We start from the raw sequence: 56,061 nt of genomic DNA, 5'->3' as shown, positions 1-56,061 counted from the left end.
GCGCAAGGATCTTGCGGCCGTGGCGGCGCCCCATGAAGTACCACAGCTGGTCGCCGGCATAGCTGCCGAAGAATGCCACGATCACCACCAGGCTGATGTCCATGTACCCGCGGAACGCGAGGAATCCTGCAAGCACCAGGATGGTCTCGCCTTCGAAGAAGGTGCCTAGAAAAAGGGCAAAGTAGCCGAAATCCTGCAGGAATTGTTGAAGCATTTTCTGAGGTGCTGGCGAAATGAACGCGCAGCCTACCCCTTCGCGCGCTTTCGTGAAAGTGTCCAAATGTGTCTCGACGTGAACAATTCCTACACGGACAATGCCTTCGGCCACAAGTCGCAGGGTTGCCTACAGGTGTAACACAGGCGTCATAATGGCCGCTTATCGTCCCGCTCAATTGATGATAGGGCGTTAACGTCCTCAGGAACGTCCAGATGAATAATGAAGTGCTCACCCCTGTCGCGATCAAGGATGCTCAGGCCGTCCCCGAAGAGCTGGTGCAAACCCCGCCAGACCTGCCCGAGCCCCCGGAACCGGTGGTCGAGGCCGCCGTGCCTGCACCGGCGCCGACGCCGGCCATCAACATTCCGAGCCTTGACGACAGCAGCCTGTACATTCATCGCGAACTGTCGCAGCTGCAGTTCAACATTCGCGTGTTGGAGCAGGCCTTGGATGAGTCCTATCCGCTGCTCGAGCGCCTGAAATTCCTGCTGATCTTCTCCAGCAACCTCGACGAGTTCTTCGAGATCCGCGTGGCGGGCCTGAAGAAGCAGATCAACTTCGCCCGTGAACAGGCCGGTGCCGATGGCCTGCAGCCGCACCAGGCGCTGGCGCGCATCAGCGAGCTGGTGCACATCGAAGTGGAGCGCCAGTACGCGATCCTCAACGACGTGCTGCTGCCGGAGCTGGAAAAGCACGCGATCCGCTTCATCCGCCGCCGCCACTGGACGCCCAAGCTCAAGACCTGGGTGCGGCGCTTCTTCCGCGACGAGATCGCGCCGATCATCACCCCGATCGGCCTCGACCCGACCCACCCGTTCCCGTTGCTGGTGAACAAGAGCCTCAACTTCATCGTCGAGCTCGAAGGCGTCGACGCCTTCGGCCGCGACTCGGGCCTGGCGATCATCCCGGCGCCACGCCTGCTGCCGCGGGTCATCCGCGTGCCGGAAGAGGTGGGCGGTGCGGGCGACAACTACGTGTTCCTGTCGTCGATGATCCACGCCCACGCCGATGACCTGTTCCAGGGCATGAAGGTCAAGGGCTGCTATCAGTTCCGCCTGACCCGCAACGCCGACTTGGCGCTGGACTCCGAAGAGGTCGACGACCTTGCCCGCGCCCTGCGCGGCGAGCTGTTCTCGCGCCGCTACGGCGATGCCGTGCGCCTGGAAGTGGCCGACACCTGCCCGAAACACCTGTCCGACTACCTGCTCAAGCAGTTCAGCCTGAGCGAGAGCGAGCTGTACCAGGTCAATGGCCCGGTCAACCTGACCCGCCTGTTCAGCATCACCGGCCTGGACAGCCACCCGGAGCTGCAGTACACCCCGTTCACCCCGGCGATCCCCAAGCTGCTGGTGAACGCCGAAAACATCTTCAGCGTGATCGGCAAGCAGGACATCCTGCTGATGCACCCCTTCGAGTCGTTCACCCCGGTGGTCGACCTGCTGCGCCAGGCCGCCAAGGACCCGCACGTGCTCGCGGTGCGCCAGACCCTGTACCGCTCAGGCGCCAACTCGGAGATCGTCGATGCCCTGGTGGATGCGGCGCGTAACGGCAAGGAAGTCACCGCGGTGATCGAGCTGCGGGCGCGCTTCGACGAAGAGTCCAACCTGCAGATGGCCAGCCGCCTGCAAGCGGCGGGCGCCGTGGTGATCTACGGTGTGGTCGGCTTCAAGACCCACGCCAAGATGATGCTGATCCTGCGCCGTGAGCAGGGCGAGATCGTGCGCTATGCGCACCTGGGCACCGGCAACTACCACGCCGGCAACGCCCGCCTGTACACCGACTACAGCCTGCTGACCTCCGACGACGCCCTCACCGAGGACGTCGGCAAACTGTTCAGCCAGCTGATCGGCATGGGCAAGACGCTGCGCATGAAAAAACTGCTGCATGCGCCGTTCACCCTGAAGAAGGGCATGCTCGACATGATCGCCCGGGAGACCCAGTTCGCCCTGGAAGGCAAGCCTGCGCACATCATCGCCAAGTTCAACTCGCTGACCGATGCCAAGGTCATCAAGGCGCTGTACAAGGCCAGCCAGTCGGGCGTGAAGATCGACCTGGTGGTGCGTGGCATGTGCTGCCTGCGCCCAGGTATTCCGGGGGTCTCGCACAACATCCAGGTGCGCTCGATCATCGGCCGCTTCCTGGAGCACACGCGGGTGTTCTACTTCCTCAATGGCGGGGAAGAGCAGATCTACCTGTCCAGTGCCGACTGGATGGAGCGCAACCTCGACAAGCGTGTGGAGACGTGCTTCCCGGTAGAGGGCAAGAAGCTCTTGCTGCGGGTGAAGAAGGAGCTGGAAAGCTACCTGACCGACAACACCCACGCCTGGACCCTGCAGCCTGACGGGCGCTACGTGCGCAGCAGCCCGACCGGCAACCAGAACCCGCGCAGTGCCCAGGCGACCCTGCTGGAGCGCCTGAGCAACCCGGTACTCAACGTACGCTGAGGACGAAATTGACCCGGGCCAGCCACTCCGCCTCGTTGGCGAAGTCGGCCTGGGTCAGTTGGTTCTGCTCCAGCCAGCCTTGCGGGAATACCACTTCCAGGCTGTTGTCGCCCGCTTGCAACTGCACCTTGGGCATCTGCTGAGTGCCACGGATGTGGTGGAACAGGATGGCGAAGCGCAGCAGCACGCACAGGCGCAGCAGTTTCACGCCTTCATCGCCCAGTTCGGCGAACTTGTCCTTGGGAATGTTGCGGCGGTGGCCACGCACCAGCAGGGCCATCATCTGCTGGTCTTCGCGGGAAAAGCCCGACAGGTCGGAGTGCTCGATCAGGTAGGCGCCGTGCTTGTGGTAGTGGTAGTGGGCGATATCCAGGCCGATTTCGTGGATTTTTGCCGCCCAACCCAGCAGATCGCGCCAGTTTCCATCCTCCAGGCCCCACGCTTTCGCCACTTGGTCAAAGGCATGCAGCGCCTTGCGCTCGACGCGGGCGGCCTGGCCCTGGTCGACGTGGTAGCGCTCCATCAGCGAGTTGAGGGTGCGTTCGCGCACGTCTTCATGGTGGTGGCGGCCGAGCAGGTCGAACAGCACGCCTTCGCGCAGGGCACCGTCGCAGTGGTCCATGCGCTGCAGCTCCAGGGCGTCGAAGATGGCTTCGAGAATCGCCATGCCGGCCGGGAAAATGGCGCGGCGGTCGGGTTTGACCCCGTCGAAATCGATCTTGTCGACTTCACCCAGCTTGAACATCTTGCGCTTGACCCAGGCCAGGCCCTCGGCGTTGACCTCGCCATTGCCAAGGCCGCCGGCCTTGATCGCGGCGCCGATGGCGCGGATGGTGCCGGACGAGCCGATGGCTTCGTCCCAGGTCAGGCGGTGCAGGGCGTTTTCGATGCTCATCAGTTCCAGGCGCGCGGCGGTGTAGGCCTGGGCGTAGCGTGCCGGGGTGATCTTGCCGTCACGGAAATAGCGCTGGGTGAAGCTGACGCAGCCCATCTGCAGGCTTTCGCGCAGCAGCGGCTCGAAGCGCTGGCCAATGATGAACTCGGTGCTGCCGCCGCCGATGTCGGCGACCAGGCGCTTGCCCGGGGTGTCGGCCAGGGTGTGGGACACGCCCAGGTAGATCAGGCGCGCTTCCTCACGGCCGGAAATCACTTCCACCGGGTGGCCGAGGATGGCTTCGGCGCGCTGGATGAATTCGTTGCGGTTGCGCGCTTCGCGCAGGGCGTTGGTGCCGACGATGCGCACGGCGCCTGCCGGCATGCCGTTGATCAGCTGGGCAAAACGCTTGAGGCACTCAAGGCCCCGTTCCATGGCTTCTTCGCTGAGCATGCGCGATTCGTCGATGCCGGCGGCCAGCTGAACCTTTTCGCCGAGGCGCTCGAGAATGCGGATCTCGGTGTGGTGAGCCTTGGCCACGACCATGTGAAAACTGTTGGAGCCAAGGTCGATGGCGGCGATCAGAGACAGGTTCTTCGCGGTTGTATGCGGCATGGTCTGAGTGTTCTCGGTCGTTAACCCGGCAATCCTGCCACGATACTTGGCTGTCGCCAACGCGCGGCACGCCAAGGGTTGATGCAAGGCAATGTGCCATTCGATGCTATGACACTTGTGTGACGGTTTCGATTCGCGGCGTCTTGCACAACTATAGTTACAGTCAATCGTCCGTGACTTCCTGTTGCGTCAGGGTCCGGCTATGATGGGCCACGTTTTTTGCTTACGACCCTGGAGATATCCATGAGCAGCGATCTGATCAAACACGTCACCGACGCCACCTTCGAGGCCGAAGTCCTGCAAGCCCAAGGCCCGGTGCTGGTTGATTACTGGGCTGAATGGTGCGGCCCATGCAAGATGATCGCGCCAGTCCTGGACGACATCGCTTCCACCTACGAGGGCAAACTGACCGTCGCCAAGCTGAACATCGACGACAACCAGGAAACCCCGGCCAAGCACGGTGTGCGTGGCATCCCGACGCTGATGCTGTTCAAGAACGGCAACGTCGAAGCCACCAAGGTCGGTGCGCTGTCGAAGTCGCAGCTGGCCGCGTTCCTCGACGCCCACCTGTGATGTGAATAAGCCCCGCAAATGCGGGGCTTTTCTTTTTCAACCCACTAGACGTCGAAAAAAGCAAGTGTTACATTCGGCCTCGCACTGCTTCTCCAGTGCCCCCTGCACGCCGTCGCCGACGCACTCCTAATTAGAATCTGTGCGCGATCCTATCGCCTTCTAGCGGCGCGGCTTCATTAAGCCATTAGCTTAATCCTCCCTTCATACATGATTACGTCACTCCCCTTATGAACCTGACTGAACTCAAGCAAAAGCCGATTACCGATCTGCTGGAAATGGCCGAACAGATGGGCATCGAAAACATGGCCCGTTCGCGCAAACAGGACGTGATTTTCGCCCTGCTGAAGAAGCACGCGAAAAGCGGCGAAGAGATCTCGGGTGACGGCGTGCTGGAGATTCTCCAGGATGGTTTCGGTTTCCTGCGTTCGGCTGATGCGTCCTACCTGGCCGGCCCCGACGATATCTACGTCTCGCCAAGCCAGATCCGCCGTTTCAACCTGCGTACCGGCGACACCATCGTCGGCAAGATCCGCCCGCCAAAGGAAGGGGAGCGTTACTTCGCCCTGCTGAAGGTCGACACGATCAACTTCGATCGCCCGGAAAACGCGAAGAACAAGATCCTGTTCGAAAACCTGACGCCGCTGTTCCCGAACAAGCGCCTGAAGATGGAAGCCGGCAACGGTTCCACCGAAGACCTGACCGGCCGCGTCATCGACCTGTGCGCCCCGATCGGCAAAGGCCAGCGCGGCCTGATCGTCGCCCCGCCAAAAGCGGGCAAGACCATCATGCTGCAGAACATCGCGGCGAACATCACCCGTAACAACCCCGAGTGCCACCTGATCGTCCTGCTGATCGACGAGCGCCCGGAAGAAGTGACCGAAATGCAGCGCACCGTGCGCGGTGAAGTGGTTGCCTCCACCTTCGACGAGCCGCCGACCCGCCACGTGCAGGTTGCCGAGATGGTCATCGAGAAGGCCAAGCGCCTGGTCGAGCACAAGAAGGACGTGGTCATCCTGCTCGACTCGATCACCCGCCTGGCACGTGCCTACAACACCGTGATCCCGAGCTCCGGCAAGGTGCTGACCGGTGGTGTCGACGCCCACGCCCTGGAGAAGCCGAAGCGCTTCTTCGGCGCCGCGCGTAACATCGAGGAAGGCGGTTCGCTGACCATCATCGCCACCGCGCTGGTCGAAACCGGCTCGAAGATGGACGAAGTGATCTACGAAGAGTTCAAGGGTACCGGCAACATGGAGCTGCCCCTGGACCGTCGCATCGCCGAGAAGCGCGTGTTCCCGGCCATCAACATCAACCGCTCCGGCACCCGCCGCGAAGAGTTGCTGACGGCCGACGACGAACTGCAGCGCATGTGGATCCTGCGCAAGCTGCTGCACCCGATGGACGAAATCGCCGCCATCGAGTTCCTGGTCGACAAGCTCAAGCAGACCAAGACCAACGACGAGTTCTTCCTGTCGATGAAGCGCAAGTAAGATCGTCGAACCACGCAAAAGGCCGGGGAAACCCGGCTTTCTGCTATCTGTACTTTGGCTATTGCGGCCCGTTCGGCGCTACACTCTGCAGCCCGACCGATACGGCCAACACGAGGCACATGCATGCAGTATCGCGATTTGCGCGACTTCATCCGTGGCCTGGAGCAGCGCGGCGAACTCAAGCGCATCCAGGTTCCGATTTCCCCCGTTCTGGAAATGACCGAGGTCTGCGACCGCACCCTGCGCGCCAAAGGCCCGGCATTGCTGTTCGAAAAGCCCACGGGCTTCGACATTCCAGTGCTGGGCAACCTGTTTGGCACCCCGGAGCGGGTGGCCATGGGCATGGGCGCCGAGTCGGTCGATGAATTGCGCGAGATCGGCAAGCTGCTGGCCTTCCTGAAAGAGCCCGAGCCGCCGAAAGGCCTCAAGGACGCCTGGTCCAAGCTGCCGATCTTCAAGAAAGTCGTGTCGATGGCGCCCAAGGTGGTCAAGGATGCGGTGTGTCAGGAGGTCGTGGTCGAAGGCGATGACGTCGACCTTGGCCAGTTGCCGATCCAGCACTGCTGGCCGGGCGACGTGGCGCCGTTGATCACCTGGGGCCTGACCGTCACCCGCGGGCCGAACAAGGACCGCCAGAACCTGGGCATCTACCGCCAGCAGGTGATCGGCCGCAACAAGGTCATCATGCGTTGGCTCAGCCACCGTGGCGGCGCGCTGGATTACCGCGAGTGGTGCGAGAAGCACCCGGGCCAGCCGTTCCCGGTCGCCGTGGCCCTGGGCGCTGACCCTGCCACCATCCTCGGCGCCGTGACGCCGGTGCCCGATACCCTGTCCGAATACGCCTTCGCCGGCTTGTTGCGCGGCAACCGCACCGAGCTGGTCAAGTGCCGCGGCAGCAATCTGCAGGTGCCTGCTACCGCTGAAATCATCCTCGAAGGCGTGATCCACCCGGGCGAGATGGCACCGGAAGGCCCTTACGGCGACCACACCGGTTACTACAACGAAGTGGACAGCTTCCCGGTGTTCACCGTCGAGCGCATCACCCATCGGCAGAAACCGATCTACCACAGCACCTACACCGGCCGCCCGCCTGATGAGCCGGCGATTCTCGGCGTGGCGCTGAACGAAGTGTTCGTGCCGATCCTGCAGAAGCAGTTCCCGGAAATCGTCGACTTCTACCTGCCGCCGGAAGGCTGCTCCTACCGCATGGCGGTGGTGACCATGAAAAAGCAGTACCCGGGCCACGCCAAGCGCGTGATGCTGGGTGTGTGGTCGTTCCTGCGACAGTTCATGTACACCAAGTTCGTTATCGTGACCGACGACGACATCAACGCCCGCGACTGGAACGATGTGATCTGGGCCATCACCACGCGCATGGACCCCAAGCGTGATACGGTGATGATCGACAACACGCCGATCGACTACCTGGACTTCGCGTCGCCGGTGTCGGGGCTGGGGTCGAAGATGGGCCTGGACGCCACGCACAAGTGGCCGGGCGAGACTACACGCGAATGGGGCCGGGTCATCGTCAAGGACGAGGCCGTCACCCGCCGTATCGATGAGCTGTGGGATCAGTTGGGAATAGATTGATGCAGGTAACGTTGCAGCCGTCCGGGGCGGTGCTGGCGCTCGAGCCCGGGGAACGGATCCTGGAAGGTGCGCGGCGGCTGGGCTATGAATGCCCGAGCAGCTGTCGCAATGGCAACTGCCATGTCTGCGCCGCGTTGTTGGTCGAAGGCCGGGTTCGTCAGGACGGTGAAGTGCGCGATCATGGCGAGCTGTTTACCTGTATTGCCGAACCGCTGGAGGACTGCGTCTTGCTCTGGGATGGTGTGCTGGCCCTGGGCGAGCTGCCGGTGCGCAAGCTCGCTTGCACGGTGACCGAGTGCGTCGAGGTCGGTGGCGATGTCTGGCGCGTGCGCTTGCGCGCGCCTGCCGGCAAACCGCCGCGCTACCATGCCGGGCAGTACCTGATGATCGAGCGCGAGGGCGGCAAGCCGGCCGCCTTCTCCCTGGCCTCGGCGCCCCATGGCGGGCGAGACCTGGAGCTGCATGTGCTGGGCCGTGAAGACAGTGCCCAGCAACTGCTGGCTCAGTTGCAGCGCAACGGCATGGCCCGCATCGAAATGCCGTTTGGTGACGCGCACCTGGCCGAATTGCCCGATGGGCCGCTGGTGTTGATCGCCGCCGGCACGGGCATGGGGCAGATGCACAGCCTAGTCGAGCACTGCCGCGCCCAGGGCTTCAAGCACCCGGTGCACCTGTACTGGGGCGTGCGCCGCCCCGAGGACTTCTACACCATCGAGCACTGGGACCAGTGGCAGCGCCTGCCGAACCTGTTCCTGCACAAGGTGGTCAGCGACTTGTGTGGCTGGGAAGGCCGTTGCGGGCTGCTTCACGAGGCGGTGTGCGAGGACGTCGAAGACCTCAATGCCGTTCATGTCTATGCCAGTGGCTCGCCGAACATGGTCTACGCCACCCTCGATGCGCTGGTGGAAGCAGGCATGGATGCGCACCGCATGCGCGCCGATGTGTTTGCCTACGCGCCACGCGGTTAATAACCTAAGTTCTGCTTAGTGGGTATAAGGCGGTAATTGTTACCGCCTTGGCCCATAACTATCGCGTAACTTGCAACACTGCGTTCCAATCGTCGGAAGTCTGCGTGAAACATTGCCCGCAGGGCTTGAGTGCTGGCGTGTTTGTATCCTATGGTAATTGCATGTACCCCGCAGTGACGGCGCAAGCCCCGCCACGCGGCGGTTCTCCGCACCATAGGTAGTTCACAGGGAATAATGGCGGCAGCTTATGTCGGCACTTGAAAGTTCATCCTGGAAAGTTTCATACCCTCCCACGCTCGACTTCGGCCAACAACTGACTCACGAGCAACTGTTCACTTCCATGCAGTCGACCATGTCGCGGCATCAGGGCGGCCCCGTGTGGCTGTTTGCCTATGGATCGCTGATCTGGCGCCCGGAATGCAATTCGGTGGAGCGTCAGCGGGCGCGGGTGCATGGTTACCACCGTGGGCTTTACTTGTGGTCGCACGAACACCGCGGCACGCCGGAAACACCAGGGCTGGTGTTCGGGCTGGACCGTGGCGGCTCCTGCAGCGGGTTTGCCTACCGCCTCGATGAAAGCAACCTCAACGACTCGCTGATGGCGCTGTGGCAGCGGGAGATGCCGTACCCGGCCTATCGGCCGCATTGGCTCAGCTGTCGCCTGGATGATGGCAGCCGCGTGCAGGCCCTGGGCTTCGTGCTGGAGCGGCATTTGCCATGCTATGCCGGCAACCTGCCGGATACCTTGCTCAGCCAGATCCTGGCCAGTGCCAAGGGGCGCTATGGCACCACGCGTGATTACGTCGAGCAGACGCTGAACGCCTTGCGCACGCACCAGATGCCAGACCGCAACCTCGAAGCGCGGTTTCGGCGTTGCCATAACTTGCGCGAGGTTTGACCCAGCCTGTGGCAGCCCCATCGCCGGCCCTGTGGGAGCCGGCTTGCCGGCGATAGGGCCTGCCTGAAAACCCTCGGCCAGTAGCCTTACCTGGCCAGCACCACCAACTTACCCACAGCCTTGCGCTGCCCCAGCTGTTCGATTGCTGCCCCCGCCTCAGCCAGTGGATAAGTCTTCGATACCAGCGGCTTGAGCTTGCCCTCGGCATGCCAGGCGAACAGCTGCTTGAAGTTGTCCGCGTTATCCTGCGGCTGGCGTTGGGCAAAGGCGCCCCAGAACACCCCGAGCACCGCAGCGCCCTTGAGCAGCACCAGGTTTGCCGCCATCTGCGGGATCGTTCCGCTGGCGAACCCCACCACCAGCAACCGCCCGTTCCAGGCCAGCCCGCGCACGGCCTGGTCGAACAGCTCGCCACCCACCGGGTCGTAGATCACGTCCACACCCTGGCCGCCGGTCAGGCGCTTGATTTCGTCCTTGAGGCTGGCCTGGCTGTAGTCGATCAGTTCATCGGCGCCTGCGGCCTTGGCCACGGCAAGCTTTTCTGCGCTGCTGGCGGCAGCGATCACCTTGGCGCCCATGGCCTTGCCGATTTCCACCGCCGCCAGGCCAACACCGCCGGATGCGCCCAGCACCAGCAGGGTTTCACCGGGCTGCAGCTGGCCGCGCTGCTTGAGTGCGTGCATCGAGGTGCCGTAGGTCATGCCGAACGCGGCGGCGGTGGTGAAATCCATGCTTTGGGGGATTGGCAGCACGTTGTAGTGCGGCACCGCCACCTGTTCGGCAAACGCCCCCCAGCCGGTCAGGGCCATTACCCGGTCACCGACCTTGAACGCGCCGGCCTTTTCCCCGACCGCAGCGATGACCCCGGCAGCCTCGCCGCCTGGGGAAAACGGCAGCGGTGGCTGGAATTGGTATTTGCCTTCGATGATCAAGGTGTCGGGGAAGTTGACCCCGGCCGCCTGCACATCGAGCAGGATCTCGTTCTTTTTCGGCACCGGGCTGGCCACCTCTTCCAGTACCAGGTCGCGGGCCGGACCCAGGGTTTTGCACAGCACAGCTTTCATCGGCCTATTCCTTTGCGGGTAGTGGCCGATAAGTGTAGGAGGGCCGCCTGCCCGGTCAACGAGCATGCCCGGCCCTGATGGGCCGGCATAAGCCTGGGCTTGGGTTTCAGTGGTGTGCTGGGTAAGCTGGCGCCAATCGTGTTGAGGAGCAAATTCGTGAAAGCGTGGATCTTGATGGTGCTGGCCCTGATGCTGCCAGCGGCGGCCATGGCCGAAGAAGCCAGCGAGGGAGCCCCCAAGGTTTCCTACATCAGCCTGAGCCCGCCCTTCGTTGGCAACTACGCCCTCGATGGCGGCCCCAAGCTGCGCGTGTACAAGGCAGACGTGGCCCTGCGCGTGACCGGCGATGCCGCGGCGGCGGCGGTGAAACACCACGAGCCGCTGATCCGCAACCAGCTGGTGGCGCTGTTTGCCCAGCAGAGTGTGGATAACCTGAGCAACGTCGATGCCAAGGAAAAGCTGCGCCAGGAAGCGTTGAAGCAGGTGCAGCAGGTGCTTGAGTCGGAGGAGGGCAAGCCGATCGTCGAGGATTTGCTGTTCAATAACCTGATTGTGCAGTGATATTGGCCAGTTTGAGGCGGTTTCAGCGTAGGAGCTTTCTATCTCTTCGGTAGGCTTGCCAGATTCCAAGTTTCGACGCGGCTTGCACGCTAGATTGTGGGCGAGAGTATCTCGTACCTACCCTGCAGTTGGAGCATTTCGCCGCTGTTCAAGCTGCTGTTTGCTTCGCACTTGGACTCACACATTCAGCAATAGAGCGGGCCGTTGCCACTGGTGCAGTTGATGCACCATACTGGGTGGGTTCCTGAAAAGGGCTTGTGAGACTCTGCGGATCCTGGCCATGCCAGCAATTACAGAGCCGGGCAGGTGCAAGGCGATGACAAGCCAACCTGTCTGTGAGTAGGGCGCCGCAAGGCGCCCTTTGTCTTTTCAGTCCACGTGAGTGCTGAGGTATGGATCACCGCGTTAAAGCAATGATCGCCGCCCACTGCTCTTCAGTCACCGGCATCACCGACAAGCGCGTGCCTTTCTGCACCAGCGGCAGTTCCGCCAACGCACTCTGCTGCTTGAGCAGGCCCAGCCCCAGCACCTGCCTGAACGTCTTCACGTGCGCCACGTCCACCGCGCTCCAGGGGTTTTTTTCGGCGCTGGCCTTGGCGTCGTGGTAGTGGCTTTCCGGGTCCAGCGCGGTTGGGTCGGGGTAAGCCGCCGTGGTGATGCGGGCAATACCGGCAATGCCAGGTTGTGGGCAACTGGAGTGGTAGAAAAAGAACTCGTCGCCTACGCTCATGGCCCGTAGGAAATTGCGTGCCTGGTAGTTGCGCACGCCATCCCAGCGCGCTTCGCCCAGGCGGCCCAGCCCCTCGATCGACAGTTCGTCGGGCTCGGATTTCATCAGCCAATAGGCCATGGATGCTGCTCCTGAAAAGGTTTGAAATAACCTGTTGCACGAAACCGACAGCCGGTTGGCGTCAACGTTTGCGTGTCGACTCAGGTTGTCGGAAAATGCGCCGATTTTAAAGCTAGACGCTCCGGCGACACCAAGAAGGTCGCCGAGCCTGAACAGTGCCTAGGGGGGCATTATTCGATGAACCAACGCAAACCGGATCTGCTGTGGATCCTGGTCTTCATTTTTGGTCTGGGTGTGGTCACCACCGGTTATGCCCAAGGCATCTGGGAGCGCAAGCTCGACACTGCCTACCAGGCGCCGGTCGACGCCGGCCAGGCCCAAGCCAAACGCTAGCCCCCGTGGGCGCCGCTCAGTTCGGCGCCAGGTACCAGCCACGGTCCGAGACCGTGCCCTGCAACGGTACATCCCAACTGGCCTGAGCCAGCCGTTCGACCTTCTGGCATTCATGCGCCAGCCCCAGCAGCAACGGTTTCTTCCACGCCTTGCGGCGCGCCTGGTAAGCCAGGCTGCGGTCGTAGAAGCCACCGCCCATGCCCAGCCGCCCGCCCACTTCATCGAAGCCGACCAACGGCAGCAGGATCAGGTCCAGTGACCAGACTGGGCGCTGGCGCTTGCGGTCAGTGAAAGGTTCGGGGATGCGAAAGCGGTTGCGCTTGAGCTTTTCGCCCTGTTCGAAGCGCTGGAACACCATGCGTGTGCGCGGCCAGGCATGCAGCACTGGCAGGTAGGTGCGCTTGCCCCGGCGCTGGGCTTCGCGCAGCAGCCATTGCGGGTCGATTTCACCGTCGTTGGGCAGGTACAGGGCGATGTGGCGGGCGCGGCGGAACAGCGGGTGCTGGGCCAGCTGGCGATACAGGCCCGCGGCAGCCTGCTGCTGTTGGGCAGGCGTGAGCGCGCGGCGGGCATTGCGAAGCAGACGACGAAGCTGGGGGCGGGTGAGCGGCGCAGTTTCGGTCATGGCACTGGCTGTCCCAGGTGTCGGGTTGCCTGCAGAGCCTGCAGGCAAAGGAATCAGGCTCCCCGATAAGACCGCTATCGGTGTAGCCCTTGAACCCGAAAGTTCAAGGTGGAGATTGCAGGGGGCGTTAAGGCTTTCCGTCGGGCGGACATGCACACCGGCCCCAGCGTGCAACCCCCGTGGTTGTGCGTATCGGCTCAGGGACATAACCGACTGGCGCATCCCCCAGGGAGTCGCGCCAGTATACCAATCTCAGCCGATTTTGGTATCCGCATCGTCGGACAAAGCCTTGTCGACGCGATCGAGCAGGTCGCGGACCTGTTCGCGGTTGGTGCTGCCCACCGGCGCATCGTTGCGATCTTCCTGGCGGTGCAGCATCTCGTGGGTGATGTTCAGCGCGGCCATCACGGCGATGCGGTCGGCGCCGATCACCTTGCCGCTGCTGCGGATCTCGCGCATCTTGCCGTCCAGATAGCGTGCGGCGCTGACCAGGTTGTTGCGCTCTTCCGGTGGACAGATGATCGAGTATTCCTTGTCGAGGATCTGCACGGTGACGCTATTGCTTGAACTCATGAGTCTTGCTCCAGGGCCTTCAGGCGTAAAATCATCGACTCGACCTTGCGCTTGGCGATTTCGTTCTTTTCGATGAGGTGGGCGCGTTCCTCGCGCCAGGATTTTTCCTGAGCTACTAGGAGTGCATTTTGCCGTTTTAGTTGCTCGACACGTGCGATCAGCAACTCGAACCGGCTCATCAGCGCTTGCAGGTCGTTCTCTTGCGTGGGTTGCACTCGATTCGCTCCGTCATTGAATCACCCGGCGATGATGCCTCTCCCTGTACGGCGACGGCCAGTGCCGATGGTCTTGGCGCGCCTGCCGATGCTAGGATACAAGGTCTTCATTCTAGTCAAATGCGCCGTCTGGCGCCTAGCCGACCATGCCTAATACCCAATCGCCCTACACCGCATTCGCCGCGCTGCTCTCGAGCAACGGCCACCCTGTTTCCCCTGCCGAGCTGCATGGCCTGCTGATTGGCCGTAGCTGCGCCGGCGCCGGCTTCGATGCCGACGCCTGGCTGGCCGACGCCGCCGGCGTGCTGGAGAACGAGCCCGAAGACTCCGTGCGCGCCGCCCTGATCGGCCTGCAGGAGATGGTCAAGGCCGAGCTCACCGGCGAAGACATCGCCATCGTCCTGCTGCTGCCAGGCGACGAAACCTCGCTCACCGAGCGCGCCACCGCGCTGGGCCAGTGGTGCCAGGGCTTCATCGCCGGCTTCGGGCTGAACGCCGGCGGCAAGGACCTGTCCACCGATGCCAAGGAAGTGCTCCAGGACCTGGTGGCCATTTCCCAAGTCCAGGAAGCGCTGGAAGAGTCCGAAGACGGCGAGAGCGACTACATGGAAGTCATGGAGTACCTGCGCGTCGCGCCGCTGCTGCTGTACACGGAACTGGCCGCACCTGCCGCGCCTGCGCCAAAACCATCGCTGCACTGATCAACCGGGGGTAGTTCTGCCCATGAGCCACATACCCAAGGCCGAGTATGCCCGTCGGCGCAAGGCGCTGATGGCGCAGATGGTCCCCAACAGCATTGCCATCCTGCCGGCTGCCGCGGTCGCCATCCGCAACCGCGATGTCGAGCACGTGTACCGCCAGGACAGCGACTTCCAGTACCTCAGCGGCTTCCCCGAGCCTGAGGCTGTGATTGCGCTGATCCCGGGCCGTGAGCATGGCGAGTACGTGCTGTTCTGCCGCGAGCGCAACCCCGAGCGCGAGCAATGGGACGGCCTGCGTGCCGGGCAGGAAGGCGCGATCCGTGACTTTGGCGCGGACGATGCCTTCCCGATCACCGACATCGACGAAATCCTGCCCGGCCTGATCGAGGGCCGCGAGCGGGTCTACAGCGCCATGGGCAGCAACGCCGAGTTCGACCGCCGGCTGATGGACTGGATCAACGTGATCCGCTCCAAGGCCCGCCTCGGCGCCCAGCCGCCGAACGAGTTCGTTGCGCTGGATCACCTGCTGCACGACATGCGCCTGTATAAATCGGCGGCGGAAGTGAAGGTGATGCGCGCTGCCGCGGCGATTTCCGCGCGGGCCCATGTGCGGGCCATGCAGGCATGCCGGGCCGGGCTGCACGAGTACAGCCTGGAAGCCGAGCTGGACTACGAGTTCCGCAAGGGCGGGGCGAAGATGCCGGCCTATGGCTCCATCGTGGCCGCCGGGCGTAATGGCTGCATCCTGCATTACCAGGAAAACGACGCCCCGCTCAAGGATGGCGACCTGGTGCTGATCGATGCCGGCTGCGAGATCGACTGCTATGCCAGCGACATCACCCGCACCTTCCCGGTCAGCGGGCGTTTTTCGCCAGAGCAGAAGGCCATCTACGAGCTGGTGCTCAAGGCCCAGCACGCCGCCTTCGCCGAGATCGCCCCGGGCAAGCACTGGAACCACGCCCACGAGGCGACCGTGCGGGTCATCACCGCCGGCCTGGTAGAACTGGGGCTGCTCAAGGGCGAGGTGCAGGCACTGATCGACAACGAGGCCTACCGGGCCTTCTACATGCACCGTGCCGGACACTGGCTGGGCATGGACGTGCACGATGTCGGCGAATACAAGGTCGGCGGCCAGTGGCGCGTGCTGGAACCGGGCATGGCATTGACCGTCGAGCCAGGCATCTACATTGCCGCCGACAACCAGAATGTCGCGAAGAAATGGCGCGGCATCGGCATCAGGATCGAGGACGACGTGGTGGTCACCAGGCAAGGTTGTGAAATTCTGACATCGGGCGTGCCCAGCACGGTCGCCGAGATCGAGGCGCTGATGCAGGCTGCGCGCAAGGACGCGGCATGAGTCGGGTCAACCTGGCGATCATTGGCGGCGGCCTGGTGGGCGCGAGCCTGGCCCTGGCGCTGCAGGCAGGGGCCAAGGCGCGGGGCTGGAAGATCGTGCTGATCGAGCCCTTCGCGCCCGGCGACAGCTTCCAGCCGAGCTACGACGCGCGTTCCTCAGCGCTGTCGTTCGGCACCCGGCAGATCTACCAGCAGCTTGGCCTGTGGCAGGCCATCAGCCCACGGGCCGAGCCGATCCAGCAGATTCATGTGTCCGACCGTGGCCGCTTTGGCGCCACGCGGCTGGATGCCCAGGAAGAGGGCGTGCCCGCGCTCGGCTATGTGGTCGAGAATGCCTGGCTCGGCCAGTGCCTGTGGCAAGGCCTGGACCGCGAAGTGGTGAGCTGGCGTTGCCCGGCCGAAGTCAGGGCGATGCAGGCCATCGACGGTGGCTACCGGTTGCAGCTGGAAGACGACACCCTGCTCGAATGCGACCTGGCGGTGCTGGCCGATGGCGGTCGCTCTGGCCTGCGCGAGCAACTGGGCATCCATGTGCGCCGCACGCCCTATGAGCAGAGCGCGCTGATCGCCAACATCACCCCGGGCGAAGCCCATCGCGGCCAAGCCTTCGAACGCTTCACCGAGCAAGGCCCGATGGCCCTGCTGCCGCTGCCGGAAAACCGCTGCGCGCTGGTCTGGACCCGGCAGGGGATGGACGCCAGGCGCCTGGCGGAAATCGACGAACGCAGCTTCCTGCGCGAGCTGCAGGATGCCTTCGGCTACCGCCTTGGCGCGCTGCGCCAGGTGGGTGCCCGGCATCTCTATCCGCTGGCGCTGGTCGAGGCGCAGGAGCAGGTGCGCCCGCACCTGGTGGTGCTCGGCAATGCCGCGCACAGCCTGCACCCGATTGCCGGGCAGGGCTTCAACCTGTCGCTGCGCGATGTGCAGTCGCTGGCCGATGCGCTGCTGGCCGGCCCGCAGCAGCCGGGCGACTTGGCCACCTTGCAGGTCTACCACCAGCGCCAGCGCCTCGACCAGGCCATGACCATCGGCTTCTCCGACCAGGTCACCCGCCTGTTCGGCAGCAACCAGCCGTTGCTGGCCGCCGGGCGCAACATCGGCCTGCTCGGGCTCGACCTGCTGCCCCCGGCAAAAAGCTGGTTCGCCCGCCAGGCCATGGGCCTGGGCACCCGCCCCGATCCGCGAGGCCAGGCATGAGCAACCCGCGCAAGCTGGCGCGCCGGGCGCGCATGTTGCGCTGGCTGCTGAACCTTTACCCGCCCTACCTCGGCGCCGGCATCCGCATCCAGCACATCAGCCCGGACATGCGCAGCGTCAAGGTGTGCATGAAGCTCACGCGCTGGAACCGCAACTACGTCGGCACCCAGTTCGGCGGCAGCCTGTACTCAATGGTCGACCCGTTCTACATGCTGTTGCTGATCGAGCAACTGGGCCGCGAGTACATCGTCTGGGACAAGGCCGCCAGCATCGATTTCATCGCCCCGGGCAAGGGCCCGGTGTATGCCGAATTCCACGTCGATGACGCGCTGCTGGACGAGATCCGCCAGCAGACCGCCAGCGGCAAGAAGTACCTGCCCCGTCTGCAGGTCGATATCCGCGACGCTGCCGGCGAGCTGGTGGCGCGGGTCGATAAAACCCTATACGTGCGGCTCAAGCCGCAAGCGAGGCTGGCGTAAGGCATGGAAATGCGCGCAGATGTGTTGATTGTCGGTGCCGGTATGGTCGGCAGCGCCCTGGCCCTGGCGTTGCGCCACAGCGGCCTGGAAATTCTCCTGCTCGACGGCGGCCCGCTCTCGGTCAAGCCGTTCGATGAACAGGCGCCGTTCGAGCCGCGGGTCAGTGCCCTGTCGGCCGCCAGCCAGCGCATCCTCGAGCGCCTGGGCGCCTGGGAAGGCATCGTCAAGCGCCGCGCCGCGCCGTACACCGACATGCATGTGTGGGACGGCAGCGGCACCGGGCAGATTCATTTCTCGGCTGCCAGCGTACACGCCCAGGTGCTCGGCCACATCGTCGAGAACCGCGTGGTGCAGGACGGCCTGCTGGAGCGCCTGCACGACAGCGACATCGGCCTGCTGGCCAATGCCCGGCTGGAGCAGTTGCGCCGCTCGGGCGACGAGTGGCTACTGACCCTGGCCGACGGCCGCCGCCTGCGCGCGCCGCTGGTGGTGGCTGCCGACGGCGCCAATTCCGCCGTGCGCCGCCTGGCCGGCTGCGAAACCCGCGAGTGGGATTACCTGCACCACGCCATCGTCACCAGCGTGCGCTGCAGCGCCGCGCACCAGGCCACGGCCTGGCAGCGTTTCACGGACGAAGGGCCGCTGGCATTCCTGCCGCTGTTGCGTGATGGCCGGCAGGACTGGTGCTCGATCGTCTGGTCGACCACCCCGGAGCAGGCCGAGCAGCTCATGGCGCTGCCTGACGAGGCCTTCCGCAAGGCCCTGGAGCGCGCCTTCGAAGGGCGCCTGGGCGAAGTGCTGGAGGCTGACCCGAGGGTGTGCGTGCCGCTGCGCCAGCGCCACGCCAAGCGCTACGTGGATGAGGGGCTGGCGCTGATCGGCGATGCCGCGCACACCATCCACCCGCTGGCGGGCCAGGGCGTCAATCTGGGCTTTCTCGATGCCGCTGTGCTGGCCGAGGTGCTGGTCAATGCCTGCGAGCGCGGCGAGCGCCTGGCGGATGTGAAGGTGCTCAGCCGTTACGAGCGCCGGCGCATGCCGCACAACCTGGCGCTGATGGCCGCGATGGAAGGCTTCGAGCGGTTGTTCCAGGCTAATCCGCTGCCGTTGCGCTGGTTGCGCAACAGCGGGTTGAAGCTGGTGGAGCAGATGCCCGAGGCAAAGGCGCTGTTCGTGCGGCAGGCGCTGGGGCTTTCAGGGGATCTGCCAGATCTGGCCAAGGCTTGAGGTTGTCGGGCCTGTGGGAGCCGGCTTGCCGGCGATTGGGCTGCAAGGCAGTCCCTTGCAACATCCGGTAACTGCTAGGTAGGTGAGCAGGAAAATGGGATTCACTACCATTTGCGCCTCTCATACGATCCGAGGAGTGCTTTCCATGTTGCCACGCAAGCCCCTACTGGCCGCCCTGGCCCTGACTTTGTTCGGCGGCACCGCCCAGGCAGCGGATGAAGTGGTGGTGTACTCCTCGCGCATCGACGAGCTGATCAAGCCCGTGTTCGACGCCTACACCAAGGAAACCGGGGTCAAGGTCAAGTTCATCACCGACAAGGAAGCCCCGCTGATGCAGCGCATCAAGGCCGAGGGCGAGAACGGGGTGGCCGACCTGTTGCTCACCGTCGATGCCGGCAACCTCTGGCAGGCCGAGCAGATGGGCATCCTGCAGCCGATCAAGTCGGACATCATCGACCAGAACATCCCCCCGCAGTACCGCGCCTCCTCCCATGACTGGACCGGCCTGAGCCTGCGTGCGCGCACCATCATCTACTCCACCGAGCGGGTCAAACCCGAAGAGCTGACCACCTACGAAGCCCTGGCCGACAAGCAGTGGGAAGGCCGCCTGTGCCTGCGCACGGCGAAGAAGGTCTACAACCAGTCGCTGACCGCCACGCTGATCGAGAACCACGGCGAGGCCAAGGCCGAGCAGATCGTCAAGGGCTGGGTCAACAACCTGTCCACCGATGTGTTCTCCGACGACAACGCCGTGATCAAGGCGATCGAGGCGGGCCAGTGTGACGTGGGGGTGGTCAACACCTACTACTACGGCCGCCTGCACAACCAGAACCCCAACCTGCCGGTGAAGATCTTCTGGCCCAACCAGGGCGACCGTGGCGTGCACGTCAACCTCTCGGGCATCGGCCTGACCAAGCATGCACCGCACCCGGAAGCGGCCAAGCAGCTGGTGGAATGGATGACTGGCGAGAAGGCGCAGAAGCTGTTTGCCGACATCAACCAGGAGTTCCCGGCCAACCCGAAGGTCAAGCCTTCGGAAGAAGTGGCGGCCTGGGGTAGCTTCAAGGCCGACAGCATTCCGGTCGAAGTGGCTGGCAAGCGCCAGGCCGAGGCCATTCGCCTGATGGATCGGGCTGGCTGGAACTAAGCGCCAGGCTTTATCCTTGCGGGGCCTGCAAGGGCCCTATCGCGGGCAAGCCCGCTCCCTGTAGGAGCGGGCTTGCCCGCGATCGACCGCAAAGCGGTCGCCATCATCACCGAGATTCGAGCCTTGCCCCACACCCCCCAACGCCGCTGGTACCTCCCGGTCTCCTTGATCGCCGCGCTGGTGCTGCTGCCCCTGAGCGTCCTGCTGCTGGCCTGGCAATCGGTCGACCTGCAGATCTGGTCGCACCTGCTCGACACCCAGATGAGCCGCCTGCTCGGCAACACCCTGACCCTGGTGGTGGGCGTGGGCGTGGGCGTAACGGTGCTCGGCGTGAGCCTGGCCTGGCTCACCAGCCTCTGCGAGTTCCCCGGAAGGCGCTGGCTGGACTGGGCGTTGATGCTGCCGTTCGCGATCCCCGCCTACGTGCTGGCCTTCGTCTTCGTCGGCCTGCTCGACTTCTCCGGCCCCGTGCAAAGCGCCCTGCGCGAAGTGTTCGGGCCCATGCGCCTGCCGCGGGTGCGCTCCACCGGTGGCGTGATCACGGTGCTGGTGCTGGTGTTCTACCCCTACGTCTACCTACTCGCACGCACGGCGTTCCTGGCCCAGGGCAAGGGCCTGATGGAAGCGGCGCGGGTGCTGGGGCTGTCGCCGTTGCAGGCATTCTGGCGAGTGGCCTTGCCCATGGCGCGGCCGGCCATCGGCGCAGGCATTGCCCTGGCCCTGATGGAAACCCTGGCCGATTTCGGCGCGGTGGCGGTGTTCAACTTCGACACCTTCACCACCGCCATCTACAAGACTTGGTACGGCTTCTTCAGCCTGTCCAGCGCTGCCCAGCTCGCCAGCCTGCTGCTGTTGGCGGTGATGCTGGTGCTGTATGGCGAGCGCCGTGCACGCGGCGCGGCCCGCAGTGGCAACGAGCGGCCTCGCGGGCAGGCGCTGTACCACCTGCGCGGGGTCAAGGCGCTGCTTGCCAGCGGCTGGTGCCTGCTGGTGTTCGCCTGCGCCTTCGTCATCCCGTTGCTGCAGTTGCTGGCGTGGTTCTGGCAGCGCGGGCGGCACGACCTGGACGAACGCTACATCGGCCTGGTGTTGCACACGCTGTACCTGGGCGCCATGGCCGCGCTGATCACCGTGTGCGTGGCCTTGCTGCTAGCCTTCGCCCGGCGCCAGGCGCCGACTGGCGCCATACGTGCCGGCGTTGGCCTGGCCAACCTCGGCTACGCCTTGCCGGGCTCGGTGCTGGCGGTGTCGATCATGCTGGCCTTCAGCTACCTCGACAATCACCTGGTGATCCCCCTTTCCACCTGGCTGGGCGGGGCCGGCAAACCGCTGCTGCTGGGGAGCCTGGCAGCCCTGTTGCTGGCCTATCTGGTGCGTTTCATCGCGGTCGCCTACGGGCCGCTGGAAAGCAGCCTGGAGCGCATCCGCCCGTCGCTGCCCGAGGCCTCGCGCAGCCTGGGCGTCGGTGGCGCGAGATTGTTTTTCAAGGTGTATCTGCCGCTGCTGGTGCCGGGTGCCTTGAGCGCAGCGCTGCTGGTGTTCGTGGACGTGCTCAAGGAGATGCCCGCCACCCTGCTGATGCGGCCGTTCGGCTGGGATACCTTGGCGGTCAGAGTCTTCGAGATGACCAGCGAAGGCGAGTGGGCGCGGGCCTCGCTGCCCGCGCTGACGCTGGTGCTGGTGGGCCTGTTGCCAGTCATCGGGCTGATTCGCCGTTCCGCTCGTCGCCCCGGTCACAGTCACTGAGGATGCCAGCCCGCGCCCTTGCGGCTACAATGCGCGGCATTCGCGCGGCGGGTCCTACAAGAAGAGCTGACGATTAAACGTCATCGACCGCTGCCGCTTCGCCACGCCCGGAAGGAGAAACCCATGGGACAGCGCACGCTCTTGTACGACTTGCACCTGGCGCTTGGCGCCAAGACGGTCGATTTCGGTGGCTGGGACATGCCCCTGCACTATGGCTCGCAGGTCGAGGAGCACCATCAGGTGCGCAGCGACTGCGGGATCTTCGATGTTTCCCACATGACCGTGATCGACGTCGGTGGCCCTGATGCCACCGCTTGGCTGCAGCGATTGCTGGCCAACGATGTCGCGCGGCTCGACGCTGTCGGCAAGGCGCTGTACAGCCCGCTGCTCAATGAAGAGGGCGGGGTCATCGACGACCTGATCGCCTACCGCACCGAAGCCGGCTATCGCCTGGTCACCAACGCCGCTACCCGCGCCAAGGTGCTGGCCTGGCTCAAGGCCCAGCAGGGCGGGTTCTCGGTCGAGTTCGAGGTGCGCCCGGACCTGGCCATCCTGGCCATCCAGGGCCCGCAGGCACGTGAGAAGGTCGCCGCGTTGCTCAGCGCCTCGCGCGCCGCGCTGATTCGTGAGCTGCGCCCGTTCGAAGGCATCGCCGACGGCGAGTGGTTCATTGCCCGCACCGGCTATACCGGCGAAGACGGCCTGGAAATCATCCTGCCCGGCCAGGAAGCCGTCACCTTCTACAACGACCTGGTCGGCGCCGGTATCGCCCCCAGCGGCCTCGGCGCCCGCGACACCCTGCGCCTGGAGGCCGGCATGAACCTGTACGGCCAGGACATCGACGAAAGCCACACCCCGCTCACCTCCAACCTGGGCTGGAGCATCGCCTGGGAACCTGCCGAGCGCGACTTCATCGGGCGTGCCGGACTGCTGGCGGAAATCGAGCGTGGCGTGCAGGACAAACTGGTTGGCCTGGTGCTGGAAGAGCGCGGTGTTCTGCGTGCCCATCAGGTGGTTCGCGTTGCCGGCATTGGCGAAGGGGAGATCACCAGTGGTAGTTTCTCTCCTACGCTGAGCAAGTCCATTGCCCTGGCACGCGTGCCCATGGCCACCGGTGACCGTGCCGAGGTGGAAATTCGCGGCAAGTGGTACCCGGTGCGGGTGGTCAAGCCCACCTTCGTGCGCCACGGCAAGATTCTGATCTGACAATTAACGGCGGGCCGAACCGCTGACCCAAACGAGGAATTCAAGACATGAGCAATATCCCCGCCGATCTGCGTTTTGCCGAAAGCCACGAGTGGGCGCGCCTGGAGTCTGACGGCAGCGTCACCGTGGGCATCAGCGACCATGCCCAGGAAGCCCTGGGTGACGTGGTGTTCGTCGAACTGGCCGAGGTCGGCAAGGTGTTCGCAGCTGGCGAAGCGGCTGGTGTGGTCGAGTCGGTCAAGGCGGCTTCCGATATCTATGCCCCGGTCGGTGGCGAAGTGATCGCGGTCAACGAGGCGCTGGCCGACAGCCCTGAGCTGCTCAACGAAGAGCCTTACAGCGCGTGGATCTTCAAGCTGAAGCCGAGCGACAAGGCCCAGCTGGACAAGCTGCTGGATGCGGCGGGTTACAAAGCCGCAATCGGCGAGTAAGACCGCAGCGCCCCCCATCGCGGCTGAAGCCGCTCCTACAAGCCGGTCGATTACCTGTAGGAGCGGCTTCAGCCGCGATGAGGCCAGTACTACCCAAGCAAGTTTTCCCGCACGCTCGGCAATCCTTCCTAGACTTATAAGTCTCCATGAGACTTGGTCTAGGAAGAGAGCGTCGTCATGTCCCAGTCGCCATCCCTGCATCAACTGCAAGAGCTCAACCCTTTCCTGCGCCGCCACCTGGGGCCCGATGCCTCGGAGCAGCAGGCCATGCTTGCGGCCCTCGGCCTCGACAGCCGCAACGCGTTGATCGAGCAGACCGTGCCACCGGGCATCCGCTTCAACCGCGCCCTCGACCTGCCGCCCGCCCTGGACGAACAGGCCGCGCTGGCCAAGCTCGCCAGCTACGCCGCGCAGAACCAGGTCTGGACCAGCCTGATCGGCATGGGTTACCACGGCACCGTCACCCCCACCGTCATCTTGCGCAACGTGCTGGAAAACCCCGGCTGGTACACCGCCTACACGCCCTATCAACCAGAAATCGCCCAAGGCCGGCTGGAGGCGCTGCTGAACTTCCAGCAGATGGTCATCGACCTCACCGGCCTGCCCCTGGCCAACGCCTCGTTGCTCGATGAAGCCACCGCTGCCGCCGAAGCCATGGCCCTGGCCAAGCGCGTGGCACGCAACAAGAGCAATGCATTCTTCGCCGATGAACATTGCCACCCGCAGACCCTGTCGGTGCTGCGCACCCGTGCGGAAGGGTTCGGCTTCGAGCTGATCGTCGATGCTGTGGATAACCTCGCCCAGCACCAGGTGTTCGGCGCCTTGCTGCAATACCCCGACACCCATGGCGAGGTGCGCGACCTGCGACCGCTGATCGACCAGCTGCATGGCCAGCACGCGGTAGCCTGCGTGGCCGCCGACCTGCTGAGCCTGGTGGTGCTGACGCCCCCCGGGGAGCTCGGCGCCGATGTGGTGCTGGGCTCGACCCAGCGCTTTGGCGTGCCGATGGGCTACGGAGGCCCGCATGCGGCCTATTTCGCCTGCCGCGACGACTACAAGCGGGCCATGCCCGGGCGCATCATCGGCGTGTCGCGCGATGCCCGTGGCAACACCGCGCTGCGCATGGCGCTGCAGACCCGCGAGCAGCATATCCGCCGCGAAAAGGCCAACTCCAACATCTGCACGGCCCAGGTCCTGCTGGCCAATATGGCCGGCTTCTACGCCGTGTACCACGGCCCCGAGGGCCTGCAGCGCATCGCCCAGCGCGTGCACCGGCTGACCTTCGTGCTGGCCGCGGGCCTCGAGGCCAAGGGCCTCAAGCGCCTCAACCAGCACTTCTTCGACACCCTGACCCTGGACGTCGGCGGCGCCCAGGCGGCGATCATCGAAAGCGCGGAAGCGGCGCACATCAACTTGCGCATCCTGGGCCGCGGCCACCTGGGCGTCAGCCTCGACGAAACCTGCACCGAGCACACGGTACTGAAGCTGCTCGACATCTTCCTGGGCGTCGACCATGGCCTGGACATCGCCACGCTCGACCAGCAGGCACTGCCCGAGGGCATCCCTGCCGCACTGGTGCGGCGCACGCCGTTCCTGGCGCACCCGGTGTTCAACCTGCACCACAGCGAAACCGAGATGCTGCGCTACCTCAAGCAACTGGAGAACAAGGACCTGGCGCTGAACCAGTCGATGATCCCGCTGGGCTCCTGCACCATGAAACTCAATGCCAGCAGCGAGATGATCCCCATTACCTGGCCGGCCTTCGCCCAGCTTCACCCCTTCGCGCCCGCAGCCCAGGCCACCGGCTACAAGGCGATGATCGACGAGCTGGAAAGCTGGTTGTGCGCCATTACCGGTTTCGACGCCATCTGCATGCAGCCCAATTCCGGTGCCCAGGGCGAATACGCCGGGCTGATGGCGATCACCCGTTATCACCGCAGCCGCCACCAGCCCCAGCGCACCTTGTGCCTGATCCCGTCATCGGCCCACGGCACCAACCCCGCGTCGGCGCAGATGGCTGGCATGGAGGTGGTGATCGTCGAATGCGACGATGACGGCAATGTCGACCTCGGCGACCTCAAGGCCAAGGCGCAGGCCGCGGGGGACAGGTTGTCCTGCCTGATGGTCACCTACCCCTCGACCCATGGCGTGTACGAGGAGGGCATCCGGGAAATCTGCGACGTCGTGCACCAGCATGGCGGCCAGGTGTACATGGACGGCGCCAACCTCAACGCCCAGGTCGGGCTGGCGCGGCCAGCCGATATCGGCGCCGACGTTTCCCACATGAACCTGCACAAGACCTTCTGCATCCCCCACGGCGGTGGCGGCCCCGGCATGGGCCCGATCGGCATCCGTGCCCACCTGAAACCCTTCGTGGCCAGCCACCCGGTGGTGCCGGTACCCGGCCTTGACCCGAACAACAGCGCGGTCAGTGCCGCGCCCTGGGGCAGCGCGAGCATCTTGCCGATCAGCTGGATGTACATCGCCATGATGGGCCCGCAACTGGCCGATGCCAGCGAGGTGGCGATCCTCTCGGCCAACTACCTGGCCAGCCAGCTCGGCGGCGCCTTCCCGGTGTTGTACCGCGGCCGCAACCAGCGCGTGGCACACGAATGCATTCTCGACCTGAGGCCGCTCAAGGCGCAGACCGGTATCACCGAGGAGGATGTTGCCAAGCGCCTGATGGACTACGGCTTCCATGCCCCGACCATGTCGTTCCCGGTGCCGGGCACGCTGATGGTCGAGCCCACTGAAAGCGAGTCGAAGGCGGAACTGGATCGCTTCATCGAGGCGATGCTGGCGATCCGTGCGGAGATCGACCAGGTGCAGGACGGCAGCTGGCCGGCAGAGGACAACCCGCTCAAGCACGCCCCGCATACCCTGGCCGACGTGCTGGCGCCGTGGAGTCGGCCCTACAGCCTGGAGCAGGCGGTAGCGCCCAGCGCTCACGTGCGCCAGCACAAGTACTGGCCGGCGGTGAACCGGGTGGATAACGTGTATGGCGACAGGAACCTGTTCTGCGCGTGCGTGCCGGTGGAGGCTTATCGCTGAACGGGGTTACTCGGCGACAGCGTTCTTGGCCAGGATGGCGTTGGCCAGTTCCATGTCGGAGGCCTGCATGCCAGGGTTCTCGGCCCGCACCTGGCGGATGGCCGACTCCAGGAACGGCCCGCGAATCGCACCTTCACTGGCGACGAAGCTGCCTGCATCGTCCTGCGCGGCGAGCACCAGCTTGTGATCGCGCGAGGTCAGGTAGGTCGATGCAGTGGTAGCGCCGGAGGAGAGCACGTTACGCCAGAAGGTATCGGCCATTGCGCTGCTCACAGGCAACGAAAGCAGAGCAACGGCTGCGATGGCGGTTTTGAGACGCATGTTGAAACACCTCGGAGGGTGAGGGTAGAAGTTGCCGGTTTGATCCTTTGAGACAGGCGCAAGTTCCTTGAATACAAGGGTTTTTTGCTCAGGAACAGACCCGCAGAACCTCCTCGAAGCGGGTCAGCCCACGGGCCACTTTCGCCTCCCCGCAGCGTTGCAGGTCCTGCAACCCTTCATCCAGCGCTATCCGTCGCAGGCTGAGCAGATCGGCGCCTATCCGTGCACGCAGGTTGTCGCTGGGTACCAGCAACTCGTACAACCCCGTGCGGCCATGGAAGCCGGTGCCTCGGCACAGCTGGCACGCCTGGCCGTTGCCGCTCGATGCGCCGCCCTGGCATTGGCGACACAGCACCCGCACCAGGCGCTGGGCCATGACGCCTGCGAGGGTGGCCCTTATCAGGTAGTCGGCCACACCAAGCTCTTGCAGGCGGGTAATGGCGCTGCAGCTGTCGTTGGTGTGCAGCGTCGACAGCACCAGGTGCCCGGTCAGCGCTGCCTGCACCGCTACCAGGGCGGTATCGCGGTCGCGGATTTCGCCGATCATGATGATGTCCGGATCCTGGCGCAGCAGCGCCCGCGCACCCTCGGCAAAGCCCAGGCCCAGGGCCGGTTGTACCTGCAGCTGGTTGAAGGCGGGCTCAAGGCGTTCGATCGGGTCTTCGATGGTGCACAGGTTGACTTCGGGCGTGGCCAGTTGCTTGAGGCTGGCGTACAGCGTGCTGGTCTTGCCGGAGCCGGTGGGGCCAGTGACCAGCAGGATGCCCTGGCGCCGCTGCAACAGCGCCTGCCAGCGGGCCAGCTGTTCACCTTCCAGGCCGAGTTGGGCGAAGTCTTCCTGCACCTGTTGTGGGTCGTACAGGCGCAACACCAGCTTTTCGCCGAACGCGGTCGGCAGGCTCGACAGGCGTATTTCCACCTCGGCCCCGCCGGGCAGGCTGCGCTTGGCCCGGCCATCCTGCGGGCGGCGCTTTTCTGCCACGTCCATGCACCCAAGGTGCTTGAGCCGGCTGACCAGCGCCAGGGTGACGCTTGCCGGGAATGCGTAGACGGTATGCAGCAAGCCATCGATGCGGTAGCGCAAGTGGCCCTGGTCGCGCCGGGGTTCGAGGTGAATGTCGCTGGCGCGCTGGGTGATCGCGTACTGCAACAGCCAGTCGACGATGTGCACGATATGGGCGTCGTCAGCACCGGTTTCGGCCTGGCGCTTGCCCGCCTCCAGCCACTGTTCCAGCTCGCCGACGCTGGCCGACTGCTGCAGCTGCGCCCCTTGTACCGAATGGGCCAGGCGCGACATCGACTGGCCCAGCTGGCGTAGCTGCAACGGGCTGGCCAACACCCGCACGATCGGCTTGCCGAGGCTGCGGGCAAGGTCGGCCTGCCAGTGGTTCTGGTAGGGCTGCGCGCTGGCCACGGTGATGCTGTGGGCGTCGCTGGCAACGATGAAGATGCCATGGCGCCGCGCGAAGGCTGGGGATATCAACCCGTTGGCCTGGGCCAGGTCGAGCTGCAGCGGGTCGATGTTCAGGAAGGGCTGGCCGACCTTGCCGGCGAGCCATTGGCACAGGCTGTCCAGGTGCAGGCAGCGGGCGGGATTGCGCATATCCCGCAGCTGCAGCGCGGCGATGGTTTCCAGCGGGTGCTGGCCTGGATGGCTGGTGGCGGCTTCGAGTACCCGGCGGGCGTCGCTTGCCGCCAAGTGCTGGTCAGCCTGCAGGGCTCCGAGCAGTTGTGCCAGGTCGAGGGCGTGATCGTCGCAGGTGTGCATGGTGGCGTCCGTGCCAGGTGATGAATGCCTGGGCAAGACTAGCCGGGGAGTGTGGTTGCAGGGCGAGCAATAGGTTTCGAAGGTTTGCTGGGCCCGTTCAGACCACCGCCATCTCCATGCGCACCTGATTCTCCAGGGTCACGTCCCCGACACACACCAGGTTGCGCAGTTTCTGCGCGATGACCTCGGCCCGATGCCAGCTCAGCCCGCCGATGCCGATTTCGATGTCGAGCAGGTCATCCTGCTGGCTGACCTGCACGCTGTGCGGGGTCAGGAACTGCAGGGCGAACAGGTTGAGCACGCGGCACAGGCTGTCCGGCTCGGCTTCGGCCTGCAGGCAGTAGCGCACGGTGCTGTGGCTGGCGTGCGCGGCCCAGACATCGCTGCGCGGTTGGGGGCGTTCGAGTGCGTTCATGCTGGTCTCCGCTGAGGTGGGAGAAATTGTTGCAGGTTGTGCCCGGCATTTTTTCGCTATGATTCGACGAGTTTGCCAAGTTCACGAATAGATCTATTCGTAAATTGCAATTTTAGAGGATTGATCATGCTGAGCGAATTGGACGCCTACGACCGGCGTATTCTCGAGCTGCTGCAGGAGGACGCCTCGCTGTCCAGCGCCCAGATCGCCGAGCGGGTGGGGCTGTCGCAATCGCCTTGCTGGCGCCGTATTCAACGGCTGAAGGAGGAGGGGATCATTCGCGGCCAGGTGACCTTGCTCGATCGCAAGAAGGTGGGCCTGAACACGCAGATTTTCGCCGAGGTGAAGCTCAACGCCCATGGCCGCTCCAACTTCACCGAATTCACCGAGGCGATTCGCGGTTTTCCGGAAGTGCTGGAGTGTTACGTGCTGATGGGGTCGGTGGATTTTCTGCTGCGCATCGTCACCTCGGACATCGAGGCATATGAGCGGTTCTTCTTCGAAAAGCTGTCGAACGTGCCGGGGATTCAGGAGGTCAATTCGATCGTGGCGCTGTCGGAAATCAAGTCCACTACCAGCCTGCCACTGATGCGTTGAAGCCATCGCCGGCAAGCCGGCTCCCACAGGGTTCAGTGGTGTACCTGTGGGAGCCGGCTTGCCGGCGATGAGGCCGCTGCGCAATCAAGCCTTGAGCAGATGCTTCCAGCCACGGCTCTGGTCGATCGCCCGAGCCTGTTCGATGCGCGCTTCAAGCAGCTCGCCAGGCTCTTCGCCCAGTGGCTGTTCGGCCAGCTCATGCAGCTTCTTCAGGTCGCCATACAGGCGGTCCATCTGCGGTGCTTCGAGCACTTGGCGTGCATGGTGCAGCCAGGCCAGCAACTGCTCGATGCGCGGCAGCTGTTCGGCCAGGTCTTCCGGGCGCTGGGTGTACAGCGGCAGTTTCAGCGCACGGCCTTCTTCGCCCAGCAGGTGCCCCAGCCAGCTGGCCAGTTGCGCCTTGCCCTGGCGCTCGCCACGGCCCTTGCGCTCCACGGTCCAGGTGCGGGCCAGCAGCCAGCGCGAGGTTTCCAGGGAGAACTGGCCCCAGCGTACGTCTTCGAGCTCGTCGACGAACTGCTCGGGCGCTGCGCGGCGGATGTCTTCGTCATCGTTGCCGGCCTGTACCAGCGGGCGCCAGTCTTCCAGCAGCGCGTCGAGGCTGGCGCGCAGGTCGCGGGTGGTGGCACGTGGCGCGGCCTGGCCCAGGCTGCTGACCAGTGCGCGCAGCTCGGCCAAGCACTGTACCCAGTCTTGCAGCAGGCGCCAGTGGCCATTGTGGCGGTATTGCTCGGCCAGGCGCTGGCTGCTGCCCAGCAGTTGCCAGGCGAGGGCGGTGAAGGCATCGTCCAGGGCCATTTCGGCGTCCAGCTCGGTGCTTGGCAGGCTCAGCTCGTAGCTGTCCGGCTCCAGCAGGCGGTAGCCGCGCTCGGCCTTGCTGATGTCGCACGGCATCAGCGGCAGGCTGGCGGCCAGCTCGGCGGCCAGCTCCAGCAGGGCTTCCGGTGCGCCTTCACGCAGCTCCAGCTCCAGCTCGCAGATCTCTTCCTTTTGCTTGCCGGCGATCACGAAGCCCTGGTCCAGCGCGGCCTCGATCACCACCTTGCTCTTGCCACGGCCCCAGGCGATTTCGGCGAACTCGCGGGTGAAATCGGTGGTGAACAGCGGCTTGATGGTTTTCTTGTCCAGGTCGGCCAGCTGCTCAGGCCAGCACGTGGCGTCGAGCTTTTTCAGGTCGAGCTTGACCTTGTCCAGGTGCCACTCGTACTCGTTGCGCTCGGACAGGCCGGCCACGCTCTGGCCACGGCACTTCAGGGTCTGGATCACTTCCTCGCCGTCACGGCGCAGGCGCAGGGCGACACGGGCGGCGGCAAGGTCACGCTCGGGGGTGTCGAAGTACTGGTTGAGCAGTTCGCGGGTCTGCCAGCCGGACTTGTTGCGCTTTTTCAGCAGAGGGTGCTCGCGCAGGGCGGCGAGGGTATCGCGGCTGGCGCGGAGCTTGAGTTCGGTTTCTTTGTGCATCGCAGGCTCGAAGGGAAGGCGTGATTGCCGTGCAGTCTACAGGACTGGGCTGGCAACGGTTTATTCCTTACGGCGGATAGCCCTATGATGGGCAACGCTTCCGAGGAGTACGCGCATGCCGTTGCCCACGCTCAAAGACCAGTTTGCCGCGCTGATCGCCGCGCCCTCGGTCAGTTGCACCCAGCCTGCGCTGGACCAGTCGAACCGCCAGGTCATCGACCTGCTGGCGGGCTGGCTGGGCGACCTGGGTTTTCGCTGCGATATCCAGCAGGTCAGCCCGGGCAAGTTCAACCTGCTGGCCAGCCGCGGCACTGGCCCAGGCGGCCTGGTGCTGGCCGGGCACAGCGACACGGTGCCCTTCGATGAGCAGCTGTGGGCCAGCGACCCGCTCAAGCTGAGCGAGGTCGATGGCCGTTGGGTGGGCCTTGGCAGCTGCGACATGAAGGGCTTCTTCGCCTTGATCATCGAGGCGGTCATCCCTTTGCTCGAACATGACTTCAAGCAGCCGCTGCTGATTCTCGCCACCTGTGACGAAGAAAGCTCGATGTCCGGCGCCCGCGCCCTGGCCGAGGCCGGGCAGCCGCTCGGCCGGGCCGCGGTGATCGGCGAGCCCACGGGCCTGAAGCCGATCCGCATGCACAAGGGCATCCTGATGGAGCGCATCGACATCCTCGGGCGCAGCGGCCATTCGTCGGACCCAAGCCTGGGGCACAGCGCCCTGGAGGCCATGCATGCGGTGATGGGCGAGCTGATGGGCCTGCGCCGGCAATGGCAGGACACTTACCGCAACCCGCAATTCAGCGTGCCCACGCCGACCCTGAACTTCGGCTGCATCCATGGCGGTGACAACCCCAACCGCATCTGTGGCCAGTGTGCCCTGGAGTTCGACCTGCGCCCGCTGCCAGGCATGGATGTGGAGCAGCTGCGCGCGGCCATTGGCGCAAAACTGCGGCCGCTGGCCGAGCGCTTTGAAGTCCGCATCGACTACGCGCCGCTGTTTCCGGCCGTGCCGCCGTTCGAACAGGCGGCCGATGCCGAGCTGGTGCAGGTGGCCGAGCGCCTCACCGGGCATCGCGCCGAAGCGGTGGCGTTCGGCACCGAGGCGCCTTATCTTCAGCAGCTGGGCTGCCAGACCATCGTGCTCGGCCCTGGCGACATCGCCTGCGCCCACCAGCCCGGCGAATACCTGGAAATGTCACGAATCGAGCCTACCGTGCGTCTATTGCGTGACCTGATCCGGCACTATTGCCTCCAGTAAACGTCCACCCTGCTGATTCGTTCTTGCCTAGAGGAGACCGCGCGTGACCGCAAGCCTGTTCCGACGATGATCCTGAACGCCGTGTCATCCAACGTTCTCCGTCCACTTTATCCACAGGCCCTGTCATGCCCGATTACGTCAACTGGCTGCGTCATGCCTCCCCGTACATCAATGCCCATCGCGACTGCACCTTCGTGGTCATGCTCCCCGGCGATGGGGTGGAACACCCGAATTTCGGCAACATCGTCCACGACCTGGTGCTGCTGCACAGCCTGGGCGTGCGCCTGGTGCTGGTGCACGGTTCGCGCCCGCAGATCGAAAGCCGCCTGGCGGCGCGCGGCCTGACCCCGCACTACCACCGCGGCATGCGCATCACCGATGCGGCCACCCTGGACTGCGTGATCGATGCGGTCGGCGCCCTGCGCCTGGCCATCGAGGCGCGCCTGTCGATGGACATCGCCGCATCGCCGATGCAGGGCTCGCGCCTGCGCGTGGCCTGCGGCAACCTGGTGACCGCGCGCCCGATCGGCGTGCTCGAAGGGGTGGACTACCACCACACCGGTGAAGTGCGCCGCATCGACCGCAAGGGCATCAGCCGCCTGCTCGACGAGCGCTCCATCGTGCTGCTGTCGCCATTGGGCTACTCGCCCACCGGTGAAATCTTCAACCTGGCCTGCGAAGACGTGGCCACCCGCGCCGCCATCGAGCTGGGTGCCGACAAGCTGCTGCTGTTCGGCGCCGAACCTGGCCTGCTCGACGAGCACGGCAAGCTGGTGCGCGAGCTGCGCCCACAGCAGATCGCGCCGCACCTGGCGCGCCTGGGCAGCGATTACCAGGCCGAGCTGCTGGATGCGGCCGCCGAGGCGTGCAAGGGCGGTGTGGCGCGCAGCCATATCGTCAGTTATGCCGAGGACGGTGCGCTGCTGACCGAGCTGTTCACCCGTGGCGGTGGCGGTACGCTGGTGTCGCAGGAGCAGTTCGAAGTGGTGCGCGAGGCCACCATCGAGGATGTCGGTGGCTTGCTGGAGCTGATCAGCCCGCTGGAAGAGCAGGGCATCCTGGTGCGCCGCTCGCGTGAGGTGCTGGAGCGGGAGATCGAGCAGTTCAGCGTGGTCGAGCGTGAAGGGATGATCATCGCCTGTGCGGCGTTGTACCCGATTGCCGATTCGCAGGCCGGGGAGTTGGCGTGCCTGGCGGTGAGCCCGGAGTATCGCCATGGGCGGCGTGGCGATGAGCTGCTCGAGCGCATCGAGGAGCGCGCGCGGGCGTTGGGCTTGAATACCTTGTTCGTGCTTACCACGCGCACCGCGCACTGGTTCCGCGAGCGGGGGTTTACCCCCAGTGGCGTGGAGCGGCTGCCGGCGGCGCGGGCTTCGCTGTACAACTACCAGCGCAATTCGAAGATCTTTGAGAAGCCGTTGTGATATTTGGGGGCGCGTTGCGCCCCTTTCGCGACACAAGGCCGCTCCTACAGGTGATTGCGGGGTTTTGTAGGAGCGGCCTTGTGTCGCGAAAGGGCTGCAAGGCAGCCCCAAGATCACAATGAAAAACGCCGCCCTGATGGGCGGCGTTTTCGTTTACACAGTGTGCAGGTACCAGTTGTACTCGAGGTCGGAGATCGAATGCTCGAACTCCTCCAGCTCGCTCTCCTTGCACGCGACGAAGATGTCGATGTACTTCGGATCGATGTACTTGTTGAGGATCTCGCTGTCGTCCAGCTCGCGCAGGGCATCGCGCAGGTTGTTCGGCAGGCTCTGCTCAAGCTGCTCGTACGAGTTGCCTTCGATCGGCTCGCCCGGCTCGATCTTGTTGGTCAGGCCATGGTGCACGCCAGCCAGCACGGCAGCCATCATCAAGTACGGGTTGGCGTCGGCACCTGCCACGCGGTGCTCGATGCGCACGGCATCGGGCGAACCGGTCGGCACGCGCAGGGCCACGGTGCGGTTGTCCAGGCCCCAGCTCGGCGCGTTCGGTACGTAGAACTGCGCGCCGAAACGGCGGTACGAGTTGACGTTCGGGCAGAGGAACGCCATGGACGCGGGCAGGGTCTCGAGCACACCGCCGACAGCGTGACGTAGCGCGGCGTTCTGCTCGGGATCCTCGCTGGTGAAGATGTTGTTGCCATCTTTGTCCAGCACGGAGATGTGTACGTGCAGGCCGTTGCCTGCCTGGCCCGGGTAGGGCTTGGCCATGAAGGTGGTGTCCATTTCATGGTCGTAGGCGATGTTCTTGATCAACCGCTTGAGCAGTACCGCGTAGTCACAGGCCTTGAGCGGGTCGGGAACGTGGTGCAGGTTGACTTCGAACTGCGCCGGGGCGCTTTCCTTGACGATGGCGTCGGCCGGGATGCCTTGCTCCTTGGCACCTTCGAGGATGTCCTGGAGGCAGTCGGCGTATTCGTCGAGGTCGTCGATCAGGTAGACCTGGGTCGACTGCGGGCGCTTGCCCGAGATTGGCGAGCGTGGCGGCTGCGGGCGGCCATTCACGTTCTCCTGGTCGATCAGGTAGAACTCCAGCTCGAATGCCGCGCAAATGGTCAGGCCCATGTCGGTGAACTTGCTCACCACCTGGCGCAACACTTCGCGTGGGTCGGCGAAGAACGGCTCGCCTTCGATTTCGTGCATGGTCATCAGCAGCTGCGCGGTCGGGCGCTTCTGCCAAGGTTCGTTGGAGAGGGTGCCAGGGATCGGGTAGCAGATGCGGTCGGCATCGCCGATGTCCAGGCCGAGCCCGGTGCTTTCGACGGTGGAACCGTTGATGTCCAGGGCGAAGAGGGAGGCCGGCAGGTTGATGCCTTTCTCGTAAACCTTGTGGAGGCTGGTGCGCTCTATGCGCTTGCCGCGCACCACACCATTCATATCTGCAATCAGAAGGTCAACGTAGAGAACCTCAGGATGTTCCTTAAGGAACGCGTTCGCTTCGTTAAGCTGAACGGCACGCGGGGGTACCGACATGATGCAACACCTTTGTTGTTAAAAATATCAATCAAGGGGGGCTTGCAGGACCAGTCAATCGAAAAGCCCTACTGATGTCAAGCCAACCCCATGATGCCCTGAAATGGCACATCGACGGCAGATTTGCTGCATATCGGGGCGTGCCATTATCCGCTATTTACGCCGCCCAGGGCTATCTCCGACATGCCGTGTTTTATTTTTTACGGAGGTGTTGTGTAAAAAAATGAACAAGGCTAAGCTCGGGTCCAACCCAGAACACAATAATACGAGGGTCACATGGTCCGCTTGTCGCGACCTGAAAGCGCTGCCTGTGCAGTGCGCTCGGGTATACCTGCCGTTCCTGCAAGCATCAATCGCGCTGTGGCCGCCCTGGCCGCAATAATTGACGCTGTGCGCGCCCGGACCTGGCCTCAAAGCGTCATTTCGCTGCGCTTCTTGTCTTCCTGCCTTTCGAACTCATTACGGACTCGCTGGTTTCCAGTGTATCCACTGTGCTCCTGCGTGGGTGTTTTTGCTTTAGCAATCCACTCCATCCAGAATCAACGCGCGGACCACATTACCTCCTGAGGTATCTATGAGTAACAACCTCGACCAGCTCACCGATTGGTTGAAAGAGCACAAGATCACCGAAGTCGAATGCCTGATCAGCGACCTGACCGGCATCACCCGCGGCAAGATCTCGCCAACCAACAAATTCATCGCCGAAAAAGGCATGCGCCTGCCCGAGAGCGTGCTGCTGCAGACCGTGACCGGCGATTACGTCGACGACGATATCTATTACGAACTGCTCGACCCGGCCGACATCGACATGATCTGCCGCCCCGACGAAGATGCCGTGTTCCTCGTGCCCTGGGCCATCGAGCCGACCGCGCAGGTCATCCACGACACCTACGACAAGAAGGGCAACCCGGTCGAGCTGTCGCCGCGCAACGTCCTCAAGAAAGTGCTCAAGCTCTACGCCGACAAAGGCTGGCAGCCGATCGTCGCGCCGGAGATGGAGTTCTACCTGACCAAGCGCAGCGAAGACCCGGACTTCCCCCTGCAGCCGCCGGTTGGCCGTTCGGGCCGTCCGGAAACCGGCCGCCAGTCGTTCTCGATCGAGGCCGCCAACGAATTCGACCCGCTGTTCGAGGACGTCTACGACTGGTGCGAACTGCAGCAGCTGGACCTCGACACGCTGATCCACGAAGACGGCACGGCGCAGATGGAGATCAACTTCCGTCACGGCAACGCCCTGCACCTGGCCGACCAGATCCTGGTGTTCAAGCGCACCATGCGCGAGGCGGCGCTCAAGCACAACGTGGCCGCCACCTTCATGGCCAAGCCGATGACCGGTGAGCCGGGCAGTGCCATGCACCTGCACCAGAGCGTGGTCGACGCCACCACCGGCAAGAACATCTTCAGCAACGAAGACGGCAGCATGAGCGAGCTGTTCCTGCACCACATCGGTGGCCTGCAGAAGTTCATCCCCGAAGCGCTGCCGCTGTTTGCCCCCAACGTCAACTCGTTCCGCCGCTTCCTGCCGGACACCTCGGCACCGGTGAACGTCGAATGGGGCGAAGAAAACCGCACCGTCGGCCTGCGCGTACCGGATGCCGGCCCGCAGAACCGCCGCGTCGAGAACCGCCTGCCGGGCGCCGACGCCAACCCTTACCTGGCCATCGCCGCCAGCCTGCTGTGCGGCTACATCGGCATGGTCGAAGGCATCGCGGCCAGTGCCCCGGTCGTTGGCCGTGGCTACGAGCGGCGCAACCTGCGCCTGCCGCTGACCATCGAGGACGCCCTGGAACGCATGGAAGTCAGCCGCGCGCTGACCCAGTACCTGGGCAAGAAATTCATCACCGGCTACGTGGCGACCAAGCGCGCCGAGCACGAGAACTTCAAGCGCGTCATCAGCTCCTGGGAGCGAGAGTTCCTGCTGTTTGCTGTGTGATCAACCCCTGAGGCCGCCCACCGGCGGCCTGTGGACCCTGGAGAAGCACATGAGCGTCAAAAACCCGCAAACCCGTGAATGGCAAAACCTGAGCGGCGAGCACCACCTTGCACCTTTCTCTGACTACAAGCAGCTGAAGGAGAAGGGGCCGCGCATCATCACCAAGGCGCAGGGCGTGCATTTGTGGGACAGCGAAGGGCACAAGATCCTCGATGGCATGGCCGGCCTGTGGTGCGTGGCGGTCGGCTACGGCCGTGAAGAGCTGGTGCAGGCTGCCGAGAAGCAGATGCGCGAGCTGCCGTACTACAACCTGTTCTTCCAGACCGCCCACCCGCCGGCGCTGGAGCTGGCCAAGGCAATCACCGACGTCGCGCCCGAAGGCATGACCCACGTGTTCTTCACCGGCTCCGGCTCCGAAGGCAACGACACCGTGCTGCGCATGGTTCGCCACTACTGGGCGCTCAAGGGCAAGCCTCACAAGCAGACCATCATCGGCCGCATCAACGGCTACCACGGTTCCACCGTGGCCGGCGCGAGCCTGGGCGGCATGAGCGGCATGCACGAACAAGGCGGCCTGCCGATCCCGGGCATCGTGCACATCGCGCAGCCGTACTGGTTCGGCGAAGGCGGCGACATGAGCCCGGATGAATTCGGCGTGTGGGCTGCCGAACAGCTGGAGAAGAAGATCCTGGAAGTCGGCGAGGACAACGTCGCCGCCTTCATCGCCGAGCCGATCCAGGGCGCCGGCGGGGTCATCATCCCGCCGGACAGCTACTGGCCGAAGGTCAAGGAGATCCTCGCCAAGTACGACATCCTGTTCGTCGCCGACGAAGTGATCTGCGGCTTCGGCCGCACCGGCGAGTGGTTCGGCTCCGACTACTACGGCCTCAAGCCCGACCTGATGACCATCGCCAAGGGCCTTACCTCCGGTTACATCCCCATGGGCGGTGTGATCGTGCGTGACACCGTGGCCAAGGTGCTCAGCGAAGGCGGTGACTTCAACCACGGCTTCACCTACTCCGGCCACCCGGTGGCGGCCGCGGTGGGCCTGGAAAACCTGCGCATCCTGCGCGACGAGAAGATCGTCGAGAAGGCGCGCACGGATGTGGCACCGTACTTGCAAAAACGACTGCGGGAACTGCAGGACCACCCACTGGTGGGCGAGGTTCGCGGCCTGGGCCTGCTCGGCGCGATCGAGCTGGTCAAGGACAAGGCCACCCGCAGCCGCTACGAAGGCAAAGGCGTGGGCATGGTGTGCCGCAACTTCTGCTTCGAAAACGGCCTGATCATGCGTGCCGTAGGCGACACCATGATCATTGCACCACCCCTGGTAATCAGCCACGCAGAGGTCGACGAACTGGTGGAAAAGGCGCGCAAGTGCCTGGACCTGACCCTCGAAGCGATCCAGTGAGCCTTTGCTAGGCTAGCGTTGTGACATTAGTTGGTTACAAGGGGCTGCTTTCCTTGAAACAGCGCCTTGTAACTTGCCAGACTAGCGACTGTTTCAGTCGCCCAACGCGTGTACTGCGGGACCTGGCAGCTGAACGGATGGCTAATCAAAAAAATCTGGAGCATGACGCATGAATAAAATGGGCAAGACGTTGCTGGCCGCCGCCCTGATGGGTGCCATGGCGACCGCGGTTCAGGCTGAAGACAAGGTATTGAACGTCTACAACTGGTCGGACTACATCGCTCCGGACACCATCGCCAAGTTCGAGAAGCAGACCGGCATCAAGGTCAAGTACGACGTCTTCGACAGCAACGAAACCCTGGAAGCCAAGCTGCTGGCGGGCAAGTCGGGTTATGACATCGTCGTGCCGTCCAACAACTTCCTGGCCAAGCAGATCAAGGCTGGCGTGTACGAGGAGCTCGACCGCTCCAAGCTGCCGAACTGGAAGAACCTCGACCCAGACCTGCTCAAGGCCGTTGGCGATGCCAGCGACAAGGACAACAAGCACGCCTTCCCGTACATGTGGGGCTCGATCGGCATCGGCTACAACCCGGAGAAGGTCAAGGCCGCGCTGGGCGTGGACAAGATCGACTCGTGGGATGCCGTGTTCAAGCCTGAGAACATCGCCAAGCTCAAGAGCTGCGGCGTGAGCTTCCTGGATGCGCCAACCGAAATGCTGCCGGCCGCGCTGCACTACCTGGGCAAGCCGACCACCAGCACCAGCAAGGAAGACCTGAAGGCGGCCGAGGACCTGTTCCTGAGCATCCGTCCTTCGATCACCTACTTCCACTCGTCCAAGTACATCGGCGACCTGGCCAACGGCAACATCTGCGTGGCCGTCGGTTACTCGGGTGACGTCGAGCAGGCCAAGGCCCGCGCCCACGAGGCCGGCGACAAGGTCAAGGTGGACTACATCATTCCGAAAGAAGGCGCCGGTACCTTCTACGACATGGTCGCCATCCCCAAAGATGCCGAACACAAGGACGCGGCCTACAAGTTCATGGACTTCCTGATGCAGCCGGAAGTCATGGCCGAAATCACCAACGCCGTGCGCTTCCCGAACGGCAACGAGGCCGCTACCCCGTTGGTCGACAAGGCCATCACCAGCGACCCGAGCATCTACCCGCCGGCTGACGTGAAGAAACAGCTGTACGCGATCGCAGCCCCCGAAGCTGCCGCCCAGCGCGCCATCACCCGCAGCTGGACCAAGATCAAGTCGGGCAAGTAAGCCCGATGCAACACCTCCAGGCCGGGGTTTTCCGGCCTGGAGCCAGTGAATGGCAATTGATGATTGCGGCATCGAAGCTGCGAAGGTAAGTTGCGCGCCGGTTTTGCCTGCGCAGCAGCACTGCGCCGTTACCAAGGCACTGATTGTGAGGACCACCCACTTGTCTATTTCTGTATTGCGCAAGGCCTTGATGGCCGGTGCGGGCCTGACGCTGGCATGCAGCGTCCAAGCGGCGCCTACGGTGCATTTCTACAACTGGTCGGACTACATCGGCCCGAACACACTCGCGGACTTCGAAAAAGCCACCGGCATCAAGCCTGTGCAAGATGTTTTCGATTCCAACGAAACCCTGGAAGGCAAACTGCTGGCCGGCAACACCGGCTATGACGTGGTGGTGCCGTCCAACCATTTCCTCGGCAAGCAGATCAAGGCGGGCGCCTTCCAGAAGCTCGACAAGAACCTGCTGCCCAATTATTCCAACCTCGACCCGTCGCTGATGAAGCGCCTGGAAAAGAACGACCCCGGCAACCAGTACGCCGTGCCTTACCTGTGGGGCACCAACGGCATCGGTTACAACGTCGACAAGGTCAAGGCCGCGCTGGGCGTGGACACCATCGACTCCTGGGCCGTGCTGTTCGAGCCCGAGAACATGAAGAAGCTCTCCAAGTGCGGTGTGGCCTTCCTCGACTCGGCTGACGAAATGCTCCCGGCGGTGCTCAACTACATGGGCCTGAACCCCAACAGCACCGACCCCAAGGACTATGAAAAGGCCGAGAAGAAGCTGCTGGCGGTACGCCCGTACGTGACCTACTTCCACTCGTCCAAGTACATCACCGACCTGGCCAACGGCGACATCTGCGTCGCGGCAGGTTTCTCCGGCGATGTATTCCAGGCCAAGGCCCGCGCCGAAGAGGCGAAGAAGGGCGTGAACCTGGCCTACGCGATTCCCAAGGAAGGCGGCAACCTCTGGTTCGATGTGCTGGCGATCCCCAAGGATGCCAAGAACGTCAAAGAGGCCCACGCCTTCATCAACTATTTGCTGAAACCTGAGGTTATCGCCCAGGTCAGTGATTACGTCGGTTACGCCAACCCGAACCCCAAGGCTGGCGACCTGATGGACCAGGCCGTGAGGACTGACGCCGCGGTATACCCACCGCAGGAAGTGCTGGACAAGATGTTCGTCAACAGTGAGTTGCCACCCAAGGTGCAACGTTTGATGACCCGTAGCTGGACCAAGGTCAAGTCGGGCAAGTAACAATCCAGGCCCGCCACTGACGCAGCGGCGGGCAACAAAATCTTGTTGGGAGTTTCACTCATGGCAGTTGCCTCCGGTGCCTATAAGAAAGCCCTCGAGGGTGGCCAGCAACCCAAGCAGGTGCTGGTCAAGATCGACCGGGTCACAAAAAAATTCGACGAAACGGTAGCCGTGGACGATGTGTCCCTGGAAATCCGCAAAGGCGAGATCTTCGCCCTGCTGGGTGGCTCCGGTTCTGGCAAATCGACCTTGCTGCGTATGCTCGCTGGCTTCGAGCGCCCGACTGAAGGGCGGATTTTCCTCGATGGCGTCGACATCACCGACATGCCGCCCTACGAGCGGCCGATCAACATGATGTTCCAGTCCTACGCGCTGTTCCCGCACATGACCGTGGCGCAGAACATCGCCTTCGGCCTGCAGCAGGACCGCATGGCCAAGTCCGAGATCGACGCCCGCGTGGCCGAGATGCTCAAGCTGGTGCACATGACCCAGTACGCCAAGCGCAAGCCGCACCAGCTCTCCGGTGGCCAGCGCCAGCGTGTGGCCCTGGCCCGTTCGCTGGCCAAGCGCCCGAAACTGCTGCTGCTCGACGAGCCGATGGGCGCCCTGGACAAGAAGCTGCGTTCGCAGATGCAGCTGGAACTGGTGGAAATCATCGAGCGCGTGGGCGTGACCTGCGTGATGGTGACCCACGACCAGGAAGAGGCCATGACCATGGCCCAGCGCATCGCCATCATGCACCTGGGCTGGATCGCCCAGATCGGCTCGCCAGTGGACATCTACGAGACCCCCACCAGCCGCCTGGTGTGCGAGTTCATCGGCAACGTCAACCTGTTCGAGGGTGAAGTGGTCGACGACGCCGAAGGCCACGCGATCATTGCCAGCCCGGAACTGGAGCGCAAGATCTACGTCGGCCACGGCATCACCACCTCGGTGGAAGACAAGCACATCACCTACGCCCTGCGCCCGGAAAAGCTGCTGGTCACCACCACGCAGCCGGACTTCGAGCACAACTGGTCGCGCGGCAAGGTCCACGACATCGCCTACCTGGGCGGCCACTCGGTGTTCTACGTCGAGCTGCCGAGCGGCAAGGTGGTGCAGTCGTTCGTCGCCAACGCCGAGCGCCAGGGCACCCGGCCGACCTGGGGCGATGAAGTGTACGTGTGGTGGGAAGACGACAGCGGCGTGGTACTGCGGTCATGAAACTTCGCAAGCTCAAGCGAGCCTTCCAGCGCCTTACCCCGGAGGGGCGGCATGTGGTGATCGGCGTGCCGTTCATCTGGCTGTTCCTGTTCTTCATGCTGCCGTTCTTCATCGTCCTGAAGATCAGCTTCGCCGAAGCCGACGTGGCGATCCCGCCTTACACCGAGATCTACACCTACGTCGAAAGCAAGGTCCAGCTGGTGCTGAACCTGGCCAACTACGGGCTGCTGACCGAGGATGAGCTGTACATCTCGGCCTACCTCGGCTCGTTGAAGATGGCGTTCTTCAGTACCATTCTCTGCCTGCTGATCGGCTACCCGATGGCCTACGCCATCGCCAACGCCAAGAAGGAAACCCAGACGGTCCTGCTGCTGCTGATCATGATGCCGACCTGGACCGCGATCCTGATCCGTGTCTACGCCTGGATGGGGATCCTCAGCAACAACGGCCTGCTCAACGCCTTCCTGATGTGGATCGGCCTGATCGACCAGCCGCTGCAGATCCTCAACACCAACCTTGCGGTGTACATCGGCGTGGTCTATTCGTACCTGCCGTTCATGATCCTGCCGCTGTTCGCCAACCTGGTGAAGCACGACCCGAGCCTGCTCGAAGCTGCATCGGACCTGGGTTCGAGCACCTTCAACAGCTTCTGGAAGATCACCGTGCCGCTGTCGAAGAACGGCATCATCGCTGGCTGCATGCTGGTGTTCATCCCGGTGGTGGGCGAGTTCGTGATTCCTGAACTGCTCGGCGGCCCGGAAACCCTGATGATCGGCAAGGTGCTGTGGCAAGAGTTCTTCAACAACCGTGACTGGCCGGTGGCATCCGCCCTGGCAGTGGTGATGCTGGCAATCCTGATCGTGCCGATCCTGCTGTTCAACCGCAGCCAGGCCAAAGAAATGGAGGGCAGAGCATGAAGCGCTTCGGTTTCTCCAAGCTGATGCTGGTGCTCGGCTTGCTGTTCATCTACCTGCCGATGCTGATCCTGGTGATCTACTCGTTCAACGCCTCGAAGCTGGTGACGGTGTGGGGCGGCTGGTCGGTGAAGTGGTACGTCGGCCTGCTCGACAACACCCAGCTGATGGGTTCGGTGATGCGCTCGCTGGAAATCGCCTGCTACACGGCGGTGGCGGCGGTGGCGCTGGGTACCTTGGCCGCCTTCGTGCTGACCCGGGTCACCCGCTTCAAGGGCCGCACGCTGTTCGGTGGCCTGGTCACCGCGCCGCTGGTAATGCCCGAGGTGATCACCGGCCTGTCGCTGTTGCTGCTGTTCGTGGCCATGGCGCAGATGATCGGCTGGCCGCAGGAGCGTGGCATCGTCACCATCTGGATCGCCCACACCACGTTCTGCGCCGCCTATGTGGCGGTGGTGGTGTCGGCGCGCCTGCGCGAGCTGGACCTGTCGATCGAGGAAGCGGCGATGGACCTGGGTGCCAAGCCGTGGAAGGTGTTCTTCCTGATCACCATCCCGATGATCGCGCCGTCGCTGGCGGCGGGCGGCATGATGTCGTTCGCCCTGTCGCTGGATGACCTGGTTCTGGCCAGCTTCGTGTCCGGGCCGGGTTCGACCACCTTGCCGATGGAAGTGTTCTCTGCGGTGCGCCTTGGCGTGAAGCCGGAGATCAACGCGGTGGCCAGCCTGATCCTGCTGTCGGTGTCGCTGGTGACCTTCTTCGTCTGGTACTTCAGCCGCCGGGCCGAGGAGCGTCGTCGCAAGGCGATCCAGCAAGCCATCGAGGAAGGCGCTGCGGCCAACGTGTCGTCGCCGCAGGTCAAGCGCCCGATGCCTGCTGCGGCATCGGTCTGATCGATCGCAAAGGGCCGCACTGCGGCCCTTTGTGTATCTGAAGCGTTCCGGTCGTTCGTGAAATCGAGCGCCACATCCCCTCCAACACCCAACTGATCCCCATCAGTGCCGTTTATCGAACCCTGAACTACGCTGACAGTCGCATCTCACAAATCATTTGTGCGCAAGCTAGGAGCCTGCATGAGGGTGACGCGTCCACTGTTACTGGCAGGCCTGGGCCTGCTGTACCTGCTAACAGGCTGTAGCAAGGAACAACCCCCGGAGCCCAAGCCTCGGGTCGGGGTGCTGCAGGTTCAACCCACCGATTTTGCAGCCAGGGTGACCCTCACCGGCGATGTCCAGGCGCGGGTACAGACCGACCTCTCCTTCCGCGTGGGCGGCAAGATCATTTCGCGCAGCGTCGATGTGGGCGATCACGTCAAGGCCAACCAGGTGCTGGCGCGGCTCGACCCCAAGGACCTGCAGAACAACGTCGACTCGGCCAAGGCCGAGGTGTTCGCCGCCCAGGCGCGGGTGACGCAGACCAGCGCAGCGTTCGTGCGCCAGCAAAAGCTGCTGCCCAAGGGCTACACCAGCCAGAGCGAATACGATTCCGCCGAGGCCGCGCTGCGCAGCAACCAGAGTGCGCTGAAGGCGGCCCAGGCCCAGCTGGCCAACGCCAACGAGCAATTGAGCTACACCGCCCTGATGTCCGAAGCCGATGGCGTGATCACCGAACGCCAGGCCGAGGTCGGCCAGGTGGTGCAGGCGACCATGCCGATCTTCAGCCTGGCCCGCGATGGCGACCGGGATGCCGTGTTCAACGTCTACGAATCACTGCTGGTGGCGCCACCCAGCGAAGCCGGGGTCATCGTCAGCCTGCTGGACGACCCCAAGGTCCAGGCCCAGGGTTTCGTGCGTGAAATCACCCCGACGGTTTCGGCGCAAAGCGGCACGGTGCAGGTCAAGGTAGGCCTGCGCAACGTGCCAGCGGGCATGCAGCTGGGCTCGCCGGTGACCGCCACGGCCAATACCCAGGGGCGGCCGAGCATCGAGCTGCCTTGGGCGGCCCTGACCAAGGCCGTGCATGAGCCGGCCGTGTGGGTGGTGGGCGAGGGCGACAAGGTCGAACTGCGCAAGGTCCAGGTCACCCGCTACCTCACCGGCAAGGTGGTCATCGCCCAAGGCATCAAGGGTGGCGAAACCGTGGTGGTCAGCGGCGGCCAGCTGCTTCATCCGGGCATGGAAGTGGAAAAGGTCGATGCCAAGGACGGGGGGGCTGCACCATGAAGCGGATGATGTGTGTACTCGCCACCGGCTTGCTGCTGACGGCCTGTGGCAAGCAAGAGGCGCCACCCGAGGCGGTGCGGCCGGTGCTTTCGACCCTGGTCGAGGCCCAGGCCCAGGCGCAGCTGGGGCGCTTCGCCGGGACCATCCAGGCGCGCTTCGAAAGCACCCTGGGCTTTCGCGTATCGGGGCGCATCGCCCGGCGCTGGCTCGACGTGGGCGCCTCGGTCAAGCCCGGCGACATCCTCGCCACCCTCGATCCCACCGACCAACAGAACCAGCTGCGCGCGGCCGAAGGCGACCTGGCCAAGATCCAGGCGCAGTGGATCAACGCCCAGGCCAATGCCCGCCGGCAACAGCAGCTGTATGACCGTGGCGTCGGCGCCCAGGCCCAGCTGGACATCGCCCAGACCGACCTGAAAACCACCGGCGCCAGCCTGGAGCAGGCCCGCTCGGCAGTCAGCCAGGCCCGCGACCAGCTCGACTACAGCACCTTGCGCAGCGACCATGCGGCAGTCATCACCGCCTGGCAGGCCGAAGCCGGGCAGACCGTCACGGCCGGCCAGGCGGTGGTCACCCTGGCCCGCCCAGACGTCAAGGAAGCGGTGATCGACCTGCCCATCGGCATTGCCGAGGCCTTGACCAAGAACCTCACTTTCACCGTCGCCTCGCAGCTCGACAGCAGCATCAACACCACCGCCACCCTGCGTGAGCTGGAGCCCCAGGCCGACGCCGCCACCCGCACCCGGCGCGCCCGCCTGACCCTGGCCAACACCCCTGACGCCTTCCACCTGGGCACCGCCATCAGCGTCACCCTGACCTCGGCGATTTCCCCGCGCAGCGAGCTGCCGCTGAGCGCGCTGCTCGAGCACGACGGCAAGACCCAGGTGTGGGTGATCGACCCGCAGCAGAAAACGGTCGCCACCCGTGACGTGGCCCTGATCGAGCGCACGGCCGACAGCATCGTGCTGGCGTCCGGCGTCCAACCCGGCGAGCGTGTGGTCACCGCTGGCGTCAACAGCCTCAAGCCTGGCCAGAAGGTCACATTCGACGAGGATGCACAATGAAAGGAAGCTTCAACCTCTCCGAATGGGCGCTGCGCCATCAGTCGTTCGTCTGGTACCTGATGTTCGTCGGCCTGCTGATGGGCATTTTTTCCTACTTCAACCTGGGGCGCGAGGAAGACCCCTCGTTCACCATCAAGACCATGGTCATCCAGACCCGCTGGCCGGGCGCGACCCAGGACGAAACCCTGTACCAGGTCACCGACCGCATCGAGAAGAAGCTCGAGGAGCTCGATTCGCTCGACTACACCAAGAGCTACACCCGCCCCGGCGAATCGACGGTCTACGTCTACCTGCGCGACACCACCAAGGCCGCCGACATCCCGGAAATCTGGTACCAGGTGCGCAAGAAGATCCAGGACATCCGCGGCCAGTTCCCGCAAGGCATCCAGGGCCCGGCGTTCAACGACGAGTTCGGTGACGTGTATGGCTCGATCTACGCCTTCACCGCCGACGGCATGACCCTGCGGCAACTGCGCGACTACGTGGAACAGGCCCGCGCCGAAGTGCGCGAGGTGCCCAACATCGGCAAGATCGAGCTGATCGGCACCCAGGACGAAGTGCTCTACCTGAAGTTCTCCACGCGCAAACTGGCGGCCCTGGGCATCGACCAGCGCCAGGTCATGCAGGCCCTGCAACAGCAGAACGCGGTGACCCCGGCCGGGGTGATCGAAGCCGGCCCCGAGCGCATCTCGGTGCGCACCACCGGGCAGTTCGCCTCGGAAAAAGACCTGCAGACGGTCAACCTGCGCATCAACGACCGCTTCTTCCGCCTGAGCGATATCGCCGATATCGAGCGCGGCTACGTCGACCCACCATCGCCGATGTTCCGCTACAACGGCCAGACCGCCATTGGCCTGGCCATCGGCATGAAGGCCGGCGGCAACATCCAGGTGTTCGGCGCGGCGCTGAAGAAGAAGATGGACAGCGTGGTCAACGACCTGCCGGTGGGCATTGGCGTGCACACCGTCTCTGACCAGGCGGTGGTGGTGAAGGAGGCGGTTGGTGGCTTCACCAGCGCCCTGTTCGAAGCGGTGGTGATCGTGCTGGCGGTGAGCTTCGTCAGCCTTGGCGTGCGCGCCGGGCTGGTGGTGGCCTGCTCGATCCCGCTGGTGCTGGCCATGGTCTTCGTGTTCATGGAGTACAGCGGCATCACCATGCAGCGGATTTCCCTGGGGGCGCTGATCATCGCCCTGGGCCTGCTGGTGGACGATGCGATGATCACCGTGGAGGTGATGGTCACACGCCTGGAAATGGGCGAGAGCAAGGAGCAGGCGGCGACCTTTGCCTACACCTCCACGGCCTTCCCCATGCTTACCGGCACCCTGGTGACGGTGGCCGGCTTCGTGCCGATCGGCCTCAACGCCAGCTCGGCCGGTGAATACACCTACACCCTGTTCGCGGTGATCGCCGTGGCGCTGATCGTGTCGTGGGTGGTCGCGGTGTTCTTCGCCCCGGTGCTGGGCGTGCATATCCTCAAGGCCGACAAGCTCAAGGCCCATGAGGCCGAGCCGGGCCGGGTAGGGCGGGCGTTCGAGGGCGGGCTGCTGTGGTGCATGCGCAACCGCTGGCTGACCATCATCGGCACCATCGTGCTGTTCGTGCTCTCGCTGGTGTGCATGCGCTTCGTGCAGAACCAGTTCTTCCCGTCTTCGGACCGCCCGGAAATCCTCGTCGACCTCAACCTGCCGCAGAACGCCTCGATCGAGGAAACGCGCAAGGTGGTCGACCGCCTCGAGGCGCGCATCAAGGACGACCCGGACCTGGTGCGCTGGAGTACCTACATCGGCCAGGGCGCGATCCGCTTCTACCTGCCCCTGGACCAGCAGCTGCAGAACCCCTACTACGCCCAGCTGGTGATCGTCAGCAAGGGCTTCGAGGAACGCGCGGGCATGATGGCGCGCCTGCAGAAGCTGCTGCACGAGGAGTTCGTCGGCATCGGCACCAACGTCCAGTCGCTGGAAATGGGCCCGCCGGTAGGGCGGCCGATCCAGTACCGGGTCAGTGGCAAGGACATCGACCAGGTGCGCAAGCACGCCATCGACCTGGCCACGCTGCTCAACAGCGACGAGCACATCGGCGAGATGATCTACGACTGGAACGAGCCAGGCAAAGTGCTGCGCATCGAGATTGCCCAGGACAAGGCGCGCCAGCTGGGCCTGTCGTCCGAGGACGTGGCCAACGTGATGAACAGCATCGTCAGTGGCGCGCCGGTGACCGAGGTCAACGACAACATCTACCTGATCGATGTGGTCGCCCGGGCCGTGGACAGCGAGCGGGGCTCGCCCGATACCCTGCAGAACCTGCAGATCGTCACCCCGAGCGGCACCTCGATACCGCTGCTGGCCTTCGCCACCGTGCGCTACGAGCTCGAGCAGCCGCTGGTGTGGCGCCGCGATCGCAAGCCGACCATCACCATCAAGGCGTCGGTCAACGGCGACATCCAGCCCACCGACCTGGTGGCGCTGCTGAAGCCGAAGATCGACGACTTCGCCAGCAAGCTGCCGGTCGGCTACGAGGTGCAGACCGGCGGTACCGTGGAGGAGAGCGCCAAGGCCCAGGGCCCGATCCGCAAGGTCATCCCGCTGATGCTGTTCCTCATGGCGACGTTCCTGATGATCCAGCTGCACAGCACGCAGAAGCTGTTCCTGGTGGTCAGCGTGGCGCCGCTGGGGTTGATCGGCGTGGTGCTGGCGCTGGTGCCGACGGGCACGCCGATGGGCTTCGTGGCGATCCTCGGGATTCTGGCCCTGGCGGGCATCATCATCCGCAACTCGGTGATCCTGGTGACCCAGATCGATGAGTTCGAGGCCCAGGGCTATTCGCCCTGGGACGCGGTGGTCGAAGCCACCAACCACCGCCGTCGGCCGATCCTGCTGACGGCGGCGGCGGCGAGCCTGGGCATGATCCCGATTGCCCGCGAGGTGTTCTGGGGGCCGATGGCCTACGCCATGATCGGCGGCATCATCAGTGCAACGCTGCTGACGCTGTTGTTCCTGCCGGCGCTGTATGTAGCCTGGTACAAGATCCGCGAGCCGAACAAGGCCGATTGACAGGTGGCTGACAGGGCCCCATCGCCGGCAAGCCGGCTCCCACAGGTACAGCACAAGCATCAAGATCAGTGCTCTATCTGTGGGAGCCGGCTTGCCGGCGATGGGGCCTTTTCGGCCAAACAAAAAAAGTTATATAAACATTCTTAAACAGTATTTTTAAGAATATCCGCGCCTCACTACTATTGCCCTCAAGCCAGGCGCAAATCCCCTTCAAACCTCTGCCCGGCACCCTTGTTCAACAGGAGAACGAGCATGAGCGCATCGCTGCGAAGCATCGACGGTCAGGACGAAGCCACCATTCTGCGTGAAATTCAGAGCGCCCTGCGCGACCTGCGTTTCGGTGCGGTGGAAATCACCGTGCACAACGCCCAGGTCGTGCAGATCGAGCGCAAGGAGAAGTTCCGCCTGCAGCAGCCCGGCAACAAGCCCGGCTGATACCGCCCCACCTTCACAACTAGAAAAATGCCAATCGGGAGCTTCACCATGTCCATCCGCCGTTATGCGCTCGCCGCCCTGGCCAGTGCCGTTTTTGCCGGTTCCGCAATCGCCAAGGACTACGAACTGCTGAACGTGTCCTACGACCCGACCCGTGAGCTGTACCAGCAGTACAACGCTGAATTCATCAAGCACTGGCAACAGGCTCACCCGGACGACAAGGTGAAGATCCAGCAGTCCCACGGTGGCTCGGGCAAGCAGGGCCGTGCGGTGATCGACGGCCTGCGCGCCGACGTGGTGACCCTGGCCCTGGCCGGCGACATCGACGAAATCGCCAAGCTCGGCAAGACCCTGCCCGAGGACTGGCAGAAGCGCCTGCCGGACGCCAGCACCCCGTACACCTCGACCATCGTGTTCCTGGTGCGCAAGGGCAACCCGAAAGGCATCAAGGACTGGGGCGACCTGATCAAGAAAGACGTCTCGGTCATCACCCCCAACCCGAAAACCTCCGGCGGCGCCCGCTGGAACTTCCTCGCCGCCTGGGCCTATGGCCTGAAGGCCGGTGGCAGCGAAGACAAGGCCAAGGCCTACGTGCAGGAGCTGTTCAAGCACGTACCGGTGCTGGACACCGGCGCCCGTGGCTCGACCATCACCTTCGTCAACAACGGCCAGGGCGATGTGCTGCTGGCGTGGGAAAACGAAGCCTTCCTGGCGCTGAAGGAAGACGGCGGCAGCGACAAGTTCGAAATCGTCGTGCCTTCGCTGTCGATCCTCGCCGAGCCGCCGGTGGCCGTGGTCGACAAGAACGCCGAGAAAAAGGGCAACGAGCAGATCGCCGAGGCGTACCTGAAGTACCTTTACAGCCCGGCCGGCCAGAAGATCGCCGCCGAGAACTTCTACCGCCCGCGTGACGAGAAAGTCGCTGCCGAATTCGGCAAGCAATTCCCGAAACTGGACCTGGTCACCATCGACAAGGACTTCGGTGGCTGGAAGACTGCACAGCCCAAGTTCTTCAATGACGGCGGTGTGTTCGACCAGATTTATCAGGCACAGTAACCGGCCATGGAAAAGCGGGGCCGCGTGGCGGCCCATCGCCGGCAAGCCGGCTCCCACAAGGTTCACCGCTGACCTTCTGTGGGAGCCGGCTTGCCGGCGATGGGCTGCACGGCAGCTCCGGGATTCAGTAGCTAGCACCGGCCCGGGATTCGTCCCGGGCTTCGTGCGTTCAACCAGGGATATTTATGTCACGTCGCATTTCCCCCGTCATACCCGGCTTCGGGCTGACGCTGGGCTACACCTTGGTGTACCTCAGCCTGATCGTGCTGATACCGCTGGCGGCCATGTTCATTCATGCCTCGCAGCTCACCTGGGAGCAGTTCTGGAACATCATCAGTGCGCCGCGGGTACTCGCCGCGCTCAAGCTGAGTTTCGGCACCGCCCTGTTCGCCGCCATCATCAACGGTGTGATCGGCACCCTGCTGGCCTGGGTGCTGGTGCGCTACACCTTCCCCGGGCGCAAGGTCATCGACGCCATGATCGACCTGCCGTTCGCCCTGCCCACGGCGGTTGCGGGCATCGCCCTGACAGCCCTGTACGCGCCGGCAGGCTGGGTGGGCCAGTTCGCCACCGACCTGGGCTTCAAGATTGCCTACACACCGCTGGGCATCACCCTGGCGCTGACCTTCGTCACCTTGCCGTTCGTGGTGCGCACGGTGCAGCCGGTGCTTGCCGACATCCCCCGTGAAGTCGAGGAGGCGGCAGCCTGCCTGGGCGCCAAGCCGCTGCAGGTGTTCCGCCACGTACTGGCGCCGGCCCTGCTGCCGGCCTGGCTCACCGGCTTTGCGCTGGCCTTCGCCCGCGGCGTCGGCGAGTATGGCTCGGTGATCTTCATCGCCGGCAACATGCCGATGAAGACCGAGATCCTGCCGCTGCTGATCATGGTCAAGCTGGACCAGTACGACTACACCGGCGCCACCGCCATCGGCGTGCTGATGCTGGTGGTTTCCTTCATCCTGCTGCTGCTGATCAACCTGCTGCAGCGCCGCATCGAAACCCCTTGAAGGAGGCCCGGCTATGTCCAGTTCATCCCTGAGCGCCAGTGCCGCCGCCAATGCCGCGCGGCGTGGCAGTTCCACCTCGCGGCGCATCCTGATCGGCCTTGGCTGGCTGGTGTTTGCGCTGTTCTTGCTGCTGCCGCTGGTGATCGTGGTGTCGCAGGCGCTGAAGAACGGCTTCGGCACCTTCTTCGAGGCGATCTTCGAACCCGACGCCTTGTCGGCCCTGCGCCTGACCCTGCTGGCGGTGGCGATTTCGGTGCCACTGAACCTGGTGTTCGGCGTCAGCGCCGCCTGGTGCGTGAGCAAGTACACCTTCCGCGGCAAGAGCGTGCTGGTCACCCTCATCGACTTGCCGTTCTCGGTGTCGCCGGTGATCGCCGGCCTGGTCTACGTGCTGATGTTCGGCGCCCAGGGCCTGTTCGGGCCCTGGTTGCAGGACCATGACATCCAGATCGTGTTCGCCTTGCCCGGCATCGTGCTGGCGACCATCTTCGTCACCGTGCCCTTCGTTGCCCGCGAGCTGATCCCGCTGATGCAGGAGCAAGGCACGCAAGAGGAGGAGGCCGCGCGCCTGCTGGGCGCCAACGGCTGGCAGATGTTCTGGCACGTGACCTTGCCCAACATCAAGTGGGGCCTGATCTACGGCGTGGTGCTGTGCACCGCGCGGGCCATGGGCGAGTTCGGCGCGGTGTCGGTGGTGTCCGGCCACATTCGCGGCGTGACCAACACCTTGCCGCTGCACGTGGAGATCCTCTACAACGAGTACAACCATGTCGCGGCCTTCAGCGTGGCCAGCCTGCTGCTGATCCTGGCGCTCTTCATCCTGCTGCTCAAGCAGTGGAGCGAGAACCGTATTAACCGCCTGCGCCATAGCGCCGCGGAGGAATGATTCATGTCGATCGAAGTTCGTAACGTCAGCAAGCGCTTCAACAGCTTCCAGGCCCTGGACAACATCAACCTGGATATCCACAGCGGCGAGCTGGTGGCCCTGCTCGGCCCTTCCGGCTGTGGCAAGACCACCCTGCTGCGCATCATCGCCGGCCTGGAAACCCCGGACGACGGCAGCATCGTGTTCCATGGCGAGGACGTGTCCGGCCATGACGTGCGCGATCGCAACGTCGGTTTCGTGTTCCAGCACTACGCGCTGTTCCGCCACATGAGCGTGTTCGACAACGTCGCCTTCGGCCTGCGCATGAAGCCCAAGGGCGAGCGCCCGAGCGAGAGCAAGATTGCCGAAAAGGTGCATGAGCTGCTGAACATGGTGCAGCTGGACTGGCTGTCCGACCGCTACCCCGAGCAGCTTTCCGGCGGCCAGCGTCAGCGTATCGCCCTGGCCCGCGCCCTGGCGGTGGAGCCCAAGGTGCTGCTGCTCGACGAGCCGTTCGGCGCCCTCGATGCCAAGGTGCGCAAGGAGCTGCGCCGCTGGCTGGCGCGCCTGCACGAGGATATCAACCTGACCTCGGTGTTCGTTACCCACGACCAGGAAGAGGCCATGGAAGTGGCAGACCGCATCGTGGTGATGAACAAGGGCGTGATCGAGCAGATCGGCTCGCCCGGCGAGGTGTACGAGAAGCCGGCCAACGACTTCGTCTACCACTTCCTCGGCGACTCCAACCGCCTGGCCTTGAGCGAAGGGCAGCACGTGCTGTTCCGCCCGCACGAGGTGTCGCTGTCGCGTCATGAAACCGAGGGCCACCATGCTGCCGAGGTGCGTGATATTCGCCCGCTCGGGGCTACCACGCGGGTGACCTTGAAGGTGGAAGGGCAAAGCGAGCTGATCGAGGCCGAGGTGGTCAAGGACCACGACAGCCTGACCGGGCTGGCGCGTGGCGAGACGCTGTTCTTCAGGCCGAAGGTTTGGCAGAAGGTGGCGGATATCTGAGCCAGCTGTGAGTGAAGAACCCGGGCATGGTCCCGGGTTTTTTATTGCCTGTGCGTTTGTTGGGGCTGCCTTGCAGCCCATCGCCGGCAAGCCGGCTCCCACAGCTGCAGCGCCGGTCCCTGTGGGAGCCGGCTTGCCGGCGATCGAGGGCAGAGCCCTCGCAGCAATCCCATGCCTTGCACGAATATTTCAAATGCCTCGAATGCATGCTGTTCTGGCCATTCGCTCCAACCCCACGAACGGCGCGGCTTTGCAACATCTTGCAAAATCCTATATGCGCAAATGATCTAGCTTTAATTTTAAACATTACTTTAAGAGATAAGCCCCTGACCCCGATGATTCAGCCACACACCTGAATCAAGAACCCCCAGGAGTTTGATCAAATGGGTAATGTCCAAACGGCCGTGAGGGCCTACGACCAGCCATGGCGCCCGGCCCCGGGTGACCTGGTCGAGCTCGGACGGACGCTACGCCAGCCATTGGGCCAGCTGCGCCTGCAACGCACGCCGGTCAGTGGCCTCAAGCGCCGCGACAAGCTGGCGCTGGCTCTGCTGGTGCTGGCCCTGCATGGCGCCGCCGCCTACTGGGTCAGCCAGGCGCCGACGCCCGCGCTGCCGGTGGTGCCGCCACAGGTTCCACCGATGACCATCGAGTTCGCCGCCCCAGCGCCGCCTGTGGTCGAGCCGCCGCCACCTGCCCCGGCACCGCCGGTGGTAGAGCCGCCACCGCCGGTGGTCGACGAGCTGGCCGCCAAGCCCAAACCCAAGCCAAAACCGCTGCCCAAGCCTGTGGCCAAGCAGCCACCCAAACCACAGCCCAAGCCGGTCGAAGCACCGCCCCCGGCACCGGTAGCGGCCCCGGCACCGCCCGCGCCACCGGCGCCTGCGCCGGTCACGCCAGCTTCGGCCAACGCCGCCTACTTGAAGAACCCGGCGCCGGAATACCCGCAGATGGCCCAGCGCCGTGGCTGGGAAGGCACCGTGCTGCTGCGCGTGGAGGTGTTGCCCAGCGGCAAGCCGGGGCAGATCCAGATCCAGAAAAGCAGCGGCCGCGACGCCCTCGACGCCGCCGCCCTGGCCGCGGTCAAGCGCTGGAGCTTCGTGCCCGCCAAGCAGGGCGACGTGGCCCAGGCCGGCTGGGTCAGCGTGCCGATCGATTTCAAGCTTCGTTAACTTTTTCGCAGAACACAGGAAGACATCATCATGAGCCTGCTGGCATCCCCCCTCGAATCCGTTGAAAGCGCAGTCATCTGGCTGCTGGTCGGTTTTTCCGTCGTCACCTGGGGCCTGGCCCTGGTCAAGGTCGTGCAGTTCGTGCGGCTCAAGCGCCAGGACAAACGCTTCCACCAGCAGTTCTGGGCGGCGTCGAGCCTGGACTCGGCTGCCGAAATCAGCCACGAGTCACCGGGCCCGGCAGCCCGCGTGGCGCAGTCCGGTTATGCCGCGATCGCCGTCGGTGATACCCAGGCCAGCGACCTGAGCCAGGCCATCAACCACCAGGACCGCCTCGAGCGCGCCCTGCGCCAGCAGATCGTGCGCGAGCGCCGTTCGCTGGAAACCGGCCTGGCCGTGGTCGCCAGTATCGGCAGCACCTCGCCCTTCATCGGCCTGTTCGGCACGGTGTGGGGCATCATGGAGGCGCTCAAGGGCATCAGCGCGGCCGGCTCGGCCAGCCTGGAAACCGTGGCCGGGCCGATCGGCGCGGCGCTGGTGGCGACCGGTGTCGGTATCGCCGTCGCGGTGCCTGCGGTGCTGGTCTACAACTACTTCCTGCGCCGCCTCAAGCTGACCGCCGCCGACCTCGATGACTTCGCCCACGACTTCTACAGCCTGGCCCAGAAGAGTGCCTTTCGCGTGCTGGTGCACCCGGCGGTGCACAAGGCCCAGGCCGGCTTCACCCAGCCTGTGAAGGAGGCGTCCTGACATGGCCTTTTCTACCCAGGACAGCGACGAAGTCCTCAGTGAAATCAACGTGACACCGCTGGTCGACGTGATGCTGGTGCTGCTGGTGGTGTTCATCGTCACCGCGCCGCTGCTGACCAACGCCATCCCCATCAACCTGCCCAAGACCGAGGCCGTGGCCCCGGTGGAGCAGAAGGACCCGCTGGTGGTGAGCATCGACGGCGACGGCAAGCTGTTCATCAACAAGGACGAGATCCAGCCCCAGTCGCTGGAAGCCAACCTCAAGGCGGCCAAGGACAAGGACGCGCAAGTGCGCGTGCAGCTC

At 64.2% G+C, this 56,061-nt stretch carries 51 protein-coding genes and 1 other RNA gene (2 of these 52 only partly in view); 39 read left to right on the top strand and 13 right to left on the bottom strand.

The features are described 5' to 3' along the window. Positions 1-214, bottom strand: the beginning of a protein-coding gene (locus tag ACIPG5_RS05700) for a DedA family protein (RefSeq protein ID WP_176511618.1). 431 nt of this gene lie to the left of the window's left edge; only the first 214 of its 645 coding nucleotides appear in the window; it begins with the start codon at positions 212-214; its stop codon lies off the left edge, out of view. Between the two features lie 215 nt (positions 215-429). Here ACIPG5_RS05700 and ppk1 point away from each other — a divergent pair, with 215 nt between their 5' ends. Continuing rightward, positions 430-2,661, top strand: coding sequence for a polyphosphate kinase 1 (gene ppk1, locus ACIPG5_RS05695; RefSeq protein ID WP_176511619.1), 2,232 nt, complete (start codon positions 430-432; stop codon positions 2,659-2,661). Here ppk1 and ppx read toward each other — a convergent pair. After that, positions 2,648-4,150, bottom strand: a complete 1,503-nt coding sequence (gene ppx / locus ACIPG5_RS05690; protein WP_176511620.1) for an exopolyphosphatase — start codon at positions 4,148-4,150, stop codon at positions 2,648-2,650. The genes ppk1 and ppx overlap by 14 nt on opposite strands. A 243-nt stretch (positions 4,151-4,393) precedes the next feature. Between ppx and trxA the strand changes: the two genes are divergently transcribed. The 5 genes from trxA (at position 4,394) to ACIPG5_RS05665 (ending at position 9,666) form a co-directional block, all read left to right on the top strand. After that, the gene (gene trxA / locus ACIPG5_RS05685) at positions 4,394-4,723 is read left to right on the top strand and encodes a thioredoxin TrxA (RefSeq protein ID WP_009684153.1); all 330 of its coding nucleotides are present in this window, start codon (positions 4,394-4,396) and stop codon (positions 4,721-4,723) included. Between the two features lie 227 nt (positions 4,724-4,950). Continuing rightward, a complete protein-coding gene (gene rho, locus ACIPG5_RS05680; RefSeq protein ID WP_003253661.1) occupies positions 4,951-6,210 on the top strand; it encodes a transcription termination factor Rho in 1,260 nt (419 codons plus the stop codon). 123 nt (positions 6,211-6,333) lie between these two features. Next, positions 6,334-7,800, top strand: coding sequence for a 4-hydroxy-3-polyprenylbenzoate decarboxylase (gene ubiD, locus ACIPG5_RS05675; RefSeq protein ID WP_054902455.1), 1,467 nt, complete (start codon positions 6,334-6,336; stop codon positions 7,798-7,800). Beyond that, positions 7,800-8,768 carry a CDP-6-deoxy-delta-3,4-glucoseen reductase gene (locus ACIPG5_RS05670; protein WP_176511621.1) on the top strand — a complete coding sequence of 323 codons (969 nt, stop codon included), beginning with the start codon at positions 7,800-7,802 and terminating at the stop codon, positions 8,766-8,768. Before ubiD ends, ACIPG5_RS05670 begins: the two co-directional genes overlap by 1 nt. Positions 8,769-9,015: 247 nt before the next feature. Further along, the gene (locus ACIPG5_RS05665; RefSeq protein ID WP_176511622.1) at positions 9,016-9,666 is read left to right on the top strand and encodes a gamma-glutamylcyclotransferase; all 651 of its coding nucleotides are present in this window, start codon (positions 9,016-9,018) and stop codon (positions 9,664-9,666) included. 86 nt (positions 9,667-9,752) lie between these two features. Here ACIPG5_RS05665 and ACIPG5_RS05660 read toward each other — a convergent pair whose 3' ends face one another. After that, positions 9,753-10,730: an NADPH:quinone oxidoreductase family protein gene (locus ACIPG5_RS05660; protein WP_176511623.1), complete on the bottom strand. Its 978-nt coding sequence runs from the start codon at positions 10,728-10,730 to the stop codon at positions 9,753-9,755. Positions 10,731-10,886: 156 nt separating this feature from the next. Here ACIPG5_RS05660 and ACIPG5_RS05655 point away from each other — a divergent pair, with 156 nt between their 5' ends. Further along, positions 10,887-11,291, top strand: coding sequence for a flagellar basal body-associated protein FliL (locus ACIPG5_RS05655; RefSeq protein WP_176511624.1), 405 nt, complete (start codon positions 10,887-10,889; stop codon positions 11,289-11,291). A gap of 397 nt (positions 11,292-11,688) precedes the next feature. Here the strand turns inward: ACIPG5_RS05655 and ACIPG5_RS05650 are convergent, their stop codons facing one another. Continuing rightward, entirely contained in the window at positions 11,689-12,141 is a 453-nt protein-coding gene (locus ACIPG5_RS05650; protein ID WP_401373721.1) for an EVE domain-containing protein, read from the bottom strand. Between the two features lie 177 nt (positions 12,142-12,318). On the opposite strand from ACIPG5_RS05650, the gene ACIPG5_RS05645 reads away from it, so the two are divergent. Beyond that, complete coding sequence (locus tag ACIPG5_RS05645; RefSeq protein ID WP_176511626.1) at positions 12,319-12,474, top strand: hypothetical protein; 156 nt, start codon at positions 12,319-12,321, stop codon at positions 12,472-12,474. Between the two features lie 16 nt (positions 12,475-12,490). Here the strand turns inward: ACIPG5_RS05645 and ACIPG5_RS05640 are convergent, their stop codons facing one another. The 4 genes from ACIPG5_RS05640 to ACIPG5_RS05625 all read right to left on the bottom strand — a co-directional run bounded on the left by ACIPG5_RS05640 (position 12,491) and on the right by ACIPG5_RS05625 (position 13,851). Next, a complete protein-coding gene (locus tag ACIPG5_RS05640) occupies positions 12,491-13,099 on the bottom strand; it encodes a 5-formyltetrahydrofolate cyclo-ligase (protein ID WP_401373718.1) in 609 nt (202 codons plus the stop codon). Positions 13,100-13,154: 55 nt separating this feature from the next. Then, positions 13,155-13,334: non-coding RNA, 6S RNA (gene ssrS / locus ACIPG5_RS05635), on the bottom strand. A 17-nt stretch (positions 13,335-13,351) separates the two neighbouring features. Further along, positions 13,352-13,672 (bottom strand): cell division protein ZapA, encoded by a 321-nt coding sequence (locus tag ACIPG5_RS05630; protein WP_236235972.1) that lies wholly within the window; start codon positions 13,670-13,672, stop codon positions 13,352-13,354. Beyond that, positions 13,669-13,851 (bottom strand): TIGR02449 family protein, encoded by a 183-nt coding sequence (locus tag ACIPG5_RS05625; protein WP_176511655.1) that lies wholly within the window; start codon positions 13,849-13,851, stop codon positions 13,669-13,671. The genes ACIPG5_RS05630 and ACIPG5_RS05625 overlap by 4 nt, the downstream gene beginning before the upstream one ends. 182 nt (positions 13,852-14,033) lie before the next feature. On the opposite strand from ACIPG5_RS05625, the gene ACIPG5_RS05620 reads away from it, so the two are divergent. The 10 genes from ACIPG5_RS05620 (at position 14,034) to gcvP (ending at position 26,428) form a co-directional block, all read left to right on the top strand. After that, a complete protein-coding gene (locus tag ACIPG5_RS05620) occupies positions 14,034-14,588 on the top strand; it encodes a YecA family protein (RefSeq protein WP_176511629.1) in 555 nt (184 codons plus the stop codon). 22 nt (positions 14,589-14,610) lie between these two features. After that, positions 14,611-15,945 carry a Xaa-Pro aminopeptidase gene (pepP, locus tag ACIPG5_RS05615; RefSeq protein ID WP_314616277.1) on the top strand — a complete coding sequence of 445 codons (1,335 nt, stop codon included), beginning with the start codon at positions 14,611-14,613 and terminating at the stop codon, positions 15,943-15,945. Beyond that, positions 15,942-17,141, top strand: coding sequence for a 2-octaprenyl-6-methoxyphenyl hydroxylase (gene ubiH, locus ACIPG5_RS05610; protein WP_401373716.1), 1,200 nt, complete (start codon positions 15,942-15,944; stop codon positions 17,139-17,141). The genes pepP and ubiH overlap by 4 nt, the downstream gene beginning before the upstream one ends. Next, positions 17,138-17,620, top strand: coding sequence for a DUF4442 domain-containing protein (locus ACIPG5_RS05605; RefSeq protein ID WP_176511632.1), 483 nt, complete (start codon positions 17,138-17,140; stop codon positions 17,618-17,620). The genes ubiH and ACIPG5_RS05605 overlap by 4 nt, the downstream gene beginning before the upstream one ends. Before the next feature lie 9 nt (positions 17,621-17,629). After that, entirely contained in the window at positions 17,630-18,847 is a 1,218-nt protein-coding gene (locus ACIPG5_RS05600) for a 2-octaprenyl-3-methyl-6-methoxy-1,4-benzoquinol hydroxylase (RefSeq protein ID WP_401373763.1), read from the top strand. 145 nt (positions 18,848-18,992) lie between these two features. Continuing rightward, positions 18,993-19,994, top strand: a complete 1,002-nt coding sequence (locus ACIPG5_RS05595) for an extracellular solute-binding protein (protein WP_176511633.1) — start codon at positions 18,993-18,995, stop codon at positions 19,992-19,994. A gap of 123 nt (positions 19,995-20,117) precedes the next feature. After that, positions 20,118-21,740 carry an ABC transporter permease gene (locus tag ACIPG5_RS05590; protein ID WP_401373761.1) on the top strand — a complete coding sequence of 541 codons (1,623 nt, stop codon included), beginning with the start codon at positions 20,118-20,120 and terminating at the stop codon, positions 21,738-21,740. A 123-nt stretch (positions 21,741-21,863) separates the two neighbouring features. Further along, positions 21,864-22,946 carry a glycine cleavage system aminomethyltransferase GcvT gene (gene gcvT, locus ACIPG5_RS05585; protein WP_401373714.1) on the top strand — a complete coding sequence of 361 codons (1,083 nt, stop codon included), beginning with the start codon at positions 21,864-21,866 and terminating at the stop codon, positions 22,944-22,946. Positions 22,947-22,993: 47 nt separating this feature from the next. Further along, a complete protein-coding gene (gcvH, locus tag ACIPG5_RS05580; RefSeq protein WP_401373712.1) occupies positions 22,994-23,377 on the top strand; it encodes a glycine cleavage system protein GcvH in 384 nt (127 codons plus the stop codon). Between the two features lie 177 nt (positions 23,378-23,554). After that, positions 23,555-26,428 carry an aminomethyl-transferring glycine dehydrogenase gene (gene gcvP, locus ACIPG5_RS05575; RefSeq protein ID WP_401373710.1) on the top strand — a complete coding sequence of 958 codons (2,874 nt, stop codon included), beginning with the start codon at positions 23,555-23,557 and terminating at the stop codon, positions 26,426-26,428. Between the two features lie 6 nt (positions 26,429-26,434). Here the strand turns inward: gcvP and ACIPG5_RS05570 are convergent, their stop codons facing one another. The 3 genes from ACIPG5_RS05570 to ACIPG5_RS05560 all read right to left on the bottom strand — a co-directional run bounded on the left by ACIPG5_RS05570 (position 26,435) and on the right by ACIPG5_RS05560 (position 28,932). Then, a complete protein-coding gene (locus tag ACIPG5_RS05570; protein WP_401373708.1) occupies positions 26,435-26,749 on the bottom strand; it encodes a DUF2388 domain-containing protein in 315 nt (104 codons plus the stop codon). 88 nt (positions 26,750-26,837) lie between these two features. After that, the gene (locus tag ACIPG5_RS05565; RefSeq protein WP_401373706.1) at positions 26,838-28,517 is read right to left on the bottom strand and encodes a GspE/PulE family protein; all 1,680 of its coding nucleotides are present in this window, start codon (positions 28,515-28,517) and stop codon (positions 26,838-26,840) included. 97 nt (positions 28,518-28,614) lie between these two features. Beyond that, positions 28,615-28,932 carry a hypothetical protein gene (locus tag ACIPG5_RS05560; protein ID WP_401373704.1) on the bottom strand — a complete coding sequence of 106 codons (318 nt, stop codon included), beginning with the start codon at positions 28,930-28,932 and terminating at the stop codon, positions 28,615-28,617. Between the two features lie 126 nt (positions 28,933-29,058). On the opposite strand from ACIPG5_RS05560, the gene ACIPG5_RS05555 reads away from it, so the two are divergent. After that, complete coding sequence (locus tag ACIPG5_RS05555) at positions 29,059-29,529, top strand: Lrp/AsnC family transcriptional regulator (RefSeq protein WP_176511640.1); 471 nt, start codon at positions 29,059-29,061, stop codon at positions 29,527-29,529. Between the two features lie 84 nt (positions 29,530-29,613). Here ACIPG5_RS05555 and ACIPG5_RS05550 read toward each other — a convergent pair whose 3' ends face one another. Further along, on the bottom strand, positions 29,614-30,990 hold the full coding sequence (locus ACIPG5_RS05550) for an inorganic triphosphatase (protein ID WP_236235980.1): 1,377 nt from the start codon (positions 30,988-30,990) through the stop codon (positions 29,614-29,616). Between the two features lie 115 nt (positions 30,991-31,105). Between ACIPG5_RS05550 and argE the strand changes: the two genes are divergently transcribed. Both argE and argA read left to right on the top strand, forming a co-directional pair. After that, positions 31,106-32,248, top strand: a complete 1,143-nt coding sequence (gene argE / locus ACIPG5_RS05545) for an acetylornithine deacetylase (RefSeq protein ID WP_176511642.1) — start codon at positions 31,106-31,108, stop codon at positions 32,246-32,248. Between the two features lie 125 nt (positions 32,249-32,373). Beyond that, positions 32,374-33,672, top strand: a complete 1,299-nt coding sequence (argA, locus tag ACIPG5_RS05540; RefSeq protein WP_176511643.1) for an amino-acid N-acetyltransferase — start codon at positions 32,374-32,376, stop codon at positions 33,670-33,672. A 153-nt stretch (positions 33,673-33,825) separates the two neighbouring features. Here argA and ACIPG5_RS05535 read toward each other — a convergent pair whose 3' ends face one another. Then, entirely contained in the window at positions 33,826-35,202 is a 1,377-nt protein-coding gene (locus ACIPG5_RS05535) for a glutamine synthetase family protein (protein ID WP_054894988.1), read from the bottom strand. A 574-nt stretch (positions 35,203-35,776) separates the two neighbouring features. Between ACIPG5_RS05535 and ACIPG5_RS05530 the strand changes: the two genes are divergently transcribed. From ACIPG5_RS05530 to ACIPG5_RS05445, 18 genes are all read left to right on the top strand, one after another. Continuing rightward, a complete protein-coding gene (locus tag ACIPG5_RS05530; RefSeq protein WP_176511644.1) occupies positions 35,777-37,135 on the top strand; it encodes a glutamine synthetase family protein in 1,359 nt (452 codons plus the stop codon). Between the two features lie 49 nt (positions 37,136-37,184). After that, a complete protein-coding gene (locus ACIPG5_RS05525; RefSeq protein WP_314616269.1) occupies positions 37,185-38,546 on the top strand; it encodes an aspartate aminotransferase family protein in 1,362 nt (453 codons plus the stop codon). A 169-nt stretch (positions 38,547-38,715) separates the two neighbouring features. Beyond that, positions 38,716-39,813, top strand: a complete 1,098-nt coding sequence (locus tag ACIPG5_RS05520; protein WP_236235983.1) for a polyamine ABC transporter substrate-binding protein — start codon at positions 38,716-38,718, stop codon at positions 39,811-39,813. A gap of 160 nt (positions 39,814-39,973) precedes the next feature. Continuing rightward, positions 39,974-41,068, top strand: coding sequence for a polyamine ABC transporter substrate-binding protein (locus tag ACIPG5_RS05515; protein WP_176511647.1), 1,095 nt, complete (start codon positions 39,974-39,976; stop codon positions 41,066-41,068). Between the two features lie 60 nt (positions 41,069-41,128). Next, positions 41,129-42,271 (top strand): polyamine ABC transporter ATP-binding protein, encoded by a 1,143-nt coding sequence (potA, locus tag ACIPG5_RS05510; RefSeq protein ID WP_176511648.1) that lies wholly within the window; start codon positions 41,129-41,131, stop codon positions 42,269-42,271. Then, positions 42,268-43,188 (top strand): ABC transporter permease subunit, encoded by a 921-nt coding sequence (locus tag ACIPG5_RS05505; protein ID WP_176511649.1) that lies wholly within the window; start codon positions 42,268-42,270, stop codon positions 43,186-43,188. The genes potA and ACIPG5_RS05505 overlap by 4 nt, the downstream gene beginning before the upstream one ends. Next, positions 43,185-44,078: an ABC transporter permease subunit gene (locus tag ACIPG5_RS05500; RefSeq protein WP_176511650.1), complete on the top strand. Its 894-nt coding sequence runs from the start codon at positions 43,185-43,187 to the stop codon at positions 44,076-44,078. The genes ACIPG5_RS05505 and ACIPG5_RS05500 overlap by 4 nt, the downstream gene beginning before the upstream one ends. Before the next feature lie 180 nt (positions 44,079-44,258). Continuing rightward, the gene (locus tag ACIPG5_RS05495; protein ID WP_176511651.1) at positions 44,259-45,347 is read left to right on the top strand and encodes an efflux RND transporter periplasmic adaptor subunit; all 1,089 of its coding nucleotides are present in this window, start codon (positions 44,259-44,261) and stop codon (positions 45,345-45,347) included. Beyond that, on the top strand, positions 45,344-46,411 hold the full coding sequence (locus ACIPG5_RS05490; RefSeq protein WP_176511652.1) for an efflux RND transporter periplasmic adaptor subunit: 1,068 nt from the start codon (positions 45,344-45,346) through the stop codon (positions 46,409-46,411). Before ACIPG5_RS05495 ends, ACIPG5_RS05490 begins: the two co-directional genes overlap by 4 nt. Then, on the top strand, positions 46,408-49,461 hold the full coding sequence (locus ACIPG5_RS05485; RefSeq protein ID WP_401373698.1) for an efflux RND transporter permease subunit: 3,054 nt from the start codon (positions 46,408-46,410) through the stop codon (positions 49,459-49,461). Before ACIPG5_RS05490 ends, ACIPG5_RS05485 begins: the two co-directional genes overlap by 4 nt. A gap of 252 nt (positions 49,462-49,713) precedes the next feature. Further along, the gene (gene oscA / locus ACIPG5_RS05480; protein ID WP_003248957.1) at positions 49,714-49,896 is read left to right on the top strand and encodes a sulfur starvation response protein OscA; all 183 of its coding nucleotides are present in this window, start codon (positions 49,714-49,716) and stop codon (positions 49,894-49,896) included. Between the two features lie 48 nt (positions 49,897-49,944). Continuing rightward, entirely contained in the window at positions 49,945-50,952 is a 1,008-nt protein-coding gene (locus tag ACIPG5_RS05475; protein ID WP_176517810.1) for a sulfate ABC transporter substrate-binding protein, read from the top strand. Between the two features lie 185 nt (positions 50,953-51,137). Continuing rightward, on the top strand, positions 51,138-51,956 hold the full coding sequence (gene cysT, locus ACIPG5_RS05470; RefSeq protein ID WP_236235987.1) for a sulfate ABC transporter permease subunit CysT: 819 nt from the start codon (positions 51,138-51,140) through the stop codon (positions 51,954-51,956). A gap of 13 nt (positions 51,957-51,969) precedes the next feature. Then, on the top strand, positions 51,970-52,842 hold the full coding sequence (gene cysW, locus ACIPG5_RS05465) for a sulfate ABC transporter permease subunit CysW (RefSeq protein ID WP_176517808.1): 873 nt from the start codon (positions 51,970-51,972) through the stop codon (positions 52,840-52,842). A gap of 3 nt (positions 52,843-52,845) precedes the next feature. After that, entirely contained in the window at positions 52,846-53,835 is a 990-nt protein-coding gene (locus ACIPG5_RS05460) for a sulfate/molybdate ABC transporter ATP-binding protein (protein WP_176517807.1), read from the top strand. Positions 53,836-54,218: 383 nt separating this feature from the next. Beyond that, positions 54,219-55,007 (top strand): energy transducer TonB, encoded by a 789-nt coding sequence (locus ACIPG5_RS05455; RefSeq protein WP_176517806.1) that lies wholly within the window; start codon positions 54,219-54,221, stop codon positions 55,005-55,007. Between the two features lie 30 nt (positions 55,008-55,037). Beyond that, entirely contained in the window at positions 55,038-55,757 is a 720-nt protein-coding gene (locus ACIPG5_RS05450; protein WP_176517805.1) for a MotA/TolQ/ExbB proton channel family protein, read from the top strand. A 1-nt stretch (position 55,758) separates the two neighbouring features. Continuing rightward, positions 55,759-56,061, top strand: partial view of a biopolymer transporter ExbD gene (locus ACIPG5_RS05445; protein ID WP_176517804.1) — the 5' portion only. Its footprint extends 99 nt past the window's final position; 303 of the gene's 402 nt are visible here — the first part of the coding sequence; its start codon is at positions 55,759-55,761; its stop codon lies beyond the right edge, outside the window.

Origin of the sequence: Pseudomonas sp. NPDC087029, assembly GCF_044745345.1 — a bacterium.
Taxonomy (GTDB): domain Bacteria; phylum Pseudomonadota; class Gammaproteobacteria; order Pseudomonadales; family Pseudomonadaceae; genus Aquipseudomonas; species Aquipseudomonas faucium.
Note: the sequence above shows the minus strand (reverse complement) of the source record. Positions and strands in the feature narration are given on the sequence as shown.

What these genes read in the sequence shown, in the direction of transcription:
- ACIPG5_RS05520 (WP_236235983.1), top strand. Translation starts at nt 38,716, where the DNA reads ATGAATAAAATGGGCAAGACGTTGCTGGCCGCCGCCCTGATGGGTGCC.
- ACIPG5_RS05630 (WP_236235972.1), bottom strand. Translation starts at nt 13,672, where the DNA reads ATGAGTTCAAGCAATAGCGTCACCGTGCAGATCCTCGACAAGGAATAC.
- ppk1 (WP_176511619.1), top strand. Translation starts at nt 430, where the DNA reads ATGAATAATGAAGTGCTCACCCCTGTCGCGATCAAGGATGCTCAGGCC.
- ACIPG5_RS05660 (WP_176511623.1), bottom strand. Translation starts at nt 10,730, where the DNA reads ATGAAAGCTGTGCTGTGCAAAACCCTGGGTCCGGCCCGCGACCTGGTA.
- ACIPG5_RS05485 (WP_401373698.1), top strand. Translation starts at nt 46,408, where the DNA reads ATGAAAGGAAGCTTCAACCTCTCCGAATGGGCGCTGCGCCATCAGTCG.
- ACIPG5_RS05495 (WP_176511651.1), top strand. Translation starts at nt 44,259, where the DNA reads ATGAGGGTGACGCGTCCACTGTTACTGGCAGGCCTGGGCCTGCTGTAC.
- ACIPG5_RS05475 (WP_176517810.1), top strand. Translation starts at nt 49,945, where the DNA reads ATGTCCATCCGCCGTTATGCGCTCGCCGCCCTGGCCAGTGCCGTTTTT.
- ACIPG5_RS05570 (WP_401373708.1), bottom strand. Translation starts at nt 26,749, where the DNA reads ATGCGTCTCAAAACCGCCATCGCAGCCGTTGCTCTGCTTTCGTTGCCT.
- ACIPG5_RS05550 (WP_236235980.1), bottom strand. Translation starts at nt 30,990, where the DNA reads ATGCACAAAGAAACCGAACTCAAGCTCCGCGCCAGCCGCGATACCCTC.
- ACIPG5_RS05455 (WP_176517806.1), top strand. Translation starts at nt 54,219, where the DNA reads ATGGGTAATGTCCAAACGGCCGTGAGGGCCTACGACCAGCCATGGCGC.
- trxA (WP_009684153.1), top strand. Translation starts at nt 4,394, where the DNA reads ATGAGCAGCGATCTGATCAAACACGTCACCGACGCCACCTTCGAGGCC.
- potA (WP_176511648.1), top strand. Translation starts at nt 41,129, where the DNA reads ATGGCAGTTGCCTCCGGTGCCTATAAGAAAGCCCTCGAGGGTGGCCAG.
- ubiH (WP_401373716.1), top strand. Translation starts at nt 15,942, where the DNA reads ATGAGTCGGGTCAACCTGGCGATCATTGGCGGCGGCCTGGTGGGCGCG.
- ACIPG5_RS05640 (WP_401373718.1), bottom strand. Translation starts at nt 13,099, where the DNA reads ATGACCGAAACTGCGCCGCTCACCCGCCCCCAGCTTCGTCGTCTGCTT.
- gcvP (WP_401373710.1), top strand. Translation starts at nt 23,555, where the DNA reads ATGTCCCAGTCGCCATCCCTGCATCAACTGCAAGAGCTCAACCCTTTC.
- rho (WP_003253661.1), top strand. Translation starts at nt 4,951, where the DNA reads ATGAACCTGACTGAACTCAAGCAAAAGCCGATTACCGATCTGCTGGAA.
- ACIPG5_RS05490 (WP_176511652.1), top strand. Translation starts at nt 45,344, where the DNA reads ATGAAGCGGATGATGTGTGTACTCGCCACCGGCTTGCTGCTGACGGCC.
- cysT (WP_236235987.1), top strand. Translation starts at nt 51,138, where the DNA reads ATGTCACGTCGCATTTCCCCCGTCATACCCGGCTTCGGGCTGACGCTG.
- ACIPG5_RS05460 (WP_176517807.1), top strand. Translation starts at nt 52,846, where the DNA reads ATGTCGATCGAAGTTCGTAACGTCAGCAAGCGCTTCAACAGCTTCCAG.
- gcvT (WP_401373714.1), top strand. Translation starts at nt 21,864, where the DNA reads ATGGGACAGCGCACGCTCTTGTACGACTTGCACCTGGCGCTTGGCGCC.
- ACIPG5_RS05605 (WP_176511632.1), top strand. Translation starts at nt 17,138, where the DNA reads ATGAGCAACCCGCGCAAGCTGGCGCGCCGGGCGCGCATGTTGCGCTGG.
- ACIPG5_RS05535 (WP_054894988.1), bottom strand. Translation starts at nt 35,202, where the DNA reads ATGTCGGTACCCCCGCGTGCCGTTCAGCTTAACGAAGCGAACGCGTTC.
- ACIPG5_RS05665 (WP_176511622.1), top strand. Translation starts at nt 9,016, where the DNA reads ATGTCGGCACTTGAAAGTTCATCCTGGAAAGTTTCATACCCTCCCACG.
- ACIPG5_RS05525 (WP_314616269.1), top strand. Translation starts at nt 37,185, where the DNA reads ATGAGCGTCAAAAACCCGCAAACCCGTGAATGGCAAAACCTGAGCGGC.
- argA (WP_176511643.1), top strand. Translation starts at nt 32,374, where the DNA reads ATGCCCGATTACGTCAACTGGCTGCGTCATGCCTCCCCGTACATCAAT.
- ACIPG5_RS05555 (WP_176511640.1), top strand. Translation starts at nt 29,059, where the DNA reads ATGCTGAGCGAATTGGACGCCTACGACCGGCGTATTCTCGAGCTGCTG.
- ACIPG5_RS05530 (WP_176511644.1), top strand. Translation starts at nt 35,777, where the DNA reads ATGAGTAACAACCTCGACCAGCTCACCGATTGGTTGAAAGAGCACAAG.
- ppx (WP_176511620.1), bottom strand. Translation starts at nt 4,150, where the DNA reads ATGCCGCATACAACCGCGAAGAACCTGTCTCTGATCGCCGCCATCGAC.
- ACIPG5_RS05560 (WP_401373704.1), bottom strand. Translation starts at nt 28,932, where the DNA reads ATGAACGCACTCGAACGCCCCCAACCGCGCAGCGATGTCTGGGCCGCG.
- gcvH (WP_401373712.1), top strand. Translation starts at nt 22,994, where the DNA reads ATGAGCAATATCCCCGCCGATCTGCGTTTTGCCGAAAGCCACGAGTGG.
- ACIPG5_RS05450 (WP_176517805.1), top strand. Translation starts at nt 55,038, where the DNA reads ATGAGCCTGCTGGCATCCCCCCTCGAATCCGTTGAAAGCGCAGTCATC.
- ACIPG5_RS05505 (WP_176511649.1), top strand. Translation starts at nt 42,268, where the DNA reads ATGAAACTTCGCAAGCTCAAGCGAGCCTTCCAGCGCCTTACCCCGGAG.
- cysW (WP_176517808.1), top strand. Translation starts at nt 51,970, where the DNA reads ATGTCCAGTTCATCCCTGAGCGCCAGTGCCGCCGCCAATGCCGCGCGG.
- ACIPG5_RS05620 (WP_176511629.1), top strand. Translation starts at nt 14,034, where the DNA reads ATGCCTAATACCCAATCGCCCTACACCGCATTCGCCGCGCTGCTCTCG.
- ACIPG5_RS05565 (WP_401373706.1), bottom strand. Translation starts at nt 28,517, where the DNA reads ATGCACACCTGCGACGATCACGCCCTCGACCTGGCACAACTGCTCGGA.
- ACIPG5_RS05670 (WP_176511621.1), top strand. Translation starts at nt 7,800, where the DNA reads ATGCAGGTAACGTTGCAGCCGTCCGGGGCGGTGCTGGCGCTCGAGCCC.
- ACIPG5_RS05625 (WP_176511655.1), bottom strand. Translation starts at nt 13,851, where the DNA reads ATGAGCCGGTTCGAGTTGCTGATCGCACGTGTCGAGCAACTAAAACGG.
- oscA (WP_003248957.1), top strand. Translation starts at nt 49,714, where the DNA reads ATGAGCGCATCGCTGCGAAGCATCGACGGTCAGGACGAAGCCACCATT.
- ACIPG5_RS05645 (WP_176511626.1), top strand. Translation starts at nt 12,319, where the DNA reads ATGAACCAACGCAAACCGGATCTGCTGTGGATCCTGGTCTTCATTTTT.
- ACIPG5_RS05650 (WP_401373721.1), bottom strand. Translation starts at nt 12,141, where the DNA reads ATGGCCTATTGGCTGATGAAATCCGAGCCCGACGAACTGTCGATCGAG.
- ACIPG5_RS05600 (WP_401373763.1), top strand. Translation starts at nt 17,630, where the DNA reads ATGCGCGCAGATGTGTTGATTGTCGGTGCCGGTATGGTCGGCAGCGCC.
- argE (WP_176511642.1), top strand. Translation starts at nt 31,106, where the DNA reads ATGCCGTTGCCCACGCTCAAAGACCAGTTTGCCGCGCTGATCGCCGCG.
- ACIPG5_RS05500 (WP_176511650.1), top strand. Translation starts at nt 43,185, where the DNA reads ATGAAGCGCTTCGGTTTCTCCAAGCTGATGCTGGTGCTCGGCTTGCTG.
- ACIPG5_RS05595 (WP_176511633.1), top strand. Translation starts at nt 18,993, where the DNA reads ATGTTGCCACGCAAGCCCCTACTGGCCGCCCTGGCCCTGACTTTGTTC.
- ubiD (WP_054902455.1), top strand. Translation starts at nt 6,334, where the DNA reads ATGCAGTATCGCGATTTGCGCGACTTCATCCGTGGCCTGGAGCAGCGC.
- pepP (WP_314616277.1), top strand. Translation starts at nt 14,611, where the DNA reads ATGAGCCACATACCCAAGGCCGAGTATGCCCGTCGGCGCAAGGCGCTG.